At 41.0% G+C, this 57,231-nt stretch carries 56 protein-coding genes and 2 tRNA genes (2 of these 58 cut by a window edge); 25 read left to right on the top strand and 33 right to left on the bottom strand.

The window, feature by feature from the left end:
- The 5 genes from ACX3PU_RS04620 to ACX3PU_RS04600 all read left to right on the top strand — a co-directional run.
- Positions 1-211, top strand: the 3' portion of a protein-coding gene (locus ACX3PU_RS04620; RefSeq protein WP_459083746.1) for a YeeE/YedE family protein. The gene continues 347 nt to the left of window position 1, outside the view; only the last 211 of its 558 coding nucleotides appear in the window; its start codon lies off the left edge, out of view; the stop codon is at positions 209-211.
- Positions 212-217: 6 nt separating this feature from the next.
- A complete protein-coding gene (locus ACX3PU_RS04615) occupies positions 218-631 on the top strand; it encodes a DUF6691 family protein (protein ID WP_459083745.1) in 414 nt (137 codons plus the stop codon).
- Between the two features lie 138 nt (positions 632-769).
- Positions 770-1,564 (top strand): sulfite exporter TauE/SafE family protein, encoded by a 795-nt coding sequence (locus ACX3PU_RS04610; RefSeq protein WP_459083744.1) that lies wholly within the window; start codon positions 770-772, stop codon positions 1,562-1,564.
- 103 nt (positions 1,565-1,667) lie between these two features.
- Positions 1,668-3,059, top strand: a complete 1,392-nt coding sequence (locus ACX3PU_RS04605) for an MBL fold metallo-hydrolase (protein WP_459083743.1) — start codon at positions 1,668-1,670, stop codon at positions 3,057-3,059.
- Positions 3,060-3,061: 2 nt separating this feature from the next.
- The gene (locus ACX3PU_RS04600) at positions 3,062-4,519 is read left to right on the top strand and encodes an MBL fold metallo-hydrolase (protein ID WP_459083742.1); all 1,458 of its coding nucleotides are present in this window, start codon (positions 3,062-3,064) and stop codon (positions 4,517-4,519) included.
- Between the two features lie 111 nt (positions 4,520-4,630).
- On the opposite strand, the gene ACX3PU_RS04595 is transcribed toward ACX3PU_RS04600, so the two are convergent.
- The 3 genes from ACX3PU_RS04595 to ACX3PU_RS04585 form a co-directional block, all read right to left on the bottom strand.
- Positions 4,631-5,167 (bottom strand): hypothetical protein, encoded by a 537-nt coding sequence (locus ACX3PU_RS04595; protein ID WP_459083741.1) that lies wholly within the window; start codon positions 5,165-5,167, stop codon positions 4,631-4,633.
- A 14-nt stretch (positions 5,168-5,181) separates the two neighbouring features.
- Positions 5,182-5,814 (bottom strand): DUF998 domain-containing protein, encoded by a 633-nt coding sequence (locus tag ACX3PU_RS04590; RefSeq protein ID WP_459083740.1) that lies wholly within the window; start codon positions 5,812-5,814, stop codon positions 5,182-5,184.
- 64 nt (positions 5,815-5,878) lie between these two features.
- Positions 5,879-6,679, bottom strand: coding sequence for a Crp/Fnr family transcriptional regulator (locus tag ACX3PU_RS04585; RefSeq protein ID WP_459083739.1), 801 nt, complete (start codon positions 6,677-6,679; stop codon positions 5,879-5,881).
- 86 nt (positions 6,680-6,765) lie between these two features.
- Between ACX3PU_RS04585 and ACX3PU_RS04580 the strand changes: the two genes are divergently transcribed.
- From ACX3PU_RS04580 to chrA, 5 genes are all read left to right on the top strand, one after another.
- Positions 6,766-7,143, top strand: a complete 378-nt coding sequence (locus ACX3PU_RS04580) for a hypothetical protein (RefSeq protein ID WP_459083738.1) — start codon at positions 6,766-6,768, stop codon at positions 7,141-7,143.
- Positions 7,144-7,149: 6 nt separating this feature from the next.
- Positions 7,150-7,407 (top strand): hypothetical protein, encoded by a 258-nt coding sequence (locus ACX3PU_RS04575; protein ID WP_459083737.1) that lies wholly within the window; start codon positions 7,150-7,152, stop codon positions 7,405-7,407.
- 299 nt (positions 7,408-7,706) lie between these two features.
- Positions 7,707-8,510 (top strand): class I SAM-dependent methyltransferase, encoded by an 804-nt coding sequence (locus tag ACX3PU_RS04570; protein ID WP_459083736.1) that lies wholly within the window; start codon positions 7,707-7,709, stop codon positions 8,508-8,510.
- 207 nt (positions 8,511-8,717) lie between these two features.
- Positions 8,718-9,155 (top strand): DoxX family protein, encoded by a 438-nt coding sequence (locus ACX3PU_RS04565; protein ID WP_459083735.1) that lies wholly within the window; start codon positions 8,718-8,720, stop codon positions 9,153-9,155.
- Positions 9,139-10,269, top strand: a complete 1,131-nt coding sequence (gene chrA / locus ACX3PU_RS04560) for a chromate efflux transporter (RefSeq protein ID WP_459083734.1) — start codon at positions 9,139-9,141, stop codon at positions 10,267-10,269. Before ACX3PU_RS04565 ends, chrA begins: the two co-directional genes overlap by 17 nt.
- Before the next feature lie 187 nt (positions 10,270-10,456).
- On the opposite strand, the gene ACX3PU_RS04555 is transcribed toward chrA, so the two are convergent.
- The 6 genes from ACX3PU_RS04555 to ACX3PU_RS04530 all read right to left on the bottom strand — a co-directional run bounded on the left by ACX3PU_RS04555 (position 10,457) and on the right by ACX3PU_RS04530 (position 16,462).
- Positions 10,457-10,897: an SRPBCC domain-containing protein gene (locus tag ACX3PU_RS04555; protein WP_459083733.1), complete on the bottom strand. Its 441-nt coding sequence runs from the start codon at positions 10,895-10,897 to the stop codon at positions 10,457-10,459.
- 59 nt (positions 10,898-10,956) lie between these two features.
- The gene (locus tag ACX3PU_RS04550; RefSeq protein ID WP_459083732.1) at positions 10,957-11,514 is read right to left on the bottom strand and encodes a DUF1579 family protein; all 558 of its coding nucleotides are present in this window, start codon (positions 11,512-11,514) and stop codon (positions 10,957-10,959) included.
- Positions 11,515-11,869: 355 nt separating this feature from the next.
- A complete protein-coding gene (locus tag ACX3PU_RS04545) occupies positions 11,870-13,414 on the bottom strand; it encodes an efflux MFS transporter permease (protein ID WP_459083731.1) in 1,545 nt (514 codons plus the stop codon).
- A gap of 33 nt (positions 13,415-13,447) precedes the next feature.
- Entirely contained in the window at positions 13,448-14,596 is a 1,149-nt protein-coding gene (locus tag ACX3PU_RS04540; RefSeq protein WP_459083730.1) for an HlyD family secretion protein, read from the bottom strand.
- 27 nt (positions 14,597-14,623) lie between these two features.
- Complete coding sequence (locus ACX3PU_RS04535) at positions 14,624-15,943, bottom strand: TolC family protein (RefSeq protein WP_459083729.1); 1,320 nt, start codon at positions 15,941-15,943, stop codon at positions 14,624-14,626.
- Positions 15,944-16,003: 60 nt separating this feature from the next.
- Complete coding sequence (locus tag ACX3PU_RS04530; protein ID WP_459083728.1) at positions 16,004-16,462, bottom strand: MarR family winged helix-turn-helix transcriptional regulator; 459 nt, start codon at positions 16,460-16,462, stop codon at positions 16,004-16,006.
- A 373-nt stretch (positions 16,463-16,835) separates the two neighbouring features.
- Here ACX3PU_RS04530 and ACX3PU_RS04525 point away from each other — a divergent pair, with 373 nt between their 5' ends.
- A complete protein-coding gene (locus ACX3PU_RS04525; protein WP_459083727.1) occupies positions 16,836-17,222 on the top strand; it encodes a hypothetical protein in 387 nt (128 codons plus the stop codon).
- Positions 17,219-17,890: a sigma-70 family RNA polymerase sigma factor gene (locus ACX3PU_RS04520; RefSeq protein WP_459083726.1), complete on the top strand. Its 672-nt coding sequence runs from the start codon at positions 17,219-17,221 to the stop codon at positions 17,888-17,890. The genes ACX3PU_RS04525 and ACX3PU_RS04520 overlap by 4 nt, the downstream gene beginning before the upstream one ends.
- A gap of 120 nt (positions 17,891-18,010) precedes the next feature.
- Here ACX3PU_RS04520 and ACX3PU_RS04515 read toward each other — a convergent pair.
- Positions 18,011-18,084: transfer RNA gene (locus ACX3PU_RS04515), tRNA-Arg, on the bottom strand.
- Positions 18,085-18,252: 168 nt separating this feature from the next.
- Here ACX3PU_RS04515 and ACX3PU_RS04510 point away from each other — a divergent pair.
- Positions 18,253-19,554, top strand: a complete 1,302-nt coding sequence (locus tag ACX3PU_RS04510; RefSeq protein WP_459083725.1) for a glycosyltransferase — start codon at positions 18,253-18,255, stop codon at positions 19,552-19,554.
- A 56-nt stretch (positions 19,555-19,610) separates the two neighbouring features.
- Here ACX3PU_RS04510 and prmA read toward each other — a convergent pair whose 3' ends face one another.
- The 6 genes from prmA to ACX3PU_RS04480 form a co-directional block, all read right to left on the bottom strand.
- Positions 19,611-20,441 (bottom strand): 50S ribosomal protein L11 methyltransferase, encoded by an 831-nt coding sequence (gene prmA, locus ACX3PU_RS04505; protein WP_459083724.1) that lies wholly within the window; start codon positions 20,439-20,441, stop codon positions 19,611-19,613.
- Between the two features lie 73 nt (positions 20,442-20,514).
- Positions 20,515-21,273: a triose-phosphate isomerase gene (gene tpiA, locus ACX3PU_RS04500; protein WP_459083723.1), complete on the bottom strand. Its 759-nt coding sequence runs from the start codon at positions 21,271-21,273 to the stop codon at positions 20,515-20,517.
- Positions 21,274-21,286: 13 nt separating this feature from the next.
- A complete protein-coding gene (locus tag ACX3PU_RS04495; protein WP_459083722.1) occupies positions 21,287-23,413 on the bottom strand; it encodes a S9 family peptidase in 2,127 nt (708 codons plus the stop codon).
- 15 nt (positions 23,414-23,428) lie between these two features.
- Complete coding sequence (locus tag ACX3PU_RS04490) at positions 23,429-23,776, bottom strand: tellurite resistance TerB family protein (RefSeq protein WP_459083721.1); 348 nt, start codon at positions 23,774-23,776, stop codon at positions 23,429-23,431.
- A gap of 26 nt (positions 23,777-23,802) precedes the next feature.
- Positions 23,803-24,882 (bottom strand): BT_3928 family protein, encoded by a 1,080-nt coding sequence (locus ACX3PU_RS04485; protein WP_459083720.1) that lies wholly within the window; start codon positions 24,880-24,882, stop codon positions 23,803-23,805.
- A gap of 12 nt (positions 24,883-24,894) precedes the next feature.
- Entirely contained in the window at positions 24,895-25,437 is a 543-nt protein-coding gene (locus ACX3PU_RS04480; RefSeq protein ID WP_459083719.1) for a DUF1599 domain-containing protein, read from the bottom strand.
- A 93-nt stretch (positions 25,438-25,530) separates the two neighbouring features.
- On the opposite strand from ACX3PU_RS04480, the gene folP reads away from it, so the two are divergent.
- Positions 25,531-26,409, top strand: a complete 879-nt coding sequence (gene folP / locus ACX3PU_RS04475) for a dihydropteroate synthase (RefSeq protein WP_459083718.1) — start codon at positions 25,531-25,533, stop codon at positions 26,407-26,409.
- Here folP and ACX3PU_RS04470 read toward each other — a convergent pair.
- Positions 26,406-26,732 carry a hypothetical protein gene (locus tag ACX3PU_RS04470; protein ID WP_459083717.1) on the bottom strand — a complete coding sequence of 109 codons (327 nt, stop codon included), beginning with the start codon at positions 26,730-26,732 and terminating at the stop codon, positions 26,406-26,408. The two genes, folP and ACX3PU_RS04470, sit on opposite strands and share 4 nt — an antisense overlap.
- 27 nt (positions 26,733-26,759) lie before the next feature.
- On the opposite strand from ACX3PU_RS04470, the gene dnaG reads away from it, so the two are divergent.
- Complete coding sequence (gene dnaG, locus ACX3PU_RS04465) at positions 26,760-28,679, top strand: DNA primase (protein ID WP_459083716.1); 1,920 nt, start codon at positions 26,760-26,762, stop codon at positions 28,677-28,679.
- Positions 28,680-28,754: 75 nt separating this feature from the next.
- Positions 28,755-29,444: an ATP-dependent Clp endopeptidase proteolytic subunit ClpP gene (gene clpP / locus ACX3PU_RS04460; RefSeq protein WP_459083715.1), complete on the top strand. Its 690-nt coding sequence runs from the start codon at positions 28,755-28,757 to the stop codon at positions 29,442-29,444.
- Between the two features lie 111 nt (positions 29,445-29,555).
- Here clpP and dnaJ read toward each other — a convergent pair whose 3' ends face one another.
- From dnaJ to proS, 5 genes are all read right to left on the bottom strand, one after another.
- The gene (gene dnaJ, locus ACX3PU_RS04455; protein ID WP_459083714.1) at positions 29,556-30,680 is read right to left on the bottom strand and encodes a molecular chaperone DnaJ; all 1,125 of its coding nucleotides are present in this window, start codon (positions 30,678-30,680) and stop codon (positions 29,556-29,558) included.
- Between the two features lie 56 nt (positions 30,681-30,736).
- On the bottom strand, positions 30,737-31,285 hold the full coding sequence (locus ACX3PU_RS04450; RefSeq protein ID WP_459083713.1) for a nucleotide exchange factor GrpE: 549 nt from the start codon (positions 31,283-31,285) through the stop codon (positions 30,737-30,739).
- 91 nt (positions 31,286-31,376) lie between these two features.
- Positions 31,377-32,705 (bottom strand): Nramp family divalent metal transporter, encoded by a 1,329-nt coding sequence (locus ACX3PU_RS04445; protein WP_459083712.1) that lies wholly within the window; start codon positions 32,703-32,705, stop codon positions 31,377-31,379.
- Positions 32,706-32,874: 169 nt separating this feature from the next.
- On the bottom strand, positions 32,875-34,152 hold the full coding sequence (locus ACX3PU_RS04440; protein WP_459083711.1) for a DUF937 domain-containing protein: 1,278 nt from the start codon (positions 34,150-34,152) through the stop codon (positions 32,875-32,877).
- Positions 34,153-34,236: 84 nt separating this feature from the next.
- Positions 34,237-35,712 carry a proline--tRNA ligase gene (gene proS / locus ACX3PU_RS04435; protein WP_459083710.1) on the bottom strand — a complete coding sequence of 492 codons (1,476 nt, stop codon included), beginning with the start codon at positions 35,710-35,712 and terminating at the stop codon, positions 34,237-34,239.
- A gap of 150 nt (positions 35,713-35,862) precedes the next feature.
- On the opposite strand from proS, the gene ACX3PU_RS04430 reads away from it, so the two are divergent.
- The 3 genes from ACX3PU_RS04430 to ACX3PU_RS04420 are packed head-to-tail and all read left to right on the top strand — an operon-like array spanning position 35,863 to position 38,735.
- On the top strand, positions 35,863-36,864 hold the full coding sequence (locus ACX3PU_RS04430; protein ID WP_459083709.1) for a prolyl-tRNA synthetase: 1,002 nt from the start codon (positions 35,863-35,865) through the stop codon (positions 36,862-36,864).
- A 54-nt stretch (positions 36,865-36,918) separates the two neighbouring features.
- Entirely contained in the window at positions 36,919-37,323 is a 405-nt protein-coding gene (locus ACX3PU_RS04425) for a hypothetical protein (protein WP_459083708.1), read from the top strand.
- A 14-nt stretch (positions 37,324-37,337) separates the two neighbouring features.
- The gene (locus tag ACX3PU_RS04420) at positions 37,338-38,735 is read left to right on the top strand and encodes an OmpP1/FadL family transporter (protein WP_459083707.1); all 1,398 of its coding nucleotides are present in this window, start codon (positions 37,338-37,340) and stop codon (positions 38,733-38,735) included.
- A gap of 159 nt (positions 38,736-38,894) precedes the next feature.
- On the opposite strand, the gene ACX3PU_RS04415 is transcribed toward ACX3PU_RS04420, so the two are convergent.
- On the bottom strand, positions 38,895-39,584 hold the full coding sequence (locus tag ACX3PU_RS04415; RefSeq protein WP_459083706.1) for a ZIP family metal transporter: 690 nt from the start codon (positions 39,582-39,584) through the stop codon (positions 38,895-38,897).
- Entirely contained in the window at positions 39,581-40,312 is a 732-nt protein-coding gene (locus ACX3PU_RS04410; protein WP_459083705.1) for a class I SAM-dependent methyltransferase, read from the bottom strand. Before ACX3PU_RS04410 ends, ACX3PU_RS04415 begins: the two co-directional genes overlap by 4 nt.
- Positions 40,313-40,412: 100 nt before the next feature.
- Here ACX3PU_RS04410 and ACX3PU_RS04405 point away from each other — a divergent pair, with 100 nt between their 5' ends.
- Together ACX3PU_RS04405 and ACX3PU_RS04400 are read left to right on the top strand one after the other, a co-directional pair.
- The gene (locus ACX3PU_RS04405) at positions 40,413-41,627 is read left to right on the top strand and encodes a THUMP domain-containing class I SAM-dependent RNA methyltransferase (RefSeq protein WP_459083704.1); all 1,215 of its coding nucleotides are present in this window, start codon (positions 40,413-40,415) and stop codon (positions 41,625-41,627) included.
- A 6-nt stretch (positions 41,628-41,633) separates the two neighbouring features.
- Positions 41,634-42,638, top strand: coding sequence for a glycosyltransferase family 2 protein (locus ACX3PU_RS04400; RefSeq protein ID WP_459083703.1), 1,005 nt, complete (start codon positions 41,634-41,636; stop codon positions 42,636-42,638).
- A 40-nt stretch (positions 42,639-42,678) separates the two neighbouring features.
- Here the strand turns inward: ACX3PU_RS04400 and ACX3PU_RS04395 are convergent, their stop codons facing one another.
- The 5 genes from ACX3PU_RS04395 to ACX3PU_RS04375 form a co-directional block, all read right to left on the bottom strand.
- Entirely contained in the window at positions 42,679-43,125 is a 447-nt protein-coding gene (locus tag ACX3PU_RS04395; RefSeq protein ID WP_459083702.1) for a VOC family protein, read from the bottom strand.
- A 79-nt stretch (positions 43,126-43,204) separates the two neighbouring features.
- The gene (locus tag ACX3PU_RS04390) at positions 43,205-43,627 is read right to left on the bottom strand and encodes a hypothetical protein (RefSeq protein WP_459083701.1); all 423 of its coding nucleotides are present in this window, start codon (positions 43,625-43,627) and stop codon (positions 43,205-43,207) included.
- 56 nt (positions 43,628-43,683) lie between these two features.
- Positions 43,684-44,139 carry a DUF1569 domain-containing protein gene (locus ACX3PU_RS04385; RefSeq protein WP_459083700.1) on the bottom strand — a complete coding sequence of 152 codons (456 nt, stop codon included), beginning with the start codon at positions 44,137-44,139 and terminating at the stop codon, positions 43,684-43,686.
- 13 nt (positions 44,140-44,152) lie between these two features.
- Positions 44,153-44,725 carry a hypothetical protein gene (locus ACX3PU_RS04380; RefSeq protein ID WP_459083699.1) on the bottom strand — a complete coding sequence of 191 codons (573 nt, stop codon included), beginning with the start codon at positions 44,723-44,725 and terminating at the stop codon, positions 44,153-44,155.
- A gap of 92 nt (positions 44,726-44,817) precedes the next feature.
- Complete coding sequence (locus ACX3PU_RS04375) at positions 44,818-50,676, bottom strand: alpha-2-macroglobulin family protein (protein WP_459083698.1); 5,859 nt, start codon at positions 50,674-50,676, stop codon at positions 44,818-44,820.
- Positions 50,677-50,771: 95 nt separating this feature from the next.
- Here ACX3PU_RS04375 and ACX3PU_RS04370 point away from each other — a divergent pair, with 95 nt between their 5' ends.
- Genes ACX3PU_RS04370 through ACX3PU_RS04360 form a run of 3 tightly spaced genes read left to right on the top strand, consistent with a single transcriptional unit; the run spans position 50,772 to position 52,996 of the window.
- The gene (locus ACX3PU_RS04370; RefSeq protein ID WP_459083697.1) at positions 50,772-51,530 is read left to right on the top strand and encodes a UbiA prenyltransferase family protein; all 759 of its coding nucleotides are present in this window, start codon (positions 50,772-50,774) and stop codon (positions 51,528-51,530) included.
- Positions 51,531-51,571: 41 nt separating this feature from the next.
- The gene (recF, locus tag ACX3PU_RS04365; protein ID WP_459083696.1) at positions 51,572-52,690 is read left to right on the top strand and encodes a DNA replication/repair protein RecF; all 1,119 of its coding nucleotides are present in this window, start codon (positions 51,572-51,574) and stop codon (positions 52,688-52,690) included.
- Between the two features lie 12 nt (positions 52,691-52,702).
- The gene (locus tag ACX3PU_RS04360) at positions 52,703-52,996 is read left to right on the top strand and encodes a DciA family protein (protein WP_459083695.1); all 294 of its coding nucleotides are present in this window, start codon (positions 52,703-52,705) and stop codon (positions 52,994-52,996) included.
- On the opposite strand, the gene ACX3PU_RS04355 is transcribed toward ACX3PU_RS04360, so the two are convergent.
- From ACX3PU_RS04355 to ACX3PU_RS04345, 3 genes are read right to left on the bottom strand one after another with little or no spacing between them, the layout of a single operon-like run.
- Positions 52,974-55,007 carry a recombinase gene (locus ACX3PU_RS04355; RefSeq protein ID WP_459083694.1) on the bottom strand — a complete coding sequence of 678 codons (2,034 nt, stop codon included), beginning with the start codon at positions 55,005-55,007 and terminating at the stop codon, positions 52,974-52,976. The genes ACX3PU_RS04360 and ACX3PU_RS04355 overlap by 23 nt on opposite strands.
- 18 nt (positions 55,008-55,025) lie before the next feature.
- Positions 55,026-55,670 (bottom strand): monofunctional biosynthetic peptidoglycan transglycosylase, encoded by a 645-nt coding sequence (gene mtgA / locus ACX3PU_RS04350; RefSeq protein ID WP_459083693.1) that lies wholly within the window; start codon positions 55,668-55,670, stop codon positions 55,026-55,028.
- Between the two features lie 35 nt (positions 55,671-55,705).
- Positions 55,706-56,752: an ABC transporter substrate-binding protein gene (locus tag ACX3PU_RS04345; protein WP_459083692.1), complete on the bottom strand. Its 1,047-nt coding sequence runs from the start codon at positions 56,750-56,752 to the stop codon at positions 55,706-55,708.
- 51 nt (positions 56,753-56,803) lie between these two features.
- Between ACX3PU_RS04345 and ACX3PU_RS04340 the strand changes: the two genes are divergently transcribed.
- Positions 56,804-56,877, top strand: a tRNA-Arg gene (locus ACX3PU_RS04340).
- Positions 56,878-57,149: 272 nt separating this feature from the next.
- Here the strand turns inward: ACX3PU_RS04340 and ACX3PU_RS04335 are convergent.
- Positions 57,150-57,231, bottom strand: partial view of an efflux RND transporter permease subunit gene (locus tag ACX3PU_RS04335; protein WP_459083691.1) — the final stretch only. Its footprint extends 3,068 nt past the window's final position; the window shows 82 of its 3,150 coding nt (coding positions 3,069-3,150); its start codon lies off the right edge, out of view; it ends in the stop codon at positions 57,150-57,152.

Genomic DNA, 57,231 nt, shown 5'->3' with positions numbered 1-57,231 from the left:
CAATGAAGCTTTTAGTGACCCTAAAGTGTTAGTGTTATTAATCGTGGGTGGTCTTCTTGTCGGTTTTGGTGCGCGTTATGCGGGAGGTTGTACTTCAGGTCACTCAATATCAGGCATTAGTAATTTGCAATTACCTTCTTTGATCGCGACAATCGGTTTCTTTGTTGGGGGTATTATCATGATTCACTTTATTTTCCCACTTTTATTCTAATCTAATATGAGAAATATAGTTTTTTTACTAGTAGGTGTATTCTTCGGGATACTGATGTTCAAGTCTGAAGCCGCCTCTTGGTTCAGAATCTACGAAATGTTTAATTTCCAATCTTTTCACATGTTTGGTCTAATGGGAACAGCCTTGGCGACCGGTGTAATTTTGGTTCAAATCATTAAAAGAAAAAAAGTAAAGGATATAGATAATAAGGCAATTGCAATTGCAGATAAGGACAAATCGATCGCTCGCTATTTAGTAGGAGGTACGATATTTGGATTAGGATGGGCTTTGGCAGGCGCATGCCCAGGACCTATTTTTGTTCTCACTGGAGCAGGTTATTTACCGATGTTAGTTGTATTGGCGAGTGCTTTGTTGGGAACATGGATATATGGTTTGTTAAAGGATAAACTTCCTCATTAAAAGCAGGATATATTTTATTAGAAAAGCGAGAAGAGATTCTCGCTTTTTTGTTGCAATAATTTCTCGTTTCTGTGTAACAAATGTAACTGTAGGCTTTCTTTCACTTGCTGACCTTTGCACCAACAAATTGAAAAAGTCATGGAAACAATTGGATATTTAGCATCCATTTTGATTGGAGTATTATTGGGTTTGATAGGTAGCGGAGGAAGCATTCTTACCGTACCTGTTTTGGTCTATATATTCGCTGTATTACCTGTTACTGCTACAGCCTATTCGCTATTTATTGTAGGTGTGACTAGTGTTGTGGGGTCTATTACCTATTTCAGAAAAGGATTGGTAAATATAAAGACGGCTGTCGTTTTTGGAATACCGTCTATTATTGCTGTCTTCTTCACACGTAAATATATCTTGCCAGCAATTCCAAATAATTTGTTAACACTGGCTGAATTTGAAGTGACCAAAGATATTTTCCTCATGATTCTTTTTGCGATATTGATGGTCGTGGCGGCTTATACGATGCTAAAAGGCAAAAAGTCTGATACGACAGAGGAACTGCAACCACAAAAGTTCAATTACCCGATGATTTTGTTAGAAGGTTCATTCGTCGGTGTATTAACAGGACTCGTAGGTGCTGGTGGAGGTTTCTTAATTATTCCAGCTTTGGTCTTATTTTCTAAGCTTCCGATGAAAGAAGCGGTAGGCACTTCGCTAGTCATTATTGCGGCAAAATCATTAATAGGATTTACCGGCGAATTGGGAAATGAATCATTGGATTGGACGTTTTTATTCACATTGACTTCGTTGTCTATAGTCGGAATATTTATAGGTTCTTACCTCACAAAAATTATTAATAGTGATAAGTTAAAACCTGCTTTTGGCACATTTGTACTGCTGATGGGTATCTATATCTTTTTCAAAGAAATCTGGTTTTAACATCGTATTCCTTGTGTAACAAAAGTTGCGGATAGGCACACGCACTTTATCTAAATTTGTATCCATAAGCAATTAAATAGTAAACAATTAAAATTTAAATAGTATGTTTTTTCAACACGTATACGACAAGACATTAGCGCAAGGAAGTTATATTATTGGTTGTCAAGCAAAAGGCGAAGCTATTGTCATTGACCCAAAACGCGATGTAGATACTTACTTAGAAATCGCTGCCGAAAACAACTTAAAAATTACTAAATTAACCGAAACACATATTCATGCAGACTTCTTAAGTGGGGCGCGCGAGTTGGCTGCATTAACAGGAGCCGAATTATTATTATCAGATGAAGGCGGTGCTGATTGGCAATATGAGTTTGCACACACAGGATTGAAACACGGAAATGTGATTACGTTAGGTAATTTGACATTGGAAGTATTGCACACTCCAGGTCACACACCAGAAAGTATTAGTTTCTTGTTGACAGACCATCCAGCGACACCAGAAGCCATAATGCTATTCACAGGAGATTTTGTGTTTGTAGGGGATGTAGGTAGACCCGATTTGTTAGAAAAAGCAGCGGGTATGATAGGTACGCAAGAGAAAGGTGCTAAGCAATTGTTTGAGTCAATCCAACGCTTTATGAGTTTGGCAGATCACGTACAAGTATGGCCAGGTCACGGAGCAGGTTCCGCATGTGGTAAAGCTTTAGGAGCTGTACCAAGTACTACTGTAGGGTACGAAAAAATCAGAAACTGGGCACTGCAATATGGTGATAATGAAGAATTTTTTACAAAAGATTTATTAGAGGGTCAACCCGAAGCACCAAAGTATTTTGCGATGATGAAAAAGTTGAATAAAGTGGATAGACCTTTATTGACGGCTGTACCTCAACATAAAAAATTATCAAAAGACGAGTTTTTGAAAGTATATCAAGATGGTATGTTGGTGATAGATACATGTAATAAAGTTGAATTTGCGAAAGGTTATTTGCCTAATTCGTTAAATATCCAAGGAAACAATACATTTGCCAATTGGATGGGCTGGGTGCTTAGCTACGATGTTCCCTTTGTGCTTGTTGCAGAGGAATCAGAGAGGGAAGACATCACACGCAAATTGATGCGCATAGGTTTGGATAATATCTATGGTTTTATGGATTCAGTTCTAGATTTAGGCATTGAATTGCAAACCGCTAACGTCATCGAAATGGATCAATTTGAGGCCGCTATTCAAGAGGATAATGTACAAGTCGTAGATGTACGTAATGAGAAAGAATTCGCTGCTGGACAAATCGAAGGTGCGACACATGCATTTGTAGGAACGCTCGTGTCGAACTTGGACAAGTTAGATAAATCTAAAGACATCGTGATTTACTGTCAGGCAGGAGACCGTTCAACCATCGCCTATTCAATTTTGAAAAAATATGGTTTCGAGTCGGTAAGAAATTATGCAGGAGGCATGAAAGAATGGACGATTACTAATAAGCCTTTAAAACAATAATTATGAGAAATTTAATTTTCAGAATGAGTTTGATTTTGACCCTGATAGGTTTTAACCTTCAAGCTCAAGATCTTATCCTAAAGCGCCTACATGAAGAAGGTCTTTCGCAAAGCGGTTACATCTTGATTGATAACCAATCAAAGGAAGCGATTGTGATTGATCCGCGTAAAGATGTTCAAGAGTTCATCGATACATTGAGTGCGTATGACGCTAAATTGAAATTCGTTACCGAAACACATATTCATGCCGATTATTTAAGTGGCGCACGTGAATTAGCAAAATTGACTGCATCCACATTAGCCTTATCTCAAGAGGGATCTGCGGAATGGCAATATAAATTTGATTATCTACCATTGAAACAAGGAGATAAGTTGGCATTTGGAGAATATTTTCTCCAAGTGCGACATACTCCGGGTCATACGCCAGAAAGCATTAGCTTTTTGTTGTATTCAAATAAGGATATGATTAATCCAATAAAGGCTTTTACGGGTGACTTTCTTTTTGTGGGCGATGTGGGTAGACCTGATTTATTAGAGAAATACGAAGAGGGGGAAGCAAATTCTACCGCTTCTGCCGCAGCGCTTTATCAAAGTATCGAAAAGTTCAGAAAGCTACCTGATGATATGGAAATATGGCCTGGTCATGGTGCAGGTTCATTCTGCGGAAAGACGTTAAGCAACATTCCATTTTCTACATTGAAGGCTGAAAAATTGACTAATCCTGCTTTACAATATTCAGGTAAAGAATCCGAATTTATAAAATACATATTGGCGGATCAAGTGGTTCCTCCTCCCTATTTCAAGTTGATGAAAGAGTGGAATCGTGATGGGACATCCTATAAGTTCGCAGAGGACCGATATGCAGTACTTGATGCTTCGGAAATAAAAAGTCTGATTGGTAAAGGAGTAAAAGTAATTGATACTCGTGTTCGCAAAGAAGTAGGAAAAGGATTTCATCCGAATACGATACATATTGAGTTGAATAAAGGATTTAACAATTGGTTTGCACAATTAGTAAATCATAAGGACCAAGTCGTATTTATAGCAGAAAAAGGTAACGAAAAAACATTAGCGCATAAGTTGATGCGTGTAGGGTTTGACAATGTGTTAGGCGTGGTGAACGATATTTCGTCTGAGAACTTGAAGTCAATTCAATACATTAAACCTGAGGACTTGACAAAAACTGTGAAGAGAAAAGGCATACAGGCTTGGGATATTCGTACAGCTAAAGAATACGCTGAAGGACATATTACTGGTATAGCGAATTTGCCTTTGCTTGAAATAAACGATAAGGCGTCAAAACTAGATAAAAATCAACCGATCATTATTCATTGTCAAAGTGGAGCTCGTGCCGCTATTGGTTATTCACTTTTTGAAAGTTTAGGTTTTACAGACATTACGGTTTACGATGGAGGTATCAATGAATGGAAAAAGTTGGGGAATAAACTTGTTCTCGAATAGCAGTGTCATTCTAATAGTAATTATTATGCGATCAATAGTTAAAGGAATATTTTCAAATAACGATACAGCCTTAAAAGAGGGGTTGTAATCTTCCCTGAAAATAGGAACGATTTAAAATATAGTTATGTAATATTCCAATATTCGCAATGCGGCAAATAAGGCTAAAGCCATTACTATTTTGACGATATACTTCATTTTCGTTTGTTGAATTTTATTAGATTCCAATAACGTTTTGATACTTCGAATAAGTTTATTTCTGTTCAGCCACAAAATAATTAATATCAATAATTGATAGATAATAGCAGCTCTCAATGCTCCTAGATGAACTCCAAAATAAATGTCTTGTAAAATAACATTTATCAATATCGTGGAAGTAAATAAAGAGCCGATCACTCTCGTTTTCTTTATCAAAATAAGAATTCCTCCAACAATTTCGAAAATACCGAGAGTTATTGCGAATGATTTAGAGTAACCATAAAATGCCCACATTAATTCCATTCCACTCAATTCCGAAACACTTTTGTTTATTGCAGATGCACCATTAAATTGTATGATTTTTGCTCCGCCATATACGAACATTGCAAAAACAATTATCCAACTTATTGCATTTTCAAATATTTCAATCTTATCTCTTCTGGTGAAATTCATTTTAATTCAAACATTTATTTTTCATTTTCCATAAGAGTTACTGGGCATTCGGTCGGAAGCTTATAAAGCTTAATTGCTGTATAGGCAATCCAAGCAAATACAAAGAAAAAAGTAATCCGTTGGCCTACAGCAGGAATGCTAGGAAATATGTAATACCAAAACCCAGCAACAATCGTCATCCACACAAAGATCAATAAAATTAAATTGCTGCTTTTCCAATAATTGGAATGTTTAATTAATTTCGGGTAACTAAAAGTTCCAATCAGGAAAAACAGATAACTACCGTAGCTACCCACCTTATGTAGAACCGTTATCGTAGATGAGCGGTGGTCCATATCGGCTGGGAAAACACCTGAAAATGCCATAAAGAAACCCGTTAGAAATATGCCGATTAAAGGCAGTCTGGACGATTCTTTTGAGGCCATTGATTTATACAATCCTATGGAATATATAGAAATAAGAATTCCTGGAATGATGTATCCAAATATATTCCAAAGCCATTTATTTGGCGCATCAAGAGATCCCAATTCACTAATTTGTTTATATAAAAAGCTGTATTCCACCCTTTGATTGGCCATTATGAAATACGTTGTACAAAGTAAAATAGGAGCTAAAAGGCCAGCAATTGCGTAATGTTTGTTTTTCATATATTGATGGTAGACTATTTGAGACAAAGATAATGTCTTATCTATTCGCAAAATTTGACCTAAATCAAAAAACACCCTTTGTGCCTCTTACCCTGCTTAGAGTTTCTTGTGTCATTCCTAAATGAGAGGCAAGCATTCCTAAGGGTACTCTTTGTAGCTTGTTTTTTTGAGTTCGTTCAAAGAATTGGTACCGTTCGATCGCAGAATTAAACTGAAGAGAAATGATGCGCTCCGACTGCTGCAAAAAATACTGGGAAATGAGCATTCGTCCAAATCTTTCCATCTCGGGGAAATCTTTGAAGCACTCTTCAAGGTCGGTTAAAGTAATTTCAATGAGTTCCGTTGCTTCCAAGGTTTGAATATGGAAAAAGTCTGGAATGTTTTGAAGAAAGCTATAAATTGAAGTTATCCATTCGTTTTCCGCGGAAAAATTATCTGTGATTTCTTTCTCTCCTTTAAGGTAGTACGTTCTTATTAGACCGCTGGTGATAAAATAAGTGCTTCGGCAAGTTCTATCCGGTTTGTGAAGAAAATGGCCTTTAGAAAGATTTCTAATTTCCCCAATTGTTTCAAGTCGGCATTTTAGTTCGGTTGAGATTGGAATAAAATTGGCAATATGGTTTATTAAATTTTCGATAATGTCTGTTGTTGTTTTTTTGCTTGTTGCCCACGTGTATTTCCACACAAAGATCAATAAAATTAAATTGCTGCTTTTCCAATAATTGGAATTTTTAACTAATTTCGGGTAACTCAAAGTTCCAATCAGGAAAAATAGATAACTACCGTAACCACCTAACCTATGTAGAACCACTATCGTAGATGAGCGGTGGTCCAAATCGGTTGGACAATCACCTGAAAATATCATAAGCAATTTATAACAATTCTCTGTTAAATTATAAATAGATAATCGATTTATTTCCGATTATCTATTTTCATTTTTACATTTGTATCGTGAATGTTGAAGTTTTAATACAAAAAAATGCAGCACATCCGATTCCACATCAGGTGTTGCTAAGTATTTTGCACGAGTATAAAAGACCCAACGACAAAATTCATTCATTGATACAAGAGCAAAAATTGATTCCTTTAAAAAAAGGATTGTACGTTTGGAATAGTGATGTATTACCAGAAAATTTTAGTATTGCCAATACTCTCTATGCACCAAGTTATGTTTCGGTGGAATCGGCATTGTCATTTTATGGATTAATTCCAGAAAGGGTTTTTTCAGTAAGTTCAATGAAATGTTTTGTGCTAGAAGATTTATTTGCGGGTAAAATACACGCATTACTTTTCAGAAAATGGGGAAATAATATTAAAGGTCGTGACTGATATGATTTGGAATGGTATATCAGAAAGGGAGTAAGCCTTAATCTTCAGCATTTTTTATTAAGAGCAATAGATAGTGGTGATTGGGTAAAAGAAACGATTTCCCAAACAGAATTTACTAGGTTGTTGAGATCGAGGATTGAAAGTCTTAATTTCGAGGTTGCGAAAAAGGATGTTGAGCGATTCATTCCAAATCCAAGAGTGCTGGACATTTGGTCTAAACAATATTTTTTGGATTTGACTAAAGAACTAAAAATAAAAGAATAAGCGTACTACTTTTTTACATCTTACCCTACGTAATCCACTATCAATAACGACTTATTTAGATTCTGTATCGAGAAACAGTCACGAGATACGGACACCACAACAGAACTTGTTAATAATTGATTTCCTCACGGAAGGATTCAAAAGCGGAAAAGCTCTTAAAAAGATTTACTTCGAAGATACCGCTTTAGTGAAGACTTGGCTCAAATTAGAATTAACATTGTAATTCACAAAATAATGCTAAATTCACTACTTCAAATTTCATTATTCAAAAAGTGAGACGGCAAAAAAAGCATATTGTAATGAACTCAGAATCCAACTATATCGAAATAAACCGACAATCCTGGAACCAAAGAACGGACTCGCATATAAATTCGGAATTTTACGGCCTTGAGGAATTTCTTAAAGGCAAAACTTCTTTAAATGAAATTGAATTAGACCTGCTTGGGGATATTCAAGGAAAAACAATTTTGCATTTGCAATGCCATTTCGGAATGGACTCCATTTCGTTAACGAGGCTTGGTGCGGAGGTGACAGGTGTGGACTTATCAGACAAAGCGATTGAAAGAGCTAAACAAATAGCAAAAGAAGCCCATTCAAATGCCAAGTTCATTTGTTGCGACATTTATGACCTGCCCAACCATTTAGACGAAAAATTCGATGTAGTATTTACCAGTTATGGTACCATTGGTTGGCTTCCAGATCTTCACAAATGGGCAAATATAATTTCTACTTTTTTGAAGCCAAACGGACAATTTGTCTTTGTAGAATTTCATCCTGTGGTTTGGATGTTTGATTACAACTTTGAGAAAATTGGATACCGATATTTTAATTCCGGAGCCATTATAGAAACAGAAAATGGTACGTATGCAGACAAAGAGGCGGATATCACTCTGTCCACGGTGTCCTGGAATCACGGATTAAGTGAGGTATTAAACAATTTAATCAATAATGGCCTTGAAATTCATTCACTGGACGAATATGATTACTCGCCCTACAATTGCTTCAACAAAACAACCGAGTTCGAACCTAATAAATTCAGAATAGAACATTTGCACGATAAAATACCTATGGTATATTCTATACGAGCAACCAAAAAAACATAACAATTCATCGTCACTTCAAATCGACATTCGAAAGACAAAATGCATAACCAAATCCTACTACAAATTCAGCCATCGTATGACTATTCACATTGACCCAAATTGTAAGCTTGAAATAGCATCTGAAAAGTTCGCACCCTCTGCTTTGGTTAAACGGGTTGCAATGCTCGAGATCGTACTATGTCTATAAGATAAAAGAAATTACTTACCATGTTCAAAAAAGTCATTAATACCGATCTATCAAAAACCACCATTATAATCCGCTTGATTGTGGGAGCTGTTTTCCTTTCCGAAGGAATCCAAAAATTTTTATTTCCGGCCATTCGTGGGGCTGGCCGCTTTGAGAAAATCGGACTTCCATCCCCTGAGTTGTTGGGAAATTTGGTCGGTTTTTTCGAGATCCTCTGTGGGATTTTACTTTTAGTGGGTCTACTAACCCGTGTGGCTAGTATTCCATTAATCCTCATAATGCTCGTTGCGTTTGCAACCACCAAAGTTGATGTATTTGCAAATGAGGGCTTTTGGGGATTTCTTCATGCAAGCCGTACAGATTGGGCCATGCTTTTAGGTTGTGTTTTTCTCTTAATAAAAGGGGGTGGTCATTGGTCTATCGATGAAAATTTAATGAGGAATGGAACGAGAAATTAGTATAAAAGAAATAGCCCGATTTTTTCTCAAGCTGGGAATCATTGGATTTGGAGGACCTGCAGCTCATATCGCGATGATGCAGCAGGAGGTTGTCGTCAAAAGAAAGTGGATGAGCGAACAGCATTTTTTAGATTTATTGGGAGCTACCAATCTCATACCCGGACCCAATAGCACGGAAATGGCGATACACATCGGATACGATAAAGCGGGCTGGAAAGGACTACTCGTTGCAGGATTGTGCTTTATTATGCCGGCGGTCTTCATTACCGGTATATTTGCCTGGCTGTACAAACAATATGGACAATTACCCGAAGTACAACCGTTTATTTATGGGATCAAACCTGCAATTATTGCCATTATTATCGGCGCAGTTTTTCCGTTAGCCAAAAAATCGAGTAAGTCTGTCTTTTTAGTATTTATAGGCATCGCAGTATTAATTTTTTCTTTGCTGGGAATCAATGAAATCTATTTATTGTTTGGAGCTGGCCTGGTTGCATGGGGTATGTTTTATATTCAGAATCAAAAAAGCAAGTCACTACAAAGTTTAATTCCAGTTCTTTTTTTTCAAATTGAATACAATCAATTGCTGTCCGAAACAAATATCAAATTGTTTTGGATATTTTTAAAAATAGGTGCAATTCTCTACGGAAGCGGGTACGTTTTATTTGCCTTTCTAGATACCGAACTGGTAGCACAAGGCTTACTTACCCGACCGCAATTAATGGATGCTATTGCCGTTGGACAATTCACACCAGGGCCTGTTTTTTCATCCGTAACTTTTATTGGTTATCAAATCAATGGACTCTCTGGAGCTGTTATTTCCACGATTGCCATTTTTCTTCCCTCGTTCCTATTGGTGGCATTGCTTAACCCTTTGATGAAAAAAATGCGAAACTCGAAAGCACTGTCCGCTTCACTGGATGCTGTAAACATAGCATCTGTTGCTCTTATTATTGCTATTTGTTTTACAATGGGTAAAGAAACCATTACCGATTGGAAGACGATCAGTATAGCACTAATAAGTACGATTATCGTTTTTAAATTCAAAACCATCAACAGTGCATTTATTGTCTTTGGGGGTGCAGTGCTTGGTTATCTATTATATCAACTTTAATCGTATGGAAGCGACCCTAGCGTGAAGTATGTTTACCCCGGGTTTGGGTTTCAGATGTTCCTTATGTCTCTTCCTTTCCTAAAATGCAAAATAATGACTAGCCGCCTTTGAATTTCGCTTTTTAGGAGCTCATTCCCAATCTAGAAAGGCAAAATACGGTGTATCCCCTAGTTCTTTGTTCTACTTATTATCCTTTTTTTATATACTCAAAGGCTCCTTTTCGAAGCCCAATCCCATACTCTAGATAGGCTTTCATACAGGCTAGGAAATTGGCCCAACCTTCGGTGTTCTCGATAACCCATTTTAAATTGGCCTCGCTGTAATCCTTGCCTTTTTCGGTCACTTTAACCACCGTGGATTTATCAGGCTGTTCTTCTAACAAAATAAGTACAACGGTTTGTGGGTCCCAAACAAACGAAACGGAGCGATTGGGTTCTATCTTAATCTCTTTTACCGGAAATTCATTTGGAAATTCAGGAAATTTCCAAATCAGTTCCTTTCCGCTCTCCATGCGGCCGCTGCTTTCCGAAAGGAAATATTTTGTCATATTTTCAGGATTAACAATCCCCTCAAAAACCACATCAATGGGTTTTTGAATTTGAATGGTGGCCTTGGCTGATAGTTCCATAATCAACTTTCTTTAGGTTTTCGCTAATTTCCTCAACGGTCTAAGTTTCCCATTACGAGTTAACGGATTCTAGTTAATTTGTACCAAATGGTTAACTGTTCCGGTTTGTCGGCGTGTTTATCGAAATTTTCAATTAGAAGGGTATCGGCGTCAACAAAGGTAATAACCTGTTTCACCGGAAGGATTTTTTTCGTCATTGGATCCATCATTTTCCCTCTTACTGTTGCCACTTTCATCTTCTCATCCCAGGGACCTACTAGACTTAAGGTTCCCGTTAGCAAATTTGAAATAGTGGTCAATGTAAAATTTTTGTCGCTATTGTTGAATCCAAGCGTGCTGATCGATTGGTAATCGGTTCCCAACATATTGCCCAGTTGTTTCATTTCTAAGAATCGATTCCCTAGCAGCATTCTATTTTCTGAATTCACAATAACAACCAGGGGCTTCTCCCCCTCTCCCATGGAAATTGATATTTGCATTTTGAATAAGCCCGTGTACTTCGAAAGTAGCGAGTGCACCGCAGATGGGTTCATATACTCCGTCAAAGGATCTTGGTCTTGCGCTTTTGTGAACGTACACAAAAGGAATAACAGCATTGCGGAAAATACACATTTCATAGGGTTATCTTTTTTTATTATTGGATTGTAGCAGTGGTTGGTAAAGAACTCACAATCAAATTCTAAAGTAAAGATAATCAAATATACGTTTCCAAAGGATATTAATTTAATTTGCCGCTCCCCTCACCCTTTCAACCACGCAGCTGCTACTTCCGAAAATCAAAACTTTAGGGCAGAGCAAATACGGAGAGTTTTTTAAAATTTTGCATTTCTATAGTTTCCTAAAGAAATACAAAAACCAGTTCCTATGAATATTGGCACCAAGGGTGCACGCCAAAGACAAGGCGTAAACAAACGCATTTCAGCTACGATCGAAAAGTGGGTCGAAAAAGTATCGTATGGATAGTCGTGTTTATTATTTGAGTCGATACCCTTTGATAGAGCTGCCTCGAACCACTTTTCTAAGTAAGATTACCCTTCTAAAATTAAAGTTTCCATACGAATGCGTCAGGACTAGAATTAGAACGGGAATCAGTAGCCAAACAAGCGAGCCGAGAACAATTTTAGAAGAAGCCATAAGTGCATTTAGATTTAGATCCTTATAGACCGACATTCCATTAGCTACCGCTCCCATATCAAAAGAATTACTCAAATCATACATACTTTGCCACTGTGCTTGATACCCTGCCCAGCCTATAAGGGCGCTTCCAATTGCTACACCTAAAAAGCTACGCACGGCTATCAAGACGGCCATCATCCCTAGCATTTGATCAACCTGAAGATTGAGGGAGGCATAAAACCAGATCCCAATAAACAAAACGCCCATCGCAAGCCCTTTTAAAACCATGGCATACTCTAGGTAATGCAAGTCCATCTGGGGTTGAATAAGGAAATACAAAATCATTGTATACAGCGCAAAACAAATAAATCCAAAGGCAATGTAATACTTCATATTCCACTTATTCTTAAACCCAAAATAGGCTAAAATACCGGCAATGACAATACCAGGAATCATCCATAAATTGGAATGCGCATTAATCGTATTGTCGTACCCTAAAACTCCAATTGTATACTGTACATATAGGGAAGTACTCGCCAAGTAGATCCCCATGAACAAGAGCAATAAGGTGGCATGGATCACATTTCTTTTCTTGAACACCGAAAAATCAATTAATTTTCGTCTCAAAAAGGTTTGCCTATAGATCAGTAAAACAAAAAGCAAAATGCCTACAACAAGCGAAGCAAAGATACTTTGCGAAACAAACCAACCCTGCTGTTTTAAAAATACAAGAAAATAATTTAAACTCATAAAGGAACCGGACAGCAAAAGAATCGAAAGCCAATCGATTTGATGCAAGGGCATTTTAAAACTAAACCTTTGGTTATGCTGAAAAATCTGTGACAAAAGGGCGATTATTAGCATAATCCCTGACATTAAAAAGTAGGGACTTTGATAGGTACCATTAAAAACAAGGATGGCAAAATAATAAGCTGCCAATTGCCCAAATCCAATGGAAAGAGGATAAAACACAGCATAAAATTTCCCGCGGTCGGCTGTGGGGGTAATGATCATCATGACGGGTAGTACCATTTCCATCATGGGAAACATTTTGAAGAATCCGATAAGAAAATTACCCACTACCATCACCATCGGATCCTGCGTCGTTCCACATATGTAGGACAATACGGCCAAAATAAGCGCACAGCCTGTTATAATTTCCCTGCTACGAAAACGCATTTTTACCCTCAGTAGAATTAACAACGAGACACCCATTCCAATAGCACCTGCATTGTTGGCGAAGGAAATATATTCCGTGTACGTGGCGAGTGCACCTGACACATTGCTAACGGTGCTGCTATAGACTCCACTTACAGTCATCAAAGGAAACATAATGACTAGAATCAAAATCAGCATGAGCGGTTTGGGAACCCAACTGGCAAAAGGACCTTTGTTATACATAGAAATGATTGTAGTTAAATGGAATTTTATTCATTAATTAAGGGTGACTTCTACGTTCATACCCGCGCGTAGTTTACTTAAATCTTCTTTTTCATTGTTCTTTGTAAATTCGATTCGAATAGGAATTCTTTGCTGGACTTTTACAAAATTTCCAGTGGAGTTGTCTAAGGGCACAGCGGAATATTTTGCACCCGTAGCTCCGGAAATCGCTTTGACGACTCCCTCAAACTCCTTCCCTCCAAGAGCATCTATTTTCAAACTTGCAAGGCCGCCTACTGTGACGTTTTGCATTTGTTTTTCCCTGTAATTTGCGGTAACCCAAATGTGATTGCTGTCCACGATGGTGGCCACCTGTTGACTTGGGGACAAAAGTTGACCTATGTTTACGGTTCTTCTTCCCATAATCCCATCGTGCGGAGCCGTAATTACCGTATAAGAAAGGTTTAGTTTGGCCATTTCAAGTGCATTCTTGGTCCGTATAATTTCTGCATCGTTCATCCCAAGTCTAGACTGCACTTCATTTACAGACAGCTCACTTGTGGTCTTGCTGTTGATTACAGACTGGTATTGCGAGATTTGTGACTCCAATTGCGCTTTTTGAGCGGTATAATCGGTTTTCATTTGATCGTACTGCTGTTGGGTCACAGCCTCGTCCATCAATAGGTTTTTGTATCGGTTGAAATTCTGCTCTGCATTCCATAGTCTTGCTTTCGCGACATCAATCGAGGCCTTTGCCGCTTGCACATTGGCCCCTACGGTGCCCACGTTGTTTATGGCAGTTCTCACAGAGGTTGTAGTGGAATTTCGAGAGGCTATGGCCGCCATATACGCTGCATTCGCCTGCCCTACTTGGGTTTGAATTTCTCGGTCATCTAAGATCAGAAGTGTATCGCCCTTTTTTACAAATTGATGTTCCTCAAATCGGATCTCCTTAATGTAGGCCGATACCCTTGTATTGATCGGATTAATATAAGATTCCACTTGAGCCGCATTCGTAAAACGATCGCTACCGGTTCTGTAATAAGATTTCGCGACAAAAACAAGTCCACCTAAGATCAAAATAAAGACTAGGATATTCACGAGGTTGCTTTTCTTTTTGATTTTCTTCTTGGCGGGCATTTTTGGCTTTGAATTCATTTCTGAAGAGATATTCGGGTTTGTATTTTCAGTTTCTTGAGACATATTCAGTTCATTCTATAAGGTCAATAATTAATTTAGAGTTCCACTCTCTTTTTGTAGTTTATAATACGCGTAGATCATGCTGATCTCAGAATTCGCAAATTGCAATTCCGCATCTAACTTTGCATTACTAGCATCAATTAAATCGAGAAGTATAGCCAATTGGTTGTTATACTTGCTGTTCATAATTCTGTAATTTTCTTCCGCTAACTTCTGGTTCGTTTTTAGAGTCGTATTTTGACTTAGGGATTCTTTGTATTTGATAAAGGCCGCATGTATAGCCACATCAATCATTTTAGTAGCCTCTACGCTCTGCGCCTCTACTTTCCCCTTTTCAAACTGGATCTGCTTAATTTTCTTTGGCGTTTTGTACAAAGCATCAATTGAGAAATCCAAAGAGAGTCCTGCGCTCCATCCGTTGGTATACATGTCAAGAGCCGGTGAACTTGTGGTCACAGGACGTGAAAGTTTGTTCCCCATGAAGGCGGACAAAGAGGGCATCCTCTCCGCTTTGGCTATTTCTTCCGAAGTTTCGAAGATTTCCTTCCTCTTCTCGTTCATTAAGACCACCGGATGGCTAGAAATAGATTCTCGATAAGAAGTTAAATTAAGTGCCTGCGGAAGTCTCTGCAGCATTGATTCATCTGGCAAAATTTCGACCGAATCGGAAAGACCAAGGGCAGTGGTTAGTTGTTTGTTCAAGATTTGACGATTGTTTTCCACCACTTCTAATGCAAGTTTCAAATTGGAAAGTTGAAGTTCCCCTCGAATGGCATCGTTTCTTGTGACCATTCCTTCTTTGTAGAAGGTATTTATATTGTCTAAACGCTGCTGAGCAAGAAGAATGTTCTGCTCATATACGGCTTTTTGATTCACTAGCTTGTATAAATCTAGATAATACCCAAGTACCAAAAGCTTAATGTTTTGCTCGTTCGACTCGTAAGAAAGTTCACTTAACTGCGCTTGCAATTCTTTGCTTTTTATACTGTTTCGAATCACTCCGTCTTTCCAAATCAATTGACTTGCGTCCACAGAGAAGGTATTTCCGAAATGAGGCATCTCAATTCGAGTACTATTTGAAAAATCTTTGTCAATTAAGTGGGCATCTGCTAAATAGTAGGCCTGCAGACTTGCATTTGCACTAGGAAGTTTTGCCATTTTGGCAACTTCTATCGCTTGCTTTGCGATTTGAATGTCTGCTTTGGAGACGGCTAAATTAGGGTGATTTTCCTTTGTTAATTCAAACAACTCCTCGATGCTCACCACGCGCTCGCTTGAGACTTGTGCTTGGAAACCGACACTGGTAAAAAAGCCAATTCCCACGGCTATCCATTTGAGTTTACTGTTCATTTATGTAATTTAGTTTGTTATTATACTGTTTGAGTTCGAACTATTAAAAAAAGAAAAAGTCTATTCTTTTTCAAGTATTTTTTGGTAAATTTTCTCTAGAACGCGATTGGTTTCTACAAGTTGATCGTAATCAATATCGGATTGAAAAGATTCGTAGATCTCCTCCAGAAGGGGCTTTAACTTTTCTTGGTACTGAACTCCCTCCTTGGTCAAGTAAATCAAATTGCTTCTACGGTCTAAAGGGTCTGAATCTCTGCGAACGAGTCCACGCGTAGTCATATTGTCGATTAAGGAAGTAATACTCGCCTTGTTGCGATTCGTTTTTTCGACAATTTCTTGTTGGTTAATACCCTCTTTACGCCAAAGAATACTTAAGACCTCAAGCATTTCTATCGTGATGTCGATATTTTGCTCTTTCATCTTGTGTGCAAAATGAGAACGAACCACTTTGCGAATTTCTCGAACTGTGTCCATCAGGGAAACAATTACTCTTAAATCTTCTCTGTAACCAAATTTCATTTTGCAAAGATATAAAAAAATAGTTCGACATCAAACTATTGATTACAAATATAATTTTATTCTCCTTTACTCCGAAATCCTCAAAGTTCTTCTGAAAGTTAAAACCCATCAATCATCCTCTCAAAGAATGGGGAGAAAACTACCGGAAGAAGATTCTGGATTAGACTCCAAAAAATACTAGGAAGCAGTGCGAACTCTGCCCTAAAAGGGAAAGTCCTTCCTTTCATATTCAAATCTCTTTAAAGATCCAGTGCATCCATGCACGTGAGGAGATAGAGATCCGAAAACCATTTGTTCACCCACAAAAATATTAATTGTAACCCTTTCCATTTTGATTCACTCTAATAGAGTATAAACCAAAAAATTCAACAAAATGGAAACTACTCAAACTCTTCAATTGAAACAAATCCAAAATGTATTAAAATACGTTTTCGTAGTGGTACCGATTGTCGCAGGACTAGACAAATTCACAAACTTTTTAACCGACTGGTCCCAGTACCTAAATCCGACGCTTGCGGACCTACTTCCTTTTTCCGATTCCACGTTTATGATGATTGTCGGCGTCATTGAAATCGTCGCCGGTCTGATCGTCCTAAAAAAACCGTACCTTGGTGGAAGTATTGTTGCAGCCTGGCTTGCACTCATTGCCCTTACACTACTCTTAAGTTTTTCTTATTTAGATGTTGCGGTTCGAGATTTAGTGATGGCTATAAGTGCATTTTGCATGGCTCAACTCTCTAAAATAGTTTCCAACGAATGAGACCACTCGACCAATTGACAGACACTGAAATTATCTCTCGGGTTCTTCAGGGCGAAACCAAACTGTATGAACTCATAGTCCGGCGCTTTAACCCCTATCTCTATAAGGTAGGACGGAGCTATAACTTTGGACATGAAGACACTGAGGATTTAATGCAGGATACCTTTGTCGATGCGTATCGAAACCTCGCTCATTTTGAGGAGCGATCTAATTTTAAGACTTGGCTAATTCGTATTATGCTTAACAACTGTTACCATAAAAAAGAAAAGGCCAGCTTCCGATACGAACACTCAGGGGTCCAAATCACCGACAAAATGCAACCTATGTTCGAAACGATGGATCTAGACACTAACAAACAAATCAACAACCGAGAGCTGGGATTCTTGATTGAATCTTCCCTTGAGAAAATCCCGCAGGACTATCGCATGGTCTTTTCTCTTCGCGAAATCAATGGATTCAATGTGGAGGAAACCTCCGAAATCCTTCACATAAGTCCAAGCAATGTAAAAACTCGCCTTAGCCGAGCTAAATCGATGCTTCGAAAGCAATTTGAGAAGGCGTATTCCCCACTAGACCTTTATGAATTTAACCTTATTTATTGCGATGGAATCGTAAGGCGTGTCATGGAGGAAATAGGAATCGAATCTTCTTCGATAAATCCCATATAGCAATTTCAATTTTAATTGTCAACTTGGTTTATCAAATCCGATCGTATACAATTTCAATACAGTTGGTCCTAAATGAAAAACGCAACAAACTGTATTCCAGTATGTTGCGTTTTAGTGTTGTGAGCGCGCTAGGATTCGAACCTAGGACCGTCTGCTTAGAAGGCAGATGCTCTATCCAGCTGAGCTACGCACCCTTAAATTTCACTAAAGAAGGAAATGATTTCCCTGATTTAGTGGTGCAAATTTAAGTATTTTTTCTAACTACACAAACGCTTTAGAGATAATTTTACAAATTCAGCGATCTTAAAAGTTTAATCCTTTGAGAATGTACAACGTACAATATAAAATATCGTAATTACGGTATGAAAATATTAATCACTCACGTAAATTCCCTGAAGGAAAGAACTCGCCCCACTAAATTTTCCTATTTTTGGGCCATGAAGCACCTTGTGATCCTCGCCGCCCTCCTACCAGAACCTAATTCTACGGCAGCTGGAAAACGCATGCTTCAACTCATAGGACTGTTTCAAGAGGAAAATTACAAAATCTCCTTTCTGTACACCGCCGCAAAAAGCGAGTACAGCCAAGATTTAAAGGCCTTGGGAATTCAGGAAATTCAAGTCAAAATCAACGACTCCGCTTTTGACGAGCTGTTGCAAGAATTAAATCCGAGCGTGGTTCTGTTTGATCGCTTTATGGTTGAAGAGCAGTTTGGTTGGCGAGTCCATAAGTTTGTGCCTAACGCATTAACCCTGTTGGATACCGAGGACTTGCACTTTCTACGAAAAGCAAGAGAAAAGGCTTTTCTCAAACAAGAGAGCCTGAGCGATTCTGATTTGCAAAGCGATGTGTTTTTTCGAGAAATGGCCTCAATTTTACGATGCGATCTTTCGCTGGTCATTTCTAAAGTCGAATTTGAGCTTCTGACTAGCCAATTTCAAGTCGACCCTAGCCTGCTCTGCTACTTGCCTTTGTTCGCACAAAAAGAGGCAAACTCCCCTGGGTTTCACGAAAGACAAGATTTCATTTCCATCGGGAATTTTTTACACCCACCCAACTACCACACGGTTCTCGAGTTAAAGAAAGCATGGCCTGAAATCAAAAAACAAATCCCTGAGGCAAGCCTCCTGATCTATGGAGCTTACCCTACAGACAAACTAAAGCCTTTACACGATGAAACGCAGGGATTTCTACTTAAAGGTAGAGCAGAGAACCTAAAAGAGGTGCTTTTTAAAGCGCGCGTTTTAGCAGCGCCCATTCCATACGGGGCCGGACTTAAGGGGAAACTACTTGATGCCATGAGCCATGGACTTCCCAGTGTCACTTCTCCAATCGGAGCTGAGGGAATTCAAAAAGACGGGGAATGGAATGGGTTTATTACAGACTCACCAAAAGACTTCGTTACTCAATCGATTTTACTCTATACGAACAGCGCGGTATGGACGACTTCGCAGCAAACAGGTGACAAAATCCTTAGCTCAAAGTTTGAAAGGGACATTTTTCAATCTTCCTTTGCCACTAGAGTTCAACAACAACTCGAGAACCTAACTTCTCATCGTGAAAAGAACTATTTGTCTCGCCTACTTCAGCACCACACGATGCAAAGCACCAAATACCTTAGCCGCTGGATTGAAGAGAAAAACAAACACTTGGAAAAGAATTAAAAGACAAGAAAAAAGACGCACTAAGCGTCTTTTAATCTGATTTCTAATCCGAATTTTTATTTTTTCTCTAAGCGAAGCGTCATCCACTCTTCACGCTGCTCTTTCTCAAGCAAGGTAAGGCCAGACTGTTCACAGACTTCCATAATGTCCGAAACATCAAAGAAGCAAAGACCGGAAAGAAGAAGGATTCCACCTTTATTTAGGACCTTCACATACGCCGGAATGTCAGAGATTAAAATATTGCGGTTGATGTTGGCTAAAATAACATCAAAGGATTCACTTCCTAAATTATCGGCTGTGCCTTGAGAAATTTCTAACTCCACGCCGTTGCGCGCCGCATTTTCTTTTGAATTTTCCACAGACCACTCATCAATGTCGATGGCCACAACTCTTTTCGCACCCTGCTGCTTGGCAAAAATAGCAAGAACAGAAGTTCCACATCCCATGTCTAAAACGCTTTTGCCCTTAAAATCGAGCGTAAGCATCTGCTGTATCATTAAATGGGTTGTTGGGTGATGTCCAGTTCCAAAGGACATTTTGGGTTGGATTACGATTTCATGCATTCCAGGTTTCGAAGCGTGAAACTCTGCGCGGATTAAAACTTGGTCCGCAATTTCAATGGGCTCAAAGTTCTTTTCCCATTCTTCGTTCCAATTGATATTGGGCATTTCACGGTACGTATACGTAATGGAAACCTCAGGACTTGAGAGCAAAAAATGAGCATTGAGTTCCTCTTCCTCCCATAAATCCTTAGGAACATACGCTAAAATTCCCTCGTCATTCTCGGTAAAACTATCAAAGTTCAGTTCGATCAAATGAGCCATTAGGATTTCATCCCAAGGCTTTAAAGGGGCTATTTTGAAGTCAAATTCTAAGTACGTTTCCATGGGGCAAAGATAATAAAAATAAGGCCTGATTTCTCAGACCTTATGGATTTTAAAAAGGGGGTTTTCTTTACCTTTAAGCAAAGGCTTCAATTATTTTTGAAAAATCATCGATTTTAAGGGCTGCACCTCCAATGAGTCCTCCGTCAATGTCCGGTTGAGAAAAAATCTCTTTTGCATTGTCCGGTTTCACGGATCCACCGTAGAGAATAGAGATCGATTGAGCGACCTCTTCCCCGTATTTACTCGCTAGGATTTGACGAATGTGAGCATGGATTTCTTGTGCCTGTTCAGGGCTAGCGGTTTCGCCCGTTCCAATGGCCCAAACCGGTTCATACGCAATCACTACTTTTTGAACCTCCTCGGCAGAGAGTCCAAATAGAGCGACCTGCGTTTGATTCTTCACCACCTCAAGATGCTGACCTGCTTTTCTCTGCTCAAGGGTTTCTCCGTTGCAGTAGATAGGCAAAAGACCTGCGTCTAAAAGCTTTTTCACTTTTACCGCGCAGTGAGAATCGGTTTCTCCATGGTACTGACGACGCTCAGAATGCCCTACCAATGAGCCTTCTACTCCTACAGATTTTAGCATTTCAACAGAAACTTCCCCTGTGTAGGCGCCCTCTTGATGTTCACTTACATCCTGAGTCAGAACCTTCACTTTGCCATGGTCTAAGACATCCTTAGCCATCATTGCATAAAGCGATGGCGGGGCGATATGGACTTCACAGGGAAGCGTATGGTTCGAGGTATAACTTAGCAATTGCGTAAGAAGCTGCTGCGCTCCCACGTAATCTTTATTCATTTTCCAGTTTCCTGCGACAATCTTTTTTCTCATAAATCCCTTTGTTTTATTTTGTAATTCCTTCTAATTTAAACATAAACGCATACACTAAGGCTAGGTCTTTCAAGTAATCAAAACGACCGGAAGCGCCTCCATGACCGTAGGCCATATCGGTTTTTAGAAGAAGAACATTCTTATCTGTTTTTAGTGCGCGTAGTCTTGCGGTCCATTTTGCAGGTTCAAAGTATTGCACCTGGGAATCGTGAAGTCCTGTGGTCACAAGCAAATTCGGATATTTTTTCTTCTCTACGTTTTCGTACGGAGAGTAGGATTTCATATACTCGTATGCCGCTTTGTCGTTTGGATTTCCCCATTCGTCGTATTCGTTCGTGGTTAACGGAATCGATTCATCCAGCATGGTATTCACTACGTCAACAAAAGGAACCTGAGCAATAACTCCATTAAAGAGTTCGGGCTCCATGTTCACCACAGCTCCTACTAACAGTCCACCTGCAGAGCCTCCCTGAGCATACATGTGCTTAGGAGAAGTATACTTCTCTTTCACAAGATGTTTAGCCGAGTCGATAAAATCCGTGAAGGTGTTGATTTTCTTCATCATTTTTCCGTCCTCATACCACTGTCTTCCCATTTCTTGTCCTCCGCGAATGTGCGTAAGAACGTACACGAATCCTCTATCTAAAAGTGAAAGTCTCGTGGTGGAGAAAGAAGCGTTCATGGAATTCCCGTACGACCCATAGGCATAAAGAAGAAGTGGATTCTGACCGTCCTTCTTCATTCCTTTTTTATACACAATCGACATAGGAATCATTACGCCGTCGCGAGACGGTGCAAAGATTCTTTCCGTCACATAATTCGATTTATCATAGCCTCCTAGAACTTCTTGTTGTTTTAGTAGCACTCGTTTCCCCGTGGCTAAATTTTGTTCAAATTGAGACGAAGGAGTCACCATGGAGGTAAAGCCAAAACGGAACTGATCCGTATTGTATTCTGGATTGGAGGAAGCACTCAAGGTATAGGCAGGTTCATCAAACTTAAGCGCTTCTTTCTTCCCTGTTTTGCGGTTGTGAATAATGAGCTGCGTAAGTCCATTTTGACGTTCTTGCACGATCAGATAGTTCTTAAACTCATCAATCCCTTCAATCAAGACCTCGTCTCTATGTCCAATGTAATCTTTCCAATTCGAAACGCCGGTTGCATTCAAAGGCGTTTCCATTATTTTGAAATTAAGCGCATCCTTATTGGTCGTAATTAAAAAACGATCCTCGAGGGCAGTCACGTCGTACAAAACATCTTCTAATCTGGGTTGAAAGACTTTAAAAGGCTCCAGTGGTTTGTCTGCATCTAGATACCAAACTTCAGACGAAGTCGTCGCAGAGGAACTAATTAAGATGTACTTTTCGTTTTTACTCTTATACTGTCCAATATAGTTTGTATTGTCCTTTTCTAGATACACAACCTGGTCCTTGCTAGAAGGCGTTCCAAGCGTGTGACGCATGATTTTTTCGGACAAGAGAGTCTCTGGGTTCTTCGCCGTGTAAAAGATCGTTTGGTTGTCGTTTGCCCAAGTGGCACGACCTGTGGTATTTTTAATTCCTAAGCTTTTAATTTCTCCGGTTTTTAAATCCTTAATGTAGAGTTCGTATTGTCTTCTAGACACGTCGTCTACCCCAAAGATCATTTTTGAATTGTCCGGTGAGATGGAAAATCCAGAGGCGGAATAATAGGCTTTGCCTTCCGCCATTTTGTCTACGTCAAGAAGGAGTTCTTCTTTGGCCTCCAAAGAACCTTTCTTTCTTGCGTATTTAAAGTACTGCTTACCTTGATCGGTGCGCGTATAGTAATAATATCCATTTTTAAAAACAGGTACAGACTCGTCCTGCTCTTTAATCTTGGCGCGCATCTCCTTATAAAGGGATTCACGAAGAGGCTCTGTGTCCTTCATCATCGCCTCCCAATAGGTGTTTTCTGCAGTCAGATAGTCTACCACTTTTTGAGAGTCTTTACCTTTCTTAAAATAATCAATCATCCAATAATAAGGATCCTCTACAGTATCCCCATGGATGGTTCTTACATGAGATTGAGTCTCTGCGATTGGGGGCGAAATAGCCGGCCATTGTTGAGCATTTGTCATAGCACAAAGAATTATTCCGGAGAAAATTAATGGTTTTTTCATAGTTTAAGATTTAAGTTAAGCGTTCCAGAGCGCTTTTAATAATAAGTAGAAACGATGCTCATCAGGACTCACCTGCTCATCGGCCTTAATTAAATTCTTTGCAAATTGCAAAAATCCTTTTCTCTCTTGCAGCACGGAGTCCTCTAGAAAACAGCGAGCATGAAACTCAAAATGATCTTTCCACTCCTCAGGTTTAAGGCGAGCAATGGCATCGATCTCATTGTCAAGGTTGATTCGAAATGGAAATTCTTCCGCAAGATATTCCTGAATTTTAAGTCCCTCCTCTGGAGAGAATTCATTATCGACCGAGGACAAAATCATTAAAAGATGGTATCCGGCGATGGATTTATTTGATTTTTGCATAGTGTTATTTATTTTTAGATTCGGGCTTAGTTCGGATATTCATCAATTGGTTTTTTCACCACAATTTTTCCTTTGTGTAGCACAAGGACAAACGGGTTGCTACGTGCGATGGTTTTCATGGCTGTAGGGTCCATGGTTGTATTTTCAAGATCGGAAAAGGTCTGAAGAGAAGTGGAAACGCCATACACTAAAGGATGACCCCGAACTAAGTCTTGCGCCTTTTTCAAGGTTTGTGGTGATAAATCCTGTGGAGCATAAGAAAACAAAAGCACCACATGTTCTGCCTCTAAAATGGAAGGGGTAATATCCTCTCCTTTTTTGTTTTCAATTCTAAATTTAAGCACCTCAGACTCATAGCCTTTTTTGACAAGCTCTTGCCTTGTCGCGTCTTTTTGGATTTCCCATACGGAGCCCTCGCTCCAATAGGCCGCATCTGCGATGTAAGCGTCCTGAGAAACTTCTTTTTCTTCTCCTGTTTTCGTGTTCTTTAAAGCATACACAGTTTGATATTGCGCAGGGCTCTCTGTTAGCTTCCGTTTCTCGGCCTTAAGATCCGTACCCACTTTATAATCTCTAAAATCAATTAAAGGTTCGCTTTTAATTCCAATGCAAACAATAAAGACGGTGCATAGAAGGCCCGCACCCATCGCAATCCATTTCCATTTTTCGCTTCCTTTTGTAGAATGCTGTGTAGAATAGCCTTTCCAAAGCACAAGCAGACCCGCAAGCAGAATTATATCCTTCCAGAAACTTTGCCAAGGCTCTAATTTGAGCGCATCTCCAAAGCAGCCACAATCGGTTACCACATTAAAATAAGCGGAATAGAATGTAAGAAAGGCAAAAAAGACGCAGAGTGCAATTAAAATGAGTAGCGTCTGTCTTAAGCGAAGCCCGATCAGAAGAGCTAGACCCAGAAGCAGTTCTAGCGCCACCACCAAAATGGAAAGCACCAAGGCGTACGACTCGAAAAACGGCAAATTAAAGACGGCCGGAGAAAAATATTCTTCAAGTTTGAAGGAGAATCCTACCGGGTCCACGGCTTTAACAAAACCCGAAACCAGGAAGATAAGGGCAATCAGAATTCTAAGAAAAGATTTTAGAAACATAGAGTTTTCGTTTTAATGGGAAGGAGAAAGTTTAATGAGACAAAACACAGCATAATTAAGCATATCGTAATAATTGGCATCTAGCCCTTCAGATACGTGGGTTTTGCCGCCATTGTCTTCGATTTGTTTCGTGCGTAGAACTTTTTGGTAGATAAGATCCGTCATGGACGAAATTCGCATATCTCTCCAAGCTTCTCCATAATCGTGGTTCTTATTTTCCATTAGCGATTTGGCGCTTGCTGCAAATTGATCGTATAATTCGCTCACTTCGTCGGGCTCCGCAGCCAGTTCATCGGATATTCCTTTTTGAAGTTGGATCAGTCCAATAATACTATAATTGACAATCGCAATGAATCCGTCGATCTCGCTCTCGTCTACCTTTTTTTCATCGGTTAGTTGGAGCGTACGGATGCGGTTTATCTTAATGTAAATCTGGTCTGTAATGGAACTCGGTCTCAGCACTCGCCAGGCGGTGCCGTAATCCTTCATTTTAGAGTGAAATACATCCCGACACTGCTTAAGGGCAATGTCAAATTCATTTGAGGTCTTGATCATAGATAAGCTTAAGGTTCAAAGATACTGAATTTTGAGAAACCTATGGAAGAGTGTAGGCCCCTTTTGTCTGTCTATTTTTGCTATTTTTGCGTTATGACAAAAATCCAATCCTGCCCTTCTCAAAGTAGCTTCTCTCTGAATTGCCACGGACGTCTCATCTCCCTTGAAACGCCTAAGCTCATGGGAATCTTAAATGTGACCCCGGATTCTTTTTCTGATTCCGGTAAATTCCAGACCCAAAAGGCGGCCCTAGCGCAGGCAGAACTATTGGTCTCACAAGGAGCGGATATTTTGGATTTAGGTCCCCAGTCCACGAGACCGGGCGCAACTTTTTTGTCTGCAGCGCAGGAAATAGAAAGACTTGGAACTCTTATTTCCATTCTAAAAAAAGAATATCCTGAGGTGCTCATTTCCGTGGATTCTTTTTGGTCGGACACACTTCGCTACTCTTTTGACCAAGGAATGGATATCGCGAATGACATTTCAGCGGGCCAGTACGATTCTACGTTATTTGAGACCGTAGCGGATTTACAAGTGCCGTATATTTTAATGCATGTAAATCCCACTTACGAGTCCATGCATGAAAAGCATCCGGATCCGCAAATCACCACGACCGTAAACCAGTTCTTACTAAACAAGGCTAGACTTTTAACACAGATGGGGGTTAAGGATCTTATTCTAGATCCGGGTTTTGGATTTGGAAAAACCCAAGACGATCAAGAAAGGTTGATTGGAGAGGTGGGTATTCTAGGGTTTGGAAACTACCCGCTACTCATTGGAATTTCTCGAAAATCTTTTATTTATAAACCGTTAAACAAAATGCCTCTCGATTTAGAAGTAGATGAAAAAACGCAAGAGCTGCATTTACGTGTTTTAAGACAAGGAGCAAAAATTCTGCGTGTGCACGATGTGGGGAGTGCCAAAAAGACACTTTCTGCATTTCTTACGGAGCAAAACTCGCAGAAGCCTTAATTTCTCTCCGATAGTTTTTTTGCGTATTCCTGAGCAAACTGCTTCTGGTCGAGGTCCAGTTGCTCTTTGGTGGTAGGAAGCTGATAAGAGAACAGAACTTCCTTATTTTCATTTAAAAAGACAAGTTCCTTTGCCTCGCCGTCAATCATTTGGGCGAAAACACTCCACATGGAAGTGTCTCTGGATTTTAAAAGTTCAAAAAAATCATTCGCTTGAATCTGTACCGTTTTCATGCCGCAAAGATAAACAAACCCTCTTAATTTTTGCCTAGATTCCCCAAAGCCAAAACAAGCATCTAATTTCGCGCCGGCTTTGATGCGCATTTAAAGACATTTACTTATTTTTACAAAATGATCTCGCAAAAAACAATTGATGCTATTTTTTCGGCCATTCGGGTGGAAGAAATCATAGGCGAATACGTCGTGCTTAAGCGCGCCGGATCCAACCTTAAGGGTCTTAGTCCTTTCAAGGACGAGAAGACCGCATCTTTTGTGGTTTCTCCTTCCAAACAAATTTGGAAAGACTTTTCTACAGGAAAAGGAGGAAGCGCCATTTCCTTTTTAATGGAAATTGAAAACTTCACCTACCCCGAAGCCCTTCGCTTTGCAGCCAAGAAATACGGAATTCAGATCGAAGAAACGTTGGTCCAAAAAACACCTGAAGAATTAGCGGCGCAAGACGAGAAAGAACTTCTCTATAAAATTCATGAAATTGCGGCGGACTTTTTCAAAGACCAGCTTTTTGAAACCGAGGAAGGGCAAAGCATTGGACTGGCCTACTTCAAAGAAAGGCAGATCAAAAAAGAATTAATTGAAAAATTTCAATTGGGTTACTCACCTGAAAAGAAAGATGAGTTTACAGAGTATGCTTTAGACAAAGGCTATTCCAAGGAGCTATTGGAAAGCTCAGGACTTTCCGTCTTTCCTTCCAATGCGCCTACAGGAGTCGATCGATTTCGGGACCGCGTGATTTTTCCAATCCATAGTTTCTCAGGACGTGTACTAGGTTTTGGAGCCCGTATTCTAAAGAACCACATAAAAACGGCCAAATACCTCAACTCACCAGAAACGGGGATTTACCATAAAAGTGATGTGCTCTACGGGCTTAACCAAAGCAAGCAGGCCATTTCCAAGCAGAATCTTTGTCTTCTCGTGGAGGGCTATATGGATGTCATTGCCCTGCATCAAGCCGGCATCGAACATGTGGTTTCCAGTTCGGGAACCGCCCTCACTACGGCTCAAATTAAGCTCATCAAACGACTCACTCAAAACGTCACCATCTTATTTGACGGGGATGCCGCAGGGATTCGTGCGAGTTTTAGAAGCATTGATCTTCTCCTAGCCCAAGGCATGAACATCCGAATCCTACTTTTCCCCGATGGGCACGATCCGGACTCGTTTGCCAAAGCGCATGAAAGAGAGTACGTCGAGAGCTTTATTCAAAACGAGGCACAGGATTTCATAAACTTTAAAGCAGAAGTCCTCTTAAAGGACATTGGCACCGATCCCATTAAAAAGGCGGAGTCCATCACGGACATTGTTCGCTCGATCGGCTATGTTGAGAACCCGCTACAGCAAGAAATCTATCTAAAAGAAGTGGCAGATCGGTTTTCGCTCTCCCCTCAAAACCTCTTTAATGAACTTAGTCTTCAAAAGCAGGTTGTAAAAAACGAGAAACCCAGACCCAGAGAAGCGCGCCCGGTACCCACCCTTGAAATCTCTCAGCCTGATTTCCAATCGATCGATCCTATGCTCCTTTTGGAAGAAAAGCTTTTTGAGCTTCTATTCAAATACGGAGAAAAAGTTCTTACTCGAAAGGATCAGGAGCAGAACGAATATGAGATTACAGTGCTGGAAGAAATTGTGTCTCATTTTCAACAAGACGGCTATGAAATGCGCTCTAGTTTAAACACGAAGATTTTTAATGCCATCCTCGAGGGTCTTGAAAATGCGCAAATTCGAACCGGAGGCTTTTTCCTTACCCTGATGGACCAAGAACTGAATCAAAAGGCAGCCGATGCTCTTTTAACCCCGTACGAAAACAGCGATTGGGGAAAGCACAACATTTACTTTGACCAAGAATACGAACTCGTGCCCCAAATTGTGGAGCAGGTTTTAATTCGTCACAAGAGAACCTACGTGCTGCATTTAATCGAGGAACTAAAAAAAGAACTAGAAACGGGCGAAGACGCGGATAAAATTTACACGAAGATCATTCGACTCAACCAGCTTAAAATCCAAATGGACCAGGAGCTACACCGAATCATGTGACATAATGGCTAATTTTTAGTTAGGAACACATTTTGAACAGTAGAGAAGATAAGAACCCATAGAAAGAACTTACATATGAATATTAAAGACGATTTTAGAGATTTTTCTGTCAAACACCTAGGAAACAGTGGACTTGCGACAGACCAGTACATGAATCATTACGGCCCTACAAACCTTACTCCTTATATTATGGAGGAAAGACGCTTAAATGTGGCTCAGATGGATGTATTCTCAAGACTTATGATGGACCGCATCATCTTTTTAGGAACAGGAATTGACGACCAAGTAGCCAATATAGTCACGGCTCAGTTGTTATTCTTAGAAAGTTCGGATCCTAACAAAGACATTCAAATTTACATCAATTCTCCTGGAGGAAGCGTGTATGCAGGTCTAGGGATTTACGACACCATGCAAATCATTAAACCGGACGTGGCCACCATCTGTACCGGAATTGCAGCCAGTATGGGCGCGGTTCTTCTCGTGGCAGGACAAGAAGGCAAACGTTCAGCTCTTAAGCACTCACGTGTGATGATTCACCAGCCTTCGGGGGGTGCTCAAGGAGTGGCTTCCGACATGGAAATCAACCTTCGTGAAATGCTTAAATTGAAGAAAGAACTCTATGAGATTATTTCTTCGCACTCAGGACAAACCTACGAATGGGTTGAGAAATCTTCTGACCGTGATTACTGGATGACCTCTAGCGAGGCGAAAGAATACGGAATGGTTGACGAAGTACTAGAGCGTAAGGCAGAACCTAAAAAATAAGCGAGAAAGACGCGACTTTCAAGCAAAGAATCGGGCTATCCATTTGGATAGCCCGATTTGCTTTTTATAGTTTCAAGAAAAAAACCTGTCAAACCAGGATTTAATCGCTCTTCAACTAAATAGGTCTTTTACTTTGTCAAAAAATGACTTTTCCTTTCCAGAAGGCTCTGCCACCATTTCTCCACTTTCGAGTTGTTGCTCGAAAAAGTCTTTTTGTCCTGGGGTTAAGTTCTGAGGCGTCCATACATTAATGTGTACGAACATGTCGCCTTTTCCGTAACTGTCAATGCTCGGCAGTCCTTTTCCAGCAAGTCTTAAAATCTTGCCGCTTTGGGTTCCTGGATCTACTTTAATTTTGACAAGTCCTCCCACAGTAGAAACTTCTTTTGAAGTTCCTAATGCTGCTTCTGCAAAAGATATATACAATTCTTGGTGAAGGTTATCCCCTTCCCTTTTGATCGTTTTGTCCACCTCTTCTTCCACCACGACCAAAAGGTCCCCTGGCGTTCCTCCAAAAGGAGCATCGTTTCCTTTGCCTCTTACATTGAGTTGAATTCCTTCTCTTGCTCCTGCGGGAATGTTGATCGTTACTTCTTCGTCCTCACGAATAAGTCCGTGCTCGTTTGCTCCTGCTGGAATTTTATCGGCTACTTTCCCAAGTCCTCCACACGTTCCACAAGTGGTCTGCGTTTGCATTTGACCAAACATGGTATTCATGACTTTTACTTGCGCTCCTGACCCATGACAGGTAGGACAGGTTTTAGCAGTCGCTCCCGGAGCGGCCTTCATTTTTTTGACTTTGATGGTTTTTTGAGTTCCCTCCACCATCTCCTGCAAATTAAGCTTCAAACGTACACGAAGATTGGAGCCTCTTGATTGCTGCGCGCGCCCGGAGCCGCCGCCTCCAAATCCAGAGAATCCTCCCCCAAAAATATCGCCGAATTGAGAGAAGATATCCTCCATACTCATACCTCCGCCGAATCCACCGCCACCGAATCCACCTCCGGCGCCGCTCATTCCGGCATGGCCGTACTGGTCGTAGCGTGCTTTCTTCTGCGGATCGCTAAGTACTTCGTACGCTTCTGCTGCTTCTTTAAAGTTTTCTTCGGCCTGTTTGTCTCCTGGGTTCTTGTCCGGATGGAACTGAATGGCCATTTTACGGTAGGCTTTTTTAATTTCCTCGGGACTCGCACTTTTGGAGATGCCCAGAACTTCGTAATAATCTCGTTTTGACATAATAATTTAAATGGGAAAAGGCCTTTAAAGGCACGTAAAGGATTTTAGGTAAAAAGTTAGTTTCCAGTGACTACTTTCGCAAAACGAATCACTTTGTCGTACAGGGTATAGCCTGTTTCCACGACATCCACAATCTTTCCTTTCAAATCCTCGGAAGGAGCTGGAATTTGGGTAATCGCTTCGTGGAAATCCACATTGAACGTATCGCCTGGATTTACTTCAATGGTTTTCAGACCCTTTTCTGTAAGTTTCGATTTCAATTTTTGGTAAATGAGTTCGACTCCTTTTAAATCCTCTTTTTGCTCCGTCTTCGCGATTTCCTTTAGGGCTCTTTCAAAATCGTCCAACACGCCCAGCATGGAGCTCATAAGATCTTGGTTTGCAAACTGGAAAAACTCCATTTTTTCTTTAGCCGTTCTTTTCTTATAGTTTTCGAATTCGGCAAACAGGCGGACATAACGGTCCTTCTCCTGCAATAAAAGAGCTTCGGTCGATTCTTTTTCCTCTACGGGAATCTGTGCCTCTGTGTTTAAAGTTTCAGACTCATTCGTAGCCTCCTGCGCATCGCTTAAAATTTCTTCTTGCTTATCGTTGTTTTCTGACATAATATAAAATTAACTACGAGTGTCCACTCAAATTCACTGCCAAAACCAAGAAATGGAAATTTTGTCCGATTTATTGTGCCCTCTCGACAGATTAGGTAAGAATTTCCGTGTAGAGTAAATAGAGATTTAACACCACAATAATAACCGTAATGATCCAAACGATGACTTTCATTAGAGAGGAGTTCACAAAACTTCCCATTTTTTTCTTTGAGCTTGTAAAGAGTACGAGCGGAACCACAGCAAAACTAAGTTGCATAGAGAGAATCACCTGGCTAAAGATAAGCAGCTCTGTCGTTCCCTTTTCTCCGTACAAGATTGTCACTACAAAAGCGGGTATGACGGCAATAAGTCTCGTAATTAAGCGACGAAGCCAAGGTTTTAGTTTTAGATCTAAAAAACCTTCCATTACAATTTGCCCGGCCAAAGTTCCTGTGAGCGTTGAATTTTGCCCAGAGGCAAGCAGTGCAATGGCAAAGGCTATGCTGGCAAGAGAGGTTCCTAAAAGGGGTTCTAGCATTCGATGAGCATCGTGAATGTCGGCAATGTCATGATTTCCGGTTGTATGAAACGTAGCGGCGGCCACAATAAGGATGGCTGCGTTGATTAAGAAAGCAAGCCCAAGGGATAACGTGCTGTCAATGGTGGCAAACTTAATCGCTTCCTTCTTTCCGGGTACAGAGCGTTCGTAGGCCCTGGTTTGTACAATACTACTATGCAAATAGAGATTGTGGGGCATGACCGTTGCGCCTAATATCCCGATCGCAATGTAAAGCATAGAGGGATTTGTAACCACTTCTTTCTGGGGAACGAGTCCACTTAAAATCGGATAGATCTCAGGCTGAGAAACAACAATCTGATAGGCAAAACAAATCAAAATAATAAAAATAAGTCCTCCTACGAGACTCTCTAGCCTTCTAAATCCACGCGATTGCAAAAGCAAAATCACAAAGACATCCACAATGGTAATGGCCACTCCCCACGTAAGAGGGATTCCAAAAAGTAAATTCAGAGCAATGGCCGTTCCAATCACTTCGGCCAGATCCATGGCCGCAATTGCAATCTCACAAAAAAGCCAAAGCACAAAATTCACCCCAGGGGAATAATGATCCCGACAAGCCTGCGCTAAATCACGCTCTGCTGCAATCCCCAATTTTAAAGAAAGATGCTGCAAAACAATGGCAAATAGATTTGAAATTAAAATAACCGAAAGCAGCGTATACCCAAACTGGGCGCCTCCTGCAATGTCCGTTGCCCAATTCCCGGGATCCATATATCCGACGGCAATCATGAGTCCTGGACCCATGAAGGCAAGTAGCTTGCGCCAAAACCCGGCATCCTTTGGAATGGACACAGAAGCAAACGATTCGGACAAGGAATTTTGGTTTCGAGAACGTCTCCATCCGGAGGAATTGTTAGACATTTTTAATTTGTTAGAATAATCTAACAAAAATAAGAATTGTCATCTAATAAACAAGTCCTTTCTAAAATAAATTCGTGTGTGCACCCAGTCTTCTTAAACAAAACGATTCCGAAAATCAAGTAAGATTTTCGGAATCGATGAATATAGTGTGCCCTAGGGCCTATTAAAGTTACTTTACAAAACGAATCGCCGTTTTACGATCCGATTCTCTTTCCTGATCCGTTGCGGATTCAGACACGACGGCAAATTCCTCCCCGTATCCTTCCGCTTCTACCACTTGCGCAGAAGCAAGAGCTGTTTTCACAGCATTCGCACGATCCTGAGAAAGCTTTTTATTCAAAGCATCGTCTCCTTTTTTATCGGTATACGCACCAATCTTAATTTTGGAAGCCGGATACGCTGCAAGGATTGCTTTTAAGTTGTCTAACTGCATTTGAGATTCCGGAGTTAAAGTCGTCGTTCCAAATTCAAAATTCAAGTTGTCAAAATTAAACCAACGGTCTTTTAAATCGTCATCGCTAAGCGAAGCGTAGTCCGATGAATTTAAAAACTGAACCACTTGGTCTTCAATTCCTCCTTTGTACGCATTCAGAGTTTTTCCGTCTGGAAGCATGACGCTTGTTGCTTCTCTATCCATAGGCGTAGTCGCTAAAGAGTCCGTCACAAGAGTCATGGTATCTTCATCTACCATAAGGGAATCCGTCTCGGTCATCGTGGTTTGAGTCTGCTTGTTATCGCATTGTTTGAAAAGGAAATACCCTGCAGCTAGTAGTAGCAGCAAAGGAAGTAACCATTTTAAAACGGAACTGGATTCTTTTTTCGGCTCTGCTTTCACATGCGTAGCTCCTGCTCTATGCACATCGACTTTTGGAGTCGTTGTATCCACGGGTGATATCGGGGGCACAGGATTCACAGGGGTGCTAGGATCCGGAACAATGGAATCGCCTAGTCCAAGAGACGCAAGGGAAAGACCCGCAGGAAGCAAAGAGGAAACAATTCCTTTTTGGTCTTTTAATAAAGAAGAAATTCCGCTCGCATCCAGATTTTGATCGGCTGCGTATTTTCCAATAGATCCTAAGGAGGCTCCCGTCACCATATTCAGTAGCGAACTTGCCGAACCGTTACTAATACCTGCAAAACCTGCAATGGAATTAATAAGACCTCCTACTTTTTCTCCAAAGATTTTTTGTAGCACAGAACTCACAAGAGAATTTCCAGTGGATCCTCCTAACAAATTGCCAAGAAGACCTTCGCTTGAAGCTCCGGTAATGGAATCAAGTACGCTCGAATCGTCCGCATGGTTTGCCATTCCTCCAATAACAGAAGGAATTAAACCCGAGATTGCTTTTGAAATTCCAGATTCGCTTTCGCCCAGCTGCGTGGCAGCTTGCGAGACTAAGGCAGGACCTAATTGCCCTTTAATTAGTTCAATAATGTTTAATGCCATAATAGTTTATTTTTAATGTTAACTATCATTCATTAAGCAAATACCAATCCAAAGGCCTAAATGTTAAAGTATTTTAACTATTATTTAATAAGCTTTAGCAAATAGCACACGGCGCGTGGAAGGCTTTCCTGTAAGCAGAGAAACTCCCTCTTCTGGAGCACTGTCTAAAGGAATACAGCGAATGGTCGCTTTGGTTAATTGCTTAATCTGTTCCTCTTCCTCCTCGGTTCCATCCCAATGGGCAGAAATAAATCCTCCCTTGGTTTCTAGAACCTCCTTAAACTCTTCAAACGTGTCCACCTTCGTGGTATGCTCCTCTTTAAAGTTTAATGCCTTGGTATAGATATCTTTTTGGATGGTTTCTAATAAGGATTCGATATAGTCCTCCACTCCTTCAATCGGTCTGGATTCTTTGGTGAGGTTGTCTCTTCTTGCAATTTCAAGAGTCCCGTTTGCAAGGTCTCTCGCGCCAAGAGCAATCCGAATCGGCACTCCTTTCAGTTCGTATTCCGCAAATTTCCAACCCGGCTTGTTTTGATCGTCATCGTCAAACTTAACCGAGATTCCTTTCGCGCGAAGTTTTTCTTGAAGTGATTTCGCCACTTCGCTCACTTGCTCTAATTGTTCTTGTCCTTTAAAGATAGGCACAATGACCACTTGAATTGGCGCCAAAGTGGGAGGAAGGACAAGTCCTTGATCGTCGGAATGCGCCATAATTAACGCTCCAATTAAACGAGTGGAAACCCCCCAAGACGTCGCCCAAGCATGTTCCAACTTCCCTTCTTTGTTCGTGAATTTCACATCAAAGGCTTTGGCAAAATTTTGACCTAAGAAATGAGAAGTTCCTGCCTGAAGGGCTTTCCCGTCTTGCATCATCGCTTCGATACAGTAGGTTTCAACCGCACCCGCAAAACGCTCTGAAGGCGATTTAATTCCGCGAACCACAGGCATAGCCATAAAGTCTTCTGCAAATTTCGCGTACACCTCTAGCATTTTTTCGGACTCTTCTACTGCTTCGGGCTCAGTGGCGTGAGCCGTATGCCCCTCTTGCCACAAGAACTCCGCGGTTCTTAAAAAGAGTCGGGTTCTCATTTCCCAACGAACGACATTCGCCCATTGGTTAATTAAAATAGGAAGGTCTCTGTAAGACTGGATCCACGATTTATAGGTATTCCAGATGATGGCTTCCGAAGTGGGTCTCACAATAAGTTCCTCTTCTAATTTCGCATCGGGATCCACAATTAGTTTTTGGGGATTGTTAGGATCGGTTTTTAAACGGTAGTGGGTCACTACAGCGCATTCTTTAGCAAATCCTTCCGCATTTTTTTCTTCGGCTTCAAAAAGACTTTTCGGCACAAACAGAGGGAAATAGGCATTTTGGTGACCTGTTTCTTTGAATTTGCGATCCAGTTCGTCCCGCATTTTCTCCCAAATTGCATACCCGTACGGTTTAATTACCATACTTCCTCTCACTCCCGAGTTTTCTGCAAGATCCGCTTTCACTACAAGTTCGTTGTACCATTTGCTGTAATCCTCCTCTCTCGACGTTAATTTTGCCATAATACTCTTATTTTGTCCGTTCTTTTAACTTTTGTGCTTCGTTTCAATCTAAATAAAAAGCGTAAATTTGAAAAGACTAAAAACCTTTTGTTTAATTCCGTTTTTAGCCAATATGCAAATATAAATTAAATTAAAATCTTTCACTCTATCATGAAAAAAAATATACATAAAAACCTGCCAAAACGGCCTTTTTCACAAATTAGCCTACTTGTAGGAGTCGCACTGTTTGCGATTTCTTGTGGAGCCTACCCAGGGGGCTACAGTGAAACCGATGGCGTTTACTACGATCCTAGCACGGACACCTTGCCGGTGGCCCAAGTAGGTGGAGAATACAACCAAGTAGGCGAATATTATGAGTACGACGAACCTTCAACCCTTGAAAAGAGCGAAAAAAACGTTCAGGATGCGAAGGCCCGTTATCAAAACGACAACTGGAACACGCTCGAAGCTACGGACTCCGATTGGGGATCGTACACGGGATCCATTACGCAGTATAGCGGTAGCGGTTGGGACTATCCTTATGGCTACGGATACGGACTCTACTCCGGGTATTGGCCAAGTCGTTTTTCCTTTAGTTTTGGTTGGGGATACTCTCCTTACTTTAACTACCGTCCTTGGGGATGGGGGTACATGCCTTACGATCCATGGGGATACGGATATTCTCCTTACTATGGGTACAATTCCCTTTACGGATACGGACCTTACTATGGGTATGGTGGATACGGAAACTACTACGGATACGGAAACTATTACAATGGTTACTACAGTGGAACTTACAACACTTACCGTGCACCGAGAAGAAATAGCGGACAGGACGGAAATTATAGAAATCCGCAAACCAATAGCATGAATAACAATGCAGGATTCCGGAATTCAGGAACTTTCCGATCTACGAGTCCAAACACGTCGAGCTCTACGCTTCGCCGAGGAACTCTAAACAACTCCAACCGGATGAACACGAATTCGAGAACACGGCAGCCGCAGCGAATAGAGCCGCGTGTCGAAAACCGAACTCAATACCGTACACCCGACAGTGGATTTAGAAATTCCAATTCAGGTGGCTTTAGAAACGACGGAGGCTTCCGTTCCTCTGGATCTTCAAGCTCCTCAGGGGGAAACCGTACTTCAGGAACTCGCGGCGGTTTCAGATAAAGTTTAAAAAAAATTCGTAATTTAGAGCAAGTTTAACCTCAAAATTAAAACGTTATGATTACCAAATCACTTACTATTTTAGCCATTTCTGCAAGCGTGGTGATGCTTCAAGCACAAAGCAAGCAAGAAAAAACACACGCCTCTAAAAATGGAACCTCCACTGCAACGACTTCTAGTTCTGTCTCGACTGACACTTCGATTAGTCTAAAAGCAAATAAAGCAAAAGGGCCTAAATACCGTACAAACCATAGGGAGTCTACGAAGGTAAACCATGCAAGTTTACGTAACCGCGGAAAATCACATAGTGTGGAAAAACGTTCTGCTCAAAATTTAAGCTCTGCTACCGCGTTTAAAGAAATCGGGGGACGAGAATTCTCTGATGAGGGCAAACAACTTCCAAAGGCCGTGATTGAGGCTAGCAAAAATTCGGGATACAACGGCCCTGTTAAACAAAAATAACAATCCAATAATAAATGTTTAAAAAGTCATTCACACTTCTTACAATTTCTGCGGCTTTCTATTTGCAAGCGCAGGATACGTCTGTCCTTCGAAATTCACTTGATCTCTATAGTAGCCCAAGCACGCTTGGTTCTTCTAAATTCAATTCCATGGCAGGATCCATGGGAGCTCTTGGAGGAGATGCCTCTGTCATCGCAACCAACCCAGCAGGGATTGGAGTTGCCATTGCAAGTGATCTTTCAGCTACTTTAAGTATTGATAAAACTCAAAATACGACCTCACTCCACGGCAATAGTTTAGACTACAAGCTAAACAACACCGATTTAGGCCACGTAGGGGCCATTGTGGCTTTCCCTACAGGAATGAGTTCCGCGTGGAAATTCGTTAACCTAGGAATTAGCTTCTCCAGAGAATCTGTTGAAGATTATTCGGAAGCTCCCGGAAACAGTCTTGTGACTTTCGACCTTGCCGATGGAGATCAACTCTCCTACAGTGCTCATGCCTTTAACCGCCTTGGGGACAAAAGCAAAATGTCGATCGCAGTGGGTGGAAACTACGACCATAGAATCTATGTCGGGGGGGCCATCAACCTTCACAGTGCGTCTTTGTCTCAATGGGACACGGCTGCGATGAAGTACCGTAGCGATGGAGAAACCGAAGTCTTTGCAAAACAATACACGCCTTATTTTGAAGATGCGAGCGGATTTTCTGCCTCCATTGGGGTCATTGGAAAAGTAAGCCCTGAGTTTCGATTGGGTGCAGCCATTGAAACGCCTACTTGGTGGAGCATGGAGCGTACGTACAGTTACTACGGTTTAGACAGTACCCAGGACGGTGAATACGGAGAGTCTCGAAGCATTTCGAGCCCAGCGAAAGCGACTTTAAGTGCGGCTTATGTTCCAAGTAAGAACTTTGCTCTAAACGTGGATTACAGTCTGGGACTATCCAAACCTAGCTTTGGAAAAATGGGTTCTGCTGCACAAAGCGAAATGGACGCGTTTTACTCAGATCACTACAAAAACAGTTCTGAAGTTAAAATTGGGGGAGAATATCGTTACGAAGGACTTCGTCTAAGAGCAGGATACGGCTATGCCTCGAGTCCAATCGATAACATGACCTTAGGAATTCTAAATGCGGAGGGACAAAATCAAGAGGCTTCTTACGAGGATCTCTATGCGGGCGCAAAACAAACGCTTGCCGCAGGGATTGGGTACGACTTCAAGTCCTTCTATATAGATGCCGCATACAACCACATTAGCTCGGAGTACAACATGCCTTTCTTAAGAGGTTCTGAGGCAGCTCAAACACAGTATTTTTCACCTAGTGCTTATTTTGCAAACGACTACGCTTTGGTTAGCAATGTAGATTCAAAAAGATCGCTAGTGACCCTCACATTAGGTTGGAAATTTTAAATAACCTCCCTATCCTCACAACAAAAAGGATTCGCAAAACATGCGAATCCTTTTTTATTTTCTCTAATCCGCTCTCTTTGGCTTTAGATCGTATGTACTTTCAAGAGGGGACTCGAGCCCGCACTCGATAGCACTTCGCTTCCCAAATGCCTGTTGTAATTAATGATGATGAAATTGGTGGCCTAGCAAGGCGAACGCAATTCCGAGAACGACCAGGACAATCTTAGACCAATCCACATTGTGGTTCTTGTTACTCTCAAAGATAATGACTGAAGAGATATGAAGGAAGATTCCTCCCACCACGGCAAGGAAATAAGGCTCTAGATTCGGATTAAAATAACGACCTAGAAGCATGCCTAAGGGAGAGGCAATGGCAAAGAGCGCAATGATAAACCAAGAAGAAGCTGAGAACTTTTTATGTTGGAACAAAAACGAGCCAAGAATAAAAGAAATGGGAAGGTTATGAATTAAAATCCCTTGCAAATACGGGGTGTTCCACTCCGTTTCATTCGCTAGTGGAATTCCTTCAATAAAGGCATGGATAAATAGACCCACAATGAGAGCTAAAGGCAAAATCGCATCCGCCGAATGATGATGCATATGCCCGTGCTCAAACCCTTTGGTCAAATTCTCAAGGAACATTTGAAGAAGCACCCCTGCAATGACCCATATACCGATGTTGTGATCGATCCTTTCATACACGATGGGAAAGACTTCGTTCAGGCAGATGGTAATTAAAAAGCCTGCAGATAAGACCAAGAGACTCTTGGCCACTTTTTGCTTTTGCCCTAAATACTTTCCCAGCAGTACGCCTACAATAACGCTTAAAATTAGAAGCAGTATAATCATAAAGTAGTTTTTCTAAATACGCTTAGACAGCGAGGAGATTTAGTCTCATGGTACGTACTTAATGCGTAATCCCCATAAGTTTTCTCTCTTACGAGTCCAAATTTCTGTGCGAGAGACTCTATATACTCTAAAGAGTGCAGCTGTACTTTTTCAAAGAAAAAATAAGGCTTCTTTTCATGCTCAAAGCGGATCTCTTTAATGACGGCACCTTGTTCGATGCGCTTTTCAATATGAAAAACAAGTTCGTCCCTTTTTTCTTCACTTTTGGGGACGAGAGATTCAATCACTTGCCCTTTGTTTAAGAAATCAAGTACAAAATAACCTCCCGGCTTTAGGACCTTCGAGACGGACTCAAAGACTTTTTCGTCGTCCTTAGGATCACTAAAATAGCCAAAACTTGTAAAAAGGTTAAAGACCGCATCGACCGGCTCCGAATCAATCGGATCCCTCATGTCGTGCACCTGGAAATCTAAATCTTTATGTTCGTAGGCTTTGTCCGCTAAAATACTCTCTTCCGATAGATCAAGTCCTAGTACTTTAAAGCCTAACCGACTTAAAAAAACACTATGTCGTCCTTTTCCACAAGCAAGATCAATAATATGAGCCTCAGAAGGCAATTGAAGATCTTGTAAAAGCAATTTTAGAAAGGCTTCAGCCTCGTTATAATCCCTGTTTTTATATAGTATATGATAGTATGGCGAATTGAACCATGTTTTAAACCACTCCATTGTGCAAAAATAGCTAAATTTGCCAAATTAAGACCGATTTAATCGCGCGAGAAAACATTACGCAGTGATATTAAATCCTTAGTCACTCTAAAACAACCCTATGACTTCAGACGATTTACAAATACAAATCAAAACCTTTTTTGGACTCGAAGAACTTCTTGCAGAAGAAGTGAAAAAACTGGGAGGCAAAAATGTGCAAATAAAAAACCGAGCGGTGAACTGTGAGGGGGATCTTGGCTTCTTGTACAAGATCAACTATTCCCTAAGAACGGCCCTGAAAATTATTGTGCCCCTATTTGAATTTCAAGCTTATAACGAACAAAAGTTTTACGATAAGCTTTATCGTTTTCCTTGGGACAAATACTTAAAAGCGGGACAAACTTTTGCCATTGATTCGACGGTTTACTCCGAGACGTTTTCACACTCGCAGTTTATTACCCTTAAGATGAAAGATGCCATCGTGGATTACTTCCGCGATCACTTTGAGATGCGTCCTAGCGTCGATGCAAAAAATCCCGATATTAAATTCAATTTGCATATTGACCGTGAATTTGTCACGGTCTCACTGGATTCCTCGGGCGATGCTCTTTTCAAAAGAGGCTACAGGCAAGACGGAGGAGAGGCTCCTCTAAACGAAGTCTTAGCTGCCGGAATGCTTCAAATTGCAGGATGGGATGGAAAAGGAAACTTCCTAGACCCTATGTGCGGATCTGGAACCCTATTAATTGAAGCCGCGATGATCGGTATGAACATGCCTGCTCAGCTCTACCGTAAAAGTTTTGCGTTCCAAAACTGGCCGAATTACGATGCCGAACTTTTCAAATCCATTAAAGAACACCGCCTTAACCGAATGACTCCTTTGGACGGAAAAATAGTGGGATACGATATTGATTCCAAGATGCTTCATGCGGCAGAAAAAAACTTAGCGGCAGCCGAACTTCAGGACGTAATTGAAGTTCGAGACCAAGATTTCTTTGAAAGCAAAAAAGAGTTATTCCCACTGCTCATTGTGTTTAATCCTCCGTACGACGAACGCATTGAAATCACGGATTCGGACTTCTACAAAAAAATTGGGGATACGTTTAAAACGTCCTACCCCAACACCCTAGCTTGGTTAATTTCCTCTGATCTAGAAGCTGTGAAAAAGATAGGACTTCGTCCTTCGCGCAAAGTCAAACTTTTTAATGGCAAATTAGAAACTCGCTTTTTGCAATACGAAATGTATGAGGGCACCAAGAAAAGAGGCGGACAAAGCAAAGTCGCTTCTCTAGACTCAACGGATACAACGGATACTCACAATACCTCAGAAAACTAAACCATCTTGACTCCTACCCTTAGCCTCATTATCGCCATATACAATCGAAAAGATGAACTTTTTGAACTTTTGAACTCCCTTGGATTTCAAACGGACAAAGATTTCGAGGTGATTGTTGTGGACGACGGATCCAAAATCGCCCTTCTTCCTACGATCGAACTGTTTCAGGATCGATTACCAATCGAGTTTTACCGAAAAGAAAACACAGGCCCTGGACTAAGTCGTAACTATGGAGCTGCAAGAGCCAAAGGAGAGTATCTTATTTTCTTAGACAGCGATGTCATTGTGGAAAAGGATTATATCGAGAATGTGAGAAAAAGCCTTGCAGAGATTCCGTGCGATGCTTTTGGAGGGGCAGACAAAGCCCACCGAGGATTTAATTTAATGCAAAAAGCCATCTCTTACTCCATGACTTCCCTCTTCACCACAGGGGGCATTCGGGGACATAAAAAAGGAGTGGGGAAATTTCAACCTCGAAGCTTTAACATGGGAGTTCGAAGAGAGGCATTTAAAGACGTAGGTGGATTTTCCGATCTGCGTGTGGGCGAAGATCCCGATCTCTCGATGACCCTATGGGAGAACGGATACACGACCGCCTTTTTTGACAACATTGCCGTGTATCATAAAAGAAGAACCGATTTTGGTAAATTTTCTAAACAAGTCAACCAATTTGGCGTAGCTCGGCCCATTTTAAACCAAAGACATCCTCAGTTTGTGAAAGCCACCTTTGCCTTTCCCTCTCTGTTTTTAATTGGGTATGTACTCGGCGTAGTAGCCTATTACGGGTTCTCGAATCCGATGCTTCTTTTGTTCTATGGTTTCTATACCTTCCTTGTTTTTTTCCATGCTTTAATCAAAACCAAAAACATAAGCATTGCAGGTCTATCGGTCATTGCCACCTACATTCAGATGTTTTCTTATGGATGGGGATTTTTAGAATCTTGGTTTCGACTAAACGTACTGAAACAGGACCCAAGAAAAGTATTTCCTAGGCATTTTTATCACAAATAAAAACGGTAGCTTATGGATCGTGCCGCAACTTCCAAAGAGTTTAGGGGGTTTGCATAAGGGCAGGATCGTCATAATTCACCATCCACTGGATGCCAAATCGGTCCGTAAGCATCCCGAAATAAGCACCCCAAAATGTGGGTTCTAAAGCCATTTGCACTTCTCCTCCTTCTTTTAAGGCATTAAAATAGCGATCGGCATCCTCTTTTGAAACGGCTGCAATCGCAATGGAAAAATTATTTCCTTTCGTGAGCTTTTCGCTACCCGGAAAGGTATCGCTTCCAAGCAAGATCGTTTCCTTTGAAATTGGAAGAGAGACGTGCATGATTCGGTTTTCATCCTCTTTTGAAAAAGGGGGCATGTTTTCCGAGGCTGGCACATCGGAAAAGCGTCCTAGTTGGCTAAACTCACCTCCAAAGACGGATTGGTAAAATAAAAAGGCCTCGTGGCATTCGCCATCGAAGTTTAAATACACATTTACGCTTGTCATAATTTCGTGTTTTAAGATTCCTATTTAAAGCAACTCTTGCTCTTTTGATTCTTATTCCAGTAGAAAGGACATATTCCCTCTATCGTAGTCGAGAAAGTGCCTTCTTATCCATTGTGTACAAAGCCAATCGATATCCCACCTCCACCAGTGCCCAAACGCCAATGCCTAGGATCCAAAACCAAATGGGAGTCGGAAGGCTCGCCATCATAAACAGGGCTTGAATCAAAAAGAGCACTCCGCAAATAAGGGCATACACTCTTTTTCTGTCCCAGGCAATCAGGGTAGAAACCCATCCTGCCAAGAGCGCAGCCGCTGCGTAGGATAGAATCACGAAAAACAGGGCCATAAACGGCGCATTTTTGATGTACTGAGAAAGTTCAATCATATTGTAGGGGTCCATGCTCTTAGGCTGCGGATACAATACATGTCCTAAATTTTGCACAAAGGTCATTAAAATTCCCCCTGATAGGAGTCCTGCCAAAACGGCGATTGCTTTTTTCATCTTCTTATTATTTTTTGTCTCGATCTCCTTTTGATAACCACTCGATCTTTACTAAATCAAACGCCAAACTGCCGAAAATGGTGGTCGAGATGCTTGCCTATTAACTGATTCCACTCATTTGCGGAAAGCTTTCCAAAGACCAAGTGCACCTTTCCTTCAAAGGCCTCAGTTCCCATTTGACCCGTCCTAGTTATAAAGCTGCGAAGGCGTCTATATTCCTTCTCAAAGTCTTTCTGTTCTTTCTGCTTTAGTTCCGCAGTGGTCGGTAAGCTTTTTGCGAAGGGCTTTTCACTCAGCACCATGGGCTTTACCAGAAAACGCAGAACTTGCCTTTTTAGAAGTCCAGGTCTCTCTTTCTTATGAGGTTCAAAGACAAACTCAAAACTTGCATTCATATGGGCGAGCATCTGTGCGCTGCTCATTTTCCCCCACAGGGGTCTAGTTTCTTTGCTTAGATGCTTTAGTCGCTCTAAATACAGCTCCGCGGTTTTTACTTCAAATAGACTCTCCACGATTCTATTCTTCTTACTGCTCCCAGCCCCACGGCTTTTTGGAAGTTTCCACGGGCTGAGTTAAATCGAAACGAACACTAAAGACGCGGTCTTGTCCGATTCTTCTTAGATTATAGGAAAAACTTGACTCGTCTAAATCAATCCACCATACATTTCCAGAGGCATACGAAATTAAATTCGCGGTCTCCAGGTCCGCGGGAAAGATTTGCTGAGTTTTAAATCCATAATTGCTACTTTCTCCTCCATACTGGGTGACTTTGTCAGGAGTTCCGTCCGCAAGTCTATGGTCATGCTTGAGTTTCAAGAGACCCTCTGGGCTTTTGCTTAAAACCCAAGTTCTAGACTGGTCCTCTCCTACATAAAAAGGAATTCTAATCACGTTCTCTTTGCAGTCTAAAACTTGCATCAGTAGAACTTGGCCCGTGAAGCCATCCCCCTCTTTCCCTCCTTTCGTTAGGGTGCCGTTATAGGCCTTGCCACAATGCTTTTGAATTTCCTTCCAAAATTGCTCGCTTGGTTTTTCTTGAGCGCTAAGAGCTGCCGTATAAGCTAATGCGGCGAGACAAATCACTTTCCACTTGATCATAAAATAGGTTTAAAAACAAAGATATTAAATTTCTCAGCATCTTATTTCATTTGTTGCCCGATCGCCGCCACTTCGGGAAAGGATTGTTTTTTTCACTCCCTTACTTGGAGTACTTCCCCCTTCGTGTGGGCGCTCATTTGCGGCGCATAGTAATTTTGAATGCTTGCATTGCCGGCACTAAAGGTACCTGAAGCATTGGCGCGAAGTTCATATTCTAGCACATGCTTTCCTTTGGATACGCCTTCAAAATAGAAATCTACCGAAGCATCACGCAGCGCCTTATAATACCCAAGTCCACCACTATAAACGTAAGTGGACAAAGTATCTGAAGGCTCTAAGCCCGCCGCTCTTTGGTCTCGTAGATGCAAATACTCCATCGGACGATCAAAATTTAATACCATACGTACTTTCACTCGATCTCCAATTTTTAATGGAGATAAAGCGGAAATCTTCTCAAGTACTTCTCCATTCGTGGTCGAAGTAACTTTATAATACTCCTTGTCAATGGAAATAACACTTGAGGCAGATCCGATTTTATCCAAATCTTCATAGTATTGATAGTACAGCCCTCCTTGCGCAATTCCAGGGCCTTTTTTGTAGACCTCAACTTGTCCTTTTTCCTTCGAAATCTCCTTGGAATTAATTTGCGCTTTTAAGTACCCAGGCGCCTCCACGACTAAATCCTCTTTTACGCTTTCGCCTCCCCAGAGAACTTGCGTCTGATCACTTTCTACTCCCGTCCACGATTTTCCAGAGTCTAAAAGCAGATAGATAACCTCCGCAGTCGCTCTGGATGTATCCCAATGACTCACTTCTTTTTGTGTTAAGAGCCAAATTTTTAGTTCTTCCACCGTTTTCTGATCCGTAGGGGCTAACGTATTAAAGGCTTCAAGTGCACCGGCATGATTGGATACACTAGAGGAGAACCAGCCCCAATTGCCTGCATTCTCTTTCCAATACATTCCTTGCGTTTGTGAATCTACGGCCGTTTCTTTTAGGTACGTAAGTAGCTTTTTCGAGCTGCTTGTAAGTTTATACTCATGGAGCAAAAGAGCTCCCCTATGAAGTCCGTAGAAGGTATAGTCCGAAGGTTTAAAACTTGGGGCTTTTTTGATAAACTGAGTTTTTAACGTAAGTCCCACTCCTTTTAGGGGGTAGGATGTTTCCCAATAATGACGAGCATCTAAATAATTTAAAGTGGAATTGGAAGTAAGGAGCGTTTCTGGTTTCCCATCAAACCTTTCCACTTCTCGATCTACATAACTCACCAGTTTTTTCACAAGGGAATCTAAATTCGAACTGTACGAATTTAAATCCTTGCCCATCCACTGATTTAAGCGTCCCAAATTCTTTAAAAGATAAAGAGAAGTATAATAAGAACTAGGCGCTCCGGGTTGCCAGCTAAAGCCACCGTCCGGATTTTGAAGTCGTTCCAGTGCCGCCCAATTGGCAGTACTGGAGGCTTTCATTGAATTGCGATCCAGAAGTCTTGCAAGACTACCCATTTGCTGTTTTTGATTTTCACTTTCTAAAACCCATGGAGTTTCTTTTAATAAAAGTTCTTTTAGCTCTTTGTTTTTCTCTAAATTCGACTCCAAGAGATTTTTGGACCTATAGTCTAAAAACACCTGCTCCATTCTTGGGTTCTGTTTTAGAACTTCTTGAGCAATCACTTCTGCAACCCACTTATTGAATTGAGAATCTGCTGATTTCTGCGTGTCTTGCATCAAACTTGGAAGGGCGAAAAGGACTTCCCAAATTGGATTTGAGGAAAGCTCTAGCGTAGCTCTAACCGATTGCATGGTACTCGAACCGCCTTTAAGCAAATTCTCAATTTGGAAGGTCTTTTTCTCATTCTCTCTAACAAAAATAGCGCGTGACTCGGTCACTAACTTGCGATTCGGCAATATAGCAATGGGTTTTTGTTCTCCGTCAGAAAACTCACCAGACTGCGCCGTCGTACGCACTAATATTGCGCTCACTCCTTTCGGTACTCTAAGGCTATACTCCACCAGAGCACTTGAATTTCCTTTTAAATCAAAGCTTTTAGTTGATTTTGTCAGGCCAAACTTCTCCGTTAAATCCTCTAGCGTAGAGGCATCGTAAATGGCAATTTTTGCATTTCCTTTTAAAGGCGAATCCACTAAACTTGAAATTCGGGTCTTAAGCTCCATTTGATCCCCTTCTCTTAAGAATCGAGGATAATTTACTGTGAGCGAAAGTTTCTTTTGCGTCACCACTTCTTTTTCCAACATTCCAATTTGCAAATCTTTTGTATGAGCTAGGAACTGAAGTCTCCACTGGGTAAGTGCTTCGGGAGAAGTGAACTCAAAATGCACATTTCCGTTTTGGTCTGTTCTTAGTTCTGGAAAGAAAAAGGCCGTTTCGTTAAGGTTTTCTCTTAACGGTACTTTGGGCTCTTCGGCCTGCTCCCGATCAAGGGCGTCGCTTTGCTTTTGAATCTCTGGGGATCCTGCGGGAGCGGCCAAATCTTCCACTTGCGATTCTAGCTTTGCTGCTTGACTCTGCATGGAATCAGCGCGCATACTCGAAGTCCCTCTTATGACCATGGATCCAGAGTACCTAAGATTTAAATCCATCCAAGAAAAGGTAGGAAGTTGCACATATTTAGTTCGAGCGTAAGGAACTCGCTTGGAATATTGAACGTAAGTGAAATTCTCACTGTGGTCATAGCGTGTGAAATACGAGCTTGTATACCCTCTTGGATTCCAACGAATTAAATTGGAAACAAAAGTATCCAGACTTTTATCATACATCGTAGCGAGAAGCTCTGCATTAATTCTTTCTTTTCCTTTTCCCTTGATCTTCACGCTCCATTTTTCAGCCTGTCCCGGTTCTAGTTTGTCTCTAAAAACGGTGGTTTCTATGGTTAGATCCCTTGAAGGCTGCACGATTTTAAATTCAACACTTTTCGTTTGCACCTCCCCTAAACTCGATACCTGCACCTGAACGAGCAGCATTTCTGATTTTGGATCTTTGGGAGCGCTCACTTCTAATTTTGCCACTCCCTTAATAAAAGGCTTTTCTTCTAAAAGCGTATTTCCATCTCCATTCTGAATAAAGAAACGAGCGATCGCGCCAGGAACTGCAGAGTAGGCATAAACCACGGTACTTTCTCCTTTTTGGAGGGAATCTTTTTGTGCGATCAACTTCACAAAAGGAGTTTGATTGCTACTGAGCCCTTTGGGGTTAAAGACTTCAAATCGTCTTTTGGCCTGAATGGTATCCGTGCCTTCCTTATTATAAAGGGTAAGCTCGTAAATTCCTGGGGTTAGTTTGCCAAGAGAAAGGGTTTTACCTTGAGAAGACCTATTTTCAAACACGACCTTTTTAACGCTGGATTCTTTTTCTAAATCCTTTAAATCATAACGATCATAAGGGAATTTCTTTGCAAATTCTTCTCTACTTAAAAAAGCGAGATCTTGAATATAAGGTTTGTATTGATCCCGGTAAAGCTTCGAAGGCCCCTCTAGCATCTCTAATTTGGAAAGGTAGGCCCTTTCCAAATCCTGATCGCTATAGTTTTTGACTTGTACCGAAAATTCAGTAGGCTCATCCGATAAATAAGCCTCCTTCCCCTCCGCCTCTAGGTAATGAGACACCGAGGCCACTTTGAATGCCTGCTGAGAGGAAATGCTTTCGCCATTGAGATCAAGCACACTTGCGCTCACCTCGTATCGATCGACTTGCATTCCTTTTAAATTGGGATCTTTATTAAGCGTAATTTGAATCTCAAATTCTCCTTTTTCGTTGGTCGTAGTCTCCCCTAAAATAGAATTCTCATTGGAAGGCGTTTGAGGGAACCAGCGAAAATACATCCAACGGATGTTCTCTTTTTTGATCTCATACGTAACGGGGGTGTTTGCCATCGGTACCCCACTGTAGGATTCCGCCTTTCCTTTTAGGGTGAGACTTTGTCCGTACTGATATTCGCCCTTAACGGGCTCAAAAACCACCTCAAAATTAGGTCGTTTGTATTCTTCGACACGGAACGATTTAGACATTTCAAGGCCTCGATAGGCAGCATCAGAGTTATTTTGCCCACTTTTCGTTCTTAAATAAAACGTGCCAGGAAGTACACTGGTGGGCAAGGTAAAGCTTCCATGGTAACTCCCATAGTCTCCGCTCACAAATTCTTTTGTACCGACGGTGACTCCATTTGAATCGACGAGTTCCACGCTTTGTGCAATACCGGGAGCGACCCTCTCGTTTTGCGTTTCAGAAAGGTACTCACTTACAATTCCTTTGAAGTAAACCACTTGTCCGGGACGGTAAATCGCGCGGTCCATAAAAAGCTGTGTTCGAAGGCTGGTGGTCTGTTTTTCTTCCATGGAACGGTAGCCATTCTCCCCGTAGCGATTAAGCAAAGAAAAACCTTTCCCACCGCGACTTTCCACTAAGTAGTAACGGTAGACATTTTCGTTTGAGGAAGTTGGAAAAACAAATTCTCCATTTGCATTCGTAATTACTTGATACGGTTGGAAACTAGCACCCCGAACATATTCTAACAATTGAATTTCTGAGTTTCCAATCGCCTTACCGGAGGCTCTAATTTGGAGTTGAAAGCGGTCTTTGGACCCTTTTGTGACTTCGTTTTTTTGCACGAGCACACGGTCTTCCGAGACTAAAAAGTAAAACAGATCGATCTCTCTGTCCACTTGGTACTCCCCTATGTATAGACCGGGCACAAGTCCGTCAAGAGAAAAAGCAGTTTTATGCAACTGAAAATCATCCGATTTAGGAAGCGTAAAACTCGTCTCCTTCACTAAACTTTTTTTGATCGTTTGGTAGAGATCCTTTTGGTAGGAGGACTGCACAATTTTTAAAAAGCCTTCTTTATCGCCCGACGCCTCGTAAAGCCTGAGACTGAACTTCGTCGCATTCTTATGCTCTGCCACCAAATGAATGGGCTGGTTTGCATCCACTTGTGTAGGGAAAACCACCTGGACCACGGGCTGTTCAATCCGACGCTTTTGAAGTCTAACCGCTTCTAAAAAGGGAGAGTTCGGATAGGTAGAGATTGCCACCTGTGTCCACTCCCTCGCCTTTTGAAGTTTGTTTTTGGAGATAAGCTCCTGGACCATTTCTTCAATGAGTTTTACTTTGTAGTCCAAGTCCTCTTCAGTACTCTGATAAAGCGAGGTAAGGCGTTCGAGTTTGTTTTCACAAGCCTCAGATTCACAATCAAAAAGAAGTTTTTGATGCTCCAAAAAGAGTTTGCTATTGCCCCTGCTCGAATCTATTAAATCCTTATAAATGCTTTGAATTTGTTTCCTATTCTGCGAAAGCTCGCTGCTAGTAAAAAAGCCCGAGTCTTTTAAATAGGATGTTTGTTGCAGTCGGTAATACACCCAAAGTGTCTCGACGTACTCTAGGTCGGACTCCGCACCAAACAATTTTTGATAAGGGACCATCTTCACAGACTCAAGCTCAGACCTATTCTTAGCCAGCTTCTCTAAACTACTCCCAATCTCGGTTTTAAAATCAAGAGCGCTCCAACTCTCTATTTGACTGTAATCCGCATTGAGAACGTTTGTTCTCGCTTGAATCTTCCAGCGGTTTGAAAGGTAGTATTCATACAAAAATTCACTCTTCAGAACCTCAAACATACGTTTCGCCTCTCCCTCCAATTGAGGGGAAACCTTCTGTAGGCTAGAAAAGAATTCCGAAGCGATTCGGTTGTTCTCATCGTCGCTCGTTAGATTCAAAATAGCAAACTGCTCTTTGAGAGATCGAATTAACTCGACGGCCTTATTTTCCTCGATGGCTTTTGCCTCAATGTCTTTTAAGAGGGGAAGATTGCTCTTAAAGAGTCCTTGCTTTTTGTTATTCTCCACCGTTTTCCAATTCAATTCATAATACGATTGCGATTTTAAAAGACCTACCGGTACAATTAAAAATAAAGTCAGCAGAATAAGGGCGTTTTTCATCTCAGTTGTTTTTTTTCTTATCGCGCAAGGCGCGCAGGTACTTATATCTTATATTATTAAAGAAGCAAAAGGTTAAAAGCGTAACTTTGTTTTTTATGAAACTATCGTCGCGCCTTAAAACCTATCTGATCGACTCTCAACTCTTTGTGTCCCTTATGGGAACGCTATTTGCCGTCTTTTTCATGGTAGAGCAAAACGCGTTCCGACTTCCAAGCGTGGTGCTTATCTTTGTTACGTATTTGAGCGGATATCTCTACACAAAATACCAAGGACAGAAGAAAATGCTCTCGAAGATTCTCGTCTTAAATATAGTAACATTTTTGGTTTCGGCCCTCTTTATTATTTTGAACCACAATGAAATACGCCTATTAAAATGGCTTATCATTGTGCTTTTGGGACTTTTGTACAACTCTACTTTTTTAGACGATACCGTTCGTAAAGTCCCTTTGTTAAAGATATTTTACGTAGGGCTTGTCTGGGCTCTTGTGAATGCATGGCTCTTTTCTGAGCCCATTGATTGGCCCATCTTTTTCATGAGCTGGCTTTACATTACCGCTCTTGTACTTCCCTTTGACATTCGCGATCTTCCCAAAGACCACGTTTTAACCCTTCCCAAATTAATAGGAATTGAAAATACAAAAAAGTTTGCCTACCTGCTTCTTTTTCTAAGTTCTCTTTGTGCCTCTTACTTCCTTAGTTTTACCTACGCTTTTTGCTTCTTTGTTTCGGGCCTGATTGCCGGTGTGCTTATTTACTATTCGAGTCCTAGCAGAAAAGACAGCTACTTTTCTTTTTGGGTGGAACTTTGCTCGGGTCTACCGTTTTTATTTCTCATATTAATGGAGTATTTTTGAACTCTGTAATTTTTACTAATCCTATTTAATTCGCTTATCTTTTGGTTGTTTCTCAGCTCCACATTGCCCAATTTAAAAATCATCTGAACCGAGATTTTGAATTTTCCTCTCAAATCAATTGTTTTGTAGGAAACAACGGCTGTGGAAAAACCAATCTCTTAGATGCTTTGCACTACCTTTCGGTAGGCAAAAGCTTTTTATTAAATACGGACTCTTTAAGCATCACACAAGGAAAGGATTTTTTTAGCCTGAAAGCAGAAATCCAAGAAGAGTCTACCCTGGAAGAGGGGACTCAAAAATACAGCACACTTCAGCTACAAATGCCCTTGGAGGGCAAAAAGAACCTGAAGAAGAATGAAAAGATCTACCCTCGATTAGCGGACCACATTGGTTATCTTCCTACGGTTTTGATCTCTCCTTACGATTCGAACTTAATCACCGATTCGGGTGAAAGCAGAAGACGGTTTTTAGATCATATGATTTCCCAAACGGATCCCGAATATCTCTTTGAGCTCATACAGTATCAGAAAACCCTTAAGCAGCGAAATGCGCTTTTAAAATACTTTCAAAAGAACCGAAGTTTTGATTTAGACTCTTTGGAGATTTACACGGCTCCTTTGCTCGAATTTGGAGTGCCTATTTTTGAAAAAAGAAAAAAGTTTATTGAGAGTTTAAATCCCCTGATTCAGCAGTTTTACTCCACCCTTTCTGCAGGAAAGGAATCCATTAGTGTTCGCTTTCAATCCGAATTAAACGGGGTGGATTTCCAAACTCTTTTAGAATCCAACCTAAGCAAAGACCGCCAACTCACCTATACCTCAAGCGGGATCCACAAGGACGATCTTCTATTTGAAATGAACGGCACCCTATTAAAGAAAACAGGATCTCAGGGTCAGCAAAAATCCTTTCTAATCGCCCTAAAGCTAGCTCAAATCAAGCGACTCGTTGAACTTACCCACAAGACGCCCATCCTACTTCTAGACGATATATTTGATAAGTTAGATTCCCACCGGGTAAGCAACCTAATTGCCCTTATCAACCGCGAAAAATTCGGTCAGATGTTTATCACCGATACGGACAAACAAAGAACGGAAGAAATTGTAAAAAGAATTCACGAGGACAGTAAAATCTTTGAAATCTCTTCCCAAGAGAACTCGTAAAAGAAAAAGATCATGCGAAAGAAAAAACGAGAATTCAAGGCCTCTGAGCTCATGGAAATCTTTGCGAAAAAGAATGGATTTCAGAAGCAATTAACCAGTGAAAAAGCGAGGGAACTTTTAGAAGACTATTTGGACAAATCTCTGTTTGCAGAAATACAAAGCGTACGACTGCAAGGGACCACCCTTGAAATCAAAATTCTTTCTCCTCTTTTGAAAAATGATTTCCGAATGCGAAAATCCTTTTTTCTAAAAAAATTCCAAGACGAACTTGGAGCGGCGAAAGTTACTTCTCTTCAGATTTTGTAGAGGTCTTTTCCACAAGCTCCTTCGCTTTGGTATCCAGTTCAAGGGATCGAATTGGAAGAAAGAAACGAAGTGGATTGGAAAGGAAATACCTTCCAATTTCTTTTAATATCAATCGAACTCCTCCAAAAGTAATTTTTCTTGATCGGAAGGCAAGCGCCATGGAGAAACCAAAACTTACTAAAAAGTTGAAAAATCCAATTAGAAAGACCGTAATAAAGCTAATCCAAAAGGTATAGTTACTCACCAGGAAGTCCTTTCCATAGAGTCCAATGGCGAAATTTCCGGCGGCAAAGGTAATGTGTCGAATGTCTAAATCCAGCCCTAAGAACTTCCCAATAGGCCCCGTAACCCCAAGGAACACCCCAAACCAAAAGTTAGAAATAATTCCGGCCCAGTTCTTTTGATAATAGTCGGATAGCCCGCTTGCAAATCGTTTCCCTAAGAGGGAGTTGATCAGTGGATTCTTATCAATACGCGCGGGAATTTGATAGTAGACTGAGCTATTTCCAATACTTCCTGAAATAATCCCAGAGACAAAAAGATAAAACCCGGCGATGCTCGCATGGAAAAGGGCTTTCGACTCAAAAGGATCGAGGTTATTTAAAATGAGGCCCGCCTTGTCGGTTGCAAAATTTTGATTGAACAGGACATCCAGCCCATAAATAATGACCAGTGCAACGGGGAAGGCTAACGCCACGTTTCCAATGAAGGCAATGAACTGACTTCGAAACAACTTCGATATTAGATGCGCAAATTCTTTGTAGTTGGTCGTCGTATTTTTCTCATCCGAAAGCACCTTGGCCATTGTCGCTGCGGTCATGGCTGGCTGTTTTGTAGCAAGGGTAAAGCCCATCAGATAAATCATAATAAAGCCCATTGCATAATTCAGCGCGTACATAAAGGCGTGAGAAAACTCACTGCCCGGTGCATACCCATAAAGCAGTTTTAAAACGCAGAGCGCTCCTACAATAATTCCCCCTCCACTGGCTTTGTAGAACATCTTCATGTACTCCTTCCGCGTGGAAGTAATGTAATGGGCGCCGGTCTCTGCTGTATGGTTCGTAATCAAATGGGATTGCAGTCGGGTCGCATCGTCAAAGAGCTCTGAAATATTATTCTTATGCGACTTGTACTCCATAATCTTAAAGATTAATTCTTTGGAGTTTTTCACCACATCCTCCGGTCCATCAATGGCCCAAAGAGAAAAGATATCCGAGACCCGATTGATCTGCTGACGGATCTTTAATAAGGATTGGTTAATTCTACTGGTGATTCCGTATTTAGACGAGTTCTTGAACGCAGTATCGATGAACTGCAGACATTGTCCTAGGTAGATATTAATCTGCTTGTATTCGGGGTCCTTGGAGGAAAACTGAAAATCAGGATTCTTGGTCATCTCCATTTTGAGAAGGTCCATCTCGTCTTGAAGCGCTAAAAAGGGATTGTCGTAATTCATGTATTCCGGAACCATGTTCATTACGCCCACTTCTAAAGCGTTCCCCACAGCTCTCCAAGCCAAAATATTGGCAGAGAAAAGCATTTCTCTTTTTACCTTTTTGCGGGTGATTAAATTGTCAATTCCTAACAACTTAAAAAAGGCATCCAATTGTTCTGAAGGTATGCTTTTCAAATACTTAAGATCGCTCCCCGGCCTTGTCGAGATAAAGTCCACGAGATACCAAATCGAATTTTCATTGCCCACCGGAGGCAAAATAAAATCTAAGGTTCTTTTTCGAAGCTCCGGAAAGAACGCATTCTCAGAAAGAATATTGGCCTCGGTTAGGGAAAGGTTAAAAGGTTTGTCTTTAAAGAGGCCTTCTAGATACGATCCAAAATTTCGTGCGATGTCTTCACTGTGGAGAAAGAAATCGAGCACGACGGAAAATTCTTCTTTTTTGACACTATGAAACACTTCAAACAGAGGCTCAAGTGAGGTTGTTTCGTTCTTAAAACTAAAGTATTTTTTAAGAACGCTTCCAAACGCAGGTTTATTTGAAGTGAAAAATGCCATGAATATTCTATTTGTAAATTACGGTAAACGAACGTGCGTCATTTGGTTTAGGATCCAATTGTGCCTTTTCCTTAAATAAGAAGAAGGATTGTTTGGATCGTATTTCTGGGGACTCGGAAGAATGGCTGCAATCCATGCCGCCTCGCTTTTGCTTAAACTTTTCGCATTCTTGCCAAAATAATACTGCGATGCCGCTTCAATCCCGAAGACTCCCTGCCCCATCTCAATGGAGTTCAGGTATCTTTCTAGAATCACTTCCTTAGGCCAAAGCGCTTCCATCGCAAAGGTAAAGAATGCCTCCAACCCTTTTCGAATCCAACTTCTGGATTGCCACAAAAACACATTTTTTGCCGTTTGTTGCGAGATGGTACTTCCTCCTCGAAGTTTCTTGCCCTGTTCGTTATGCTTTAAGGCCTTTTCAATGGCCTTGAAATCAAATCCGTTGTGCTGAAAGAACTTTTGATCTTCGGCGGCAATGACTGCCTTTTGAATTTGGACTCCCATGTCCTGCAAAGGGATGTAATCTCTTTGCAATTTTCCATATTTAACCATTCCTCCGATTTGAGTAAAGGTAATAGGCGGATTGAAAAAACGACCTGCTAAAAGTCCAAGTAGGGATAGCACGACGACTAAAAAAACAATTCTTTTTATAAACTTCCACATAGCTGCTGCAAAAATAGCGATTTCGAACTTGGGATCTAGTGTAGTTCTTTAAAATAAACAAGGGAATCTGCTGGAACTAATTCTGGATGCACCATTTTGATATAATCCTTAAGAACCAAATCGGCCCTGACCACACCCGATTCAAAGTAATCATTGGCTTTCCCCAATGTTTTTCCCGAAATTCCATAAATTTTCCCTTTTTGAAAAACATCCAGTTGATCGTAATTGGGATGCAAAGAAAGCATCTGAGACTTCGCAGTGTAATTTCCTGCATTCACCCACAGACTCGCCTCTTTCGCTTCCACAAGAACCTGCTCAAAGCTCAAGGGGATCGCTCTCGCTTCTGTATTGTCCTCTAGGAGGTATCTCGCTCCAGAATCTTTCATAAAATTCGCAAATTGAGTTCTACCTCCAGGCATGAACCACTGATTTCCGTATAGTTCATTGGTGATCACAAGCGGTTTTTCTTGGGCCTTCTGAGCCTCCGCTTTAAGTGACTTGTATTTGGTTTCAATCTGTGTATACGTTTCAAGGGCCTTTTGCTCCACCCCAAACAAAGCTCCAAAAACCTGCAGGTATTTGGCTTTACTTAAAGGATCTGTTTCTAAGTACTCGTCCAAAAATACCATTTGAATCCCACTCTTTTTTAGAATATCATAGGTGTTTTCAAAATTTGCGATGTAATTGGTGAAGATCACCTGGGGTTTTAACGCAAGAATTCGTTCCAGATCGTACTTCTGTTCGCTCCCCACATTTTGAATTTGCCCCGAATTAATTCTTTCCTGAATTTTGCGAGAATAAATATATTCAGGACTGGAAACCCCCACAAGATTGGATTCGATTCCTAGTTCTGTAAAATACCCTATCAAACTTGCGTTAAGAACCACCGCACGTTTCAAAGGCAAATCCTCTGAACTCCAAGTCGTTTCTGATTTCGCGGTCTTAAGTCTAAGGTGATCCTTTTGCCACTGGTAAGAAACGCTTGATGAAATCGTAATGGATTCATTTGCTACCGTTTCTTGTTTTCCTTGACAACTAAGGAGTATCCCAAGAAAAAGAAATAAAATTATTTTGGTTTTCATCTTTCAAAGAAAATAAAAAAGTCCTATATTTGCAAACCGTAAAACGATAATGGACGCGTAGCTCAATTGGATAGAGCGTCAGATTACGGCTCTGAAGGTTGAGGGTTCGACTCCTTCCGCGTTCACAAAGCTTCAACGAAAGTTGGAGCTTTTTTTTATTAATTATTTCAAATACAGACGCCTACGCAAAGTGAGCAAAATCCACGAAAATACAATAAGTCGTTTTTTTGTATTGTTTTGTCAAAATTTCGTCATCGAGAAAGACTTGTACTGCGACCCGAACTCCACGGATAGGGACTCTGAGTAACTAAATTTCCATTTTAATTTCTATCCTACTTACAAATAACAAGGGTCCACTTAAAAAGTAGACCCTTGCGTATTTATTTCGGCTTTAGAGTTAAAACTCTAGTTCTTCTTCAGGATGAAGATGCTTATAGTCCGCCGTCATCTCAGATCCGTAATCCACTTTTTCATGTTTT

The organism is Chryseobacterium sp. A301 (assembly GCF_054489425.1).
This window is presented reverse-complemented; position numbering and strand designations above follow the sequence as displayed.

Bases quoted from the DNA above. Each gene is read 5' to 3' on its own strand.
- ACX3PU_RS04615 (WP_459083745.1), top strand. From the start codon at position 218: ATGAGAAATATAGTTTTTTTACTAGTAGGTGTATTCTTCGGGATACTG.
- ACX3PU_RS04610 (WP_459083744.1), top strand. From the start codon at position 770: ATGGAAACAATTGGATATTTAGCATCCATTTTGATTGGAGTATTATTG.
- ACX3PU_RS04605 (WP_459083743.1), top strand. From the start codon at position 1,668: ATGTTTTTTCAACACGTATACGACAAGACATTAGCGCAAGGAAGTTAT.
- ACX3PU_RS04600 (WP_459083742.1), top strand. From the start codon at position 3,062: ATGAGAAATTTAATTTTCAGAATGAGTTTGATTTTGACCCTGATAGGT.
- ACX3PU_RS04595 (WP_459083741.1), bottom strand. From the start codon at position 5,167: ATGAATTTCACCAGAAGAGATAAGATTGAAATATTTGAAAATGCAATA.
- ACX3PU_RS04590 (WP_459083740.1), bottom strand. From the start codon at position 5,814: ATGAAAAACAAACATTACGCAATTGCTGGCCTTTTAGCTCCTATTTTA.
- ACX3PU_RS04585 (WP_459083739.1), bottom strand. From the start codon at position 6,679: ATGATATTTTCAGGTGATTGTCCAACCGATTTGGACCACCGCTCATCT.
- ACX3PU_RS04570 (WP_459083736.1), top strand. From the start codon at position 7,707: ATGAACTCAGAATCCAACTATATCGAAATAAACCGACAATCCTGGAAC.
- ACX3PU_RS04565 (WP_459083735.1), top strand. From the start codon at position 8,718: ATGTTCAAAAAAGTCATTAATACCGATCTATCAAAAACCACCATTATA.
- chrA (WP_459083734.1), top strand. From the start codon at position 9,139: ATGGAACGAGAAATTAGTATAAAAGAAATAGCCCGATTTTTTCTCAAG.
- ACX3PU_RS04555 (WP_459083733.1), bottom strand. From the start codon at position 10,897: ATGGAACTATCAGCCAAGGCCACCATTCAAATTCAAAAACCCATTGAT.
- ACX3PU_RS04550 (WP_459083732.1), bottom strand. From the start codon at position 11,514: ATGAAATGTGTATTTTCCGCAATGCTGTTATTCCTTTTGTGTACGTTC.
- ACX3PU_RS04545 (WP_459083731.1), bottom strand. From the start codon at position 13,414: ATGTATAACAAAGGTCCTTTTGCCAGTTGGGTTCCCAAACCGCTCATG.
- ACX3PU_RS04540 (WP_459083730.1), bottom strand. From the start codon at position 14,596: ATGTCTCAAGAAACTGAAAATACAAACCCGAATATCTCTTCAGAAATG.
- ACX3PU_RS04535 (WP_459083729.1), bottom strand. From the start codon at position 15,943: ATGAACAGTAAACTCAAATGGATAGCCGTGGGAATTGGCTTTTTTACC.
- ACX3PU_RS04530 (WP_459083728.1), bottom strand. From the start codon at position 16,462: ATGAAATTTGGTTACAGAGAAGATTTAAGAGTAATTGTTTCCCTGATG.
- ACX3PU_RS04525 (WP_459083727.1), top strand. From the start codon at position 16,836: ATGGAAACTACTCAAACTCTTCAATTGAAACAAATCCAAAATGTATTA.
- ACX3PU_RS04520 (WP_459083726.1), top strand. From the start codon at position 17,219: ATGAGACCACTCGACCAATTGACAGACACTGAAATTATCTCTCGGGTT.
- ACX3PU_RS04510 (WP_459083725.1), top strand. From the start codon at position 18,253: ATGAAAATATTAATCACTCACGTAAATTCCCTGAAGGAAAGAACTCGC.
- prmA (WP_459083724.1), bottom strand. From the start codon at position 20,441: ATGGAAACGTACTTAGAATTTGACTTCAAAATAGCCCCTTTAAAGCCT.
- tpiA (WP_459083723.1), bottom strand. From the start codon at position 21,273: ATGAGAAAAAAGATTGTCGCAGGAAACTGGAAAATGAATAAAGATTAC.
- ACX3PU_RS04495 (WP_459083722.1), bottom strand. From the start codon at position 23,413: ATGAAAAAACCATTAATTTTCTCCGGAATAATTCTTTGTGCTATGACA.
- ACX3PU_RS04490 (WP_459083721.1), bottom strand. From the start codon at position 23,776: ATGCAAAAATCAAATAAATCCATCGCCGGATACCATCTTTTAATGATT.
- ACX3PU_RS04485 (WP_459083720.1), bottom strand. From the start codon at position 24,882: ATGTTTCTAAAATCTTTTCTTAGAATTCTGATTGCCCTTATCTTCCTG.
- ACX3PU_RS04480 (WP_459083719.1), bottom strand. From the start codon at position 25,437: ATGATCAAGACCTCAAATGAATTTGACATTGCCCTTAAGCAGTGTCGG.
- folP (WP_459083718.1), top strand. From the start codon at position 25,531: ATGACAAAAATCCAATCCTGCCCTTCTCAAAGTAGCTTCTCTCTGAAT.
- ACX3PU_RS04470 (WP_459083717.1), bottom strand. From the start codon at position 26,732: ATGCGCATCAAAGCCGGCGCGAAATTAGATGCTTGTTTTGGCTTTGGG.
- dnaG (WP_459083716.1), top strand. From the start codon at position 26,760: ATGATCTCGCAAAAAACAATTGATGCTATTTTTTCGGCCATTCGGGTG.
- clpP (WP_459083715.1), top strand. From the start codon at position 28,755: ATGAATATTAAAGACGATTTTAGAGATTTTTCTGTCAAACACCTAGGA.
- dnaJ (WP_459083714.1), bottom strand. From the start codon at position 30,680: ATGTCAAAACGAGATTATTACGAAGTTCTGGGCATCTCCAAAAGTGCG.
- ACX3PU_RS04450 (WP_459083713.1), bottom strand. From the start codon at position 31,285: ATGTCAGAAAACAACGATAAGCAAGAAGAAATTTTAAGCGATGCGCAG.
- ACX3PU_RS04445 (WP_459083712.1), bottom strand. From the start codon at position 32,705: ATGTCTAACAATTCCTCCGGATGGAGACGTTCTCGAAACCAAAATTCC.
- ACX3PU_RS04440 (WP_459083711.1), bottom strand. From the start codon at position 34,152: ATGGCATTAAACATTATTGAACTAATTAAAGGGCAATTAGGTCCTGCC.
- proS (WP_459083710.1), bottom strand. From the start codon at position 35,712: ATGGCAAAATTAACGTCGAGAGAGGAGGATTACAGCAAATGGTACAAC.
- ACX3PU_RS04430 (WP_459083709.1), top strand. From the start codon at position 35,863: ATGAAAAAAAATATACATAAAAACCTGCCAAAACGGCCTTTTTCACAA.
- ACX3PU_RS04425 (WP_459083708.1), top strand. From the start codon at position 36,919: ATGATTACCAAATCACTTACTATTTTAGCCATTTCTGCAAGCGTGGTG.
- ACX3PU_RS04420 (WP_459083707.1), top strand. From the start codon at position 37,338: ATGTTTAAAAAGTCATTCACACTTCTTACAATTTCTGCGGCTTTCTAT.
- ACX3PU_RS04415 (WP_459083706.1), bottom strand. From the start codon at position 39,584: ATGATTATACTGCTTCTAATTTTAAGCGTTATTGTAGGCGTACTGCTG.
- ACX3PU_RS04410 (WP_459083705.1), bottom strand. From the start codon at position 40,312: ATGGAGTGGTTTAAAACATGGTTCAATTCGCCATACTATCATATACTA.
- ACX3PU_RS04405 (WP_459083704.1), top strand. From the start codon at position 40,413: ATGACTTCAGACGATTTACAAATACAAATCAAAACCTTTTTTGGACTC.
- ACX3PU_RS04395 (WP_459083702.1), bottom strand. From the start codon at position 43,125: ATGACAAGCGTAAATGTGTATTTAAACTTCGATGGCGAATGCCACGAG.
- ACX3PU_RS04390 (WP_459083701.1), bottom strand. From the start codon at position 43,627: ATGAAAAAAGCAATCGCCGTTTTGGCAGGACTCCTATCAGGGGGAATT.
- ACX3PU_RS04380 (WP_459083699.1), bottom strand. From the start codon at position 44,725: ATGATCAAGTGGAAAGTGATTTGTCTCGCCGCATTAGCTTATACGGCA.
- ACX3PU_RS04375 (WP_459083698.1), bottom strand. From the start codon at position 50,676: ATGAAAAACGCCCTTATTCTGCTGACTTTATTTTTAATTGTACCGGTA.
- ACX3PU_RS04370 (WP_459083697.1), top strand. From the start codon at position 50,772: ATGAAACTATCGTCGCGCCTTAAAACCTATCTGATCGACTCTCAACTC.
- ACX3PU_RS04360 (WP_459083695.1), top strand. From the start codon at position 52,703: ATGCGAAAGAAAAAACGAGAATTCAAGGCCTCTGAGCTCATGGAAATC.
- ACX3PU_RS04355 (WP_459083694.1), bottom strand. From the start codon at position 55,007: ATGGCATTTTTCACTTCAAATAAACCTGCGTTTGGAAGCGTTCTTAAA.
- mtgA (WP_459083693.1), bottom strand. From the start codon at position 55,670: ATGTGGAAGTTTATAAAAAGAATTGTTTTTTTAGTCGTCGTGCTATCC.
- ACX3PU_RS04345 (WP_459083692.1), bottom strand. From the start codon at position 56,752: ATGAAAACCAAAATAATTTTATTTCTTTTTCTTGGGATACTCCTTAGT.